Source organism: Micromonospora humida, from assembly GCF_016901255.1.
GTDB lineage: Bacteria > Actinomycetota > Actinomycetes > Mycobacteriales > Micromonosporaceae > Micromonospora > Micromonospora wenchangensis.
Map to the genome: position 1 here is coordinate 1 of NZ_JAFEUC010000021.1, position 55961 is coordinate 55961.

Consider the following 55961-nt stretch of genomic DNA (forward strand, 5'->3'; position numbering starts at 1 on the left):
TTGCACGCGGGGTGCGGTGGCGGGGTAGGTGGGGTGGCGGGCGAGGGGTTGCCAGCCGGTGAGGAGGCGGGCGGGGCCGGCGGGGATGTTGAGGTCGCCGAGGAGGATGCGGGGGGCGGGTAGGGCGCGTAGGGCGCGTACGACGTGGCGGAGTTGGTAGGCGTTCCAGCCGGGGACGAAGGACAGGTGGGTGGCGGCGGCGGTGAGGGGGCCGTGGGGGGTGTCGAGGACGGCGGCGAGGACGACGCGGGGTTCGTCGCGTAGGAGGATGAGGCCGCCGCCGGGGCCGGGGGCGTAGAGGGGTGAGCGGACGGGTGCGGGTTTGAGGCGGGTGACGTGCCAGCTGCGGACCCGGTGGCGGCTGATCAGGCCGATGCCGTAGCAGGGTTCGCCGTGGCCGTCGTCGTCGTGGCGTAGGGGGCGGAAGTGTTCGCCGGGGGTGCCGACGACGGCGGCGGCGAAGCGGTGTTCGGGGGCGTCGAGGGCGTGGGCGGCGATGGTGGTGAGGTCGTGGTGGCCGCTGCGGGACTGGTCGCGGTCGACTTCCTGCAGGGCGAGGATGTCGGCGTCGAGGGCGTGGACGGCGGCGGTGAGCCGGTCGGGGTCGACGAGTCCGTCGGTCAGGGAGCGGCCGTGGAGCAGGTTGAAGGTGGCCAGGCGCACGTGTGCACCCTACGTGGCGTGGGAGAGTTGCTGGATGATCAAGTTGCTGTGTTGTTCGGTGCTGGTGTTCGTGGCGGTGGGTGTGGTGGGGGTGTGGTTGCGGCGGCGGCGTGGGCGGTGAGGTGGGCCACTCGGGTGGGTGGGTGGCCGGGTGGGGTGGGGAGAATGGCCGGCCGTGGATCCTGTCTCGTTGACGACTCTGCTGACTGCGGCTGCCCTGGCGGGGTGGGTTGATGCGGTGGTGGGTGGGGGTGGGTTGTTGTTGTTGCCGGCGTTGTTGGTGGCGGCGCCGGGGGTGCCGGTGGCGACGGCGTTGGGGACGAACAAGTTGGCGGCGATCGCGGGTACGTCGACGGCGGCGGTGACGTTCGCGCGGCGCACGCGGGTGGACTGGGGGGTGGCGGGTCCGGCGGGGGTGTTGGCGGTGGGTTGTGCGGGGGTGGGGGCGGTGTTGGCGGGTTCGGTGCCGGCGGGGGCGTACCGGCCGGTGGTGTTGGGGGTGTTGGTGGTGGTGGCGTTGTTCGTGGTGTTGCGGCCGCGGTTGGGGACGGTGGCGGTGCCGGCGCGGCGGACGCGGTGGCGGGTGGTGGCTGCGGTGGTGGTGGCGGGGGTGGGTGTGGCCCTGTATGACGGGTTGATCGGGCCGGGTACGGGGACGTTTCTGGTGGTGGCGTTCACGGCGTTGGTGGGGGCGGATTTTCTGCACGGGTCGGCGATGGCGAAGGTGGTGAACGCGGGGACGAATCTGGGGGCGTTGGTGGTGTTCGCGGCGACCGGGCACGTGTGGTGGTGGTTGGGGTTGGCGATGGCGGTGTGCAACGTGGCGGGGGCGGCGGTGGGGGCGCGGATGGCGTTGCGTCGGGGTGCGGGGTTCGTGCGGGTGGTGTTGCTGGTGGTGGTGTTGGCGTTGGTGGCGAAGTTGGGGTACGACCAGTGGCTGGCCGGCTGAGCGCGTGGTGGCGCTCGGCCGGCCAGCCGGGGTCGGTGCGGGGTGTCGGGTCAGGCGTGCCGGACGACGGTGTCGTAGTCGAGGCGGGGCAGCCGGGGGTGCCAGGCGTCGGGGCCGGGGTGGCCGATGTTGACCAGGAGCAGGGACTTCCAGGCGGTGTCGGTGAAGAATTCGTTGTCGACGCCGGTGGCGTCGAATCCGCCCATGGGTCCGGCGGCGAGGCCGGCGGCGCGGACGGCGAGCAGGAAGTAGCCGACCTGGAGGCCGGCGTTGAAGCGGGCCATGCCGTCGCGGGTGGCGGGGTCGGCGGCGAAGTGCTCGCGCATGCCGGGGCGGATGGGGAAGACGGTGTCGAGGTGCTCGTGGAAGTCGGTGTCGGCGGCGAGGACGGCGACGACGGGCGCGGTGGCGGTCTTGGCGCGGTTGCCTTCGGCGACGTGGGTGAGGAGGCGGTCGCGGCCGCCGCCGGGGCGGACGAACAGGACGCGCAGGGGTTGGACGTTCATGGCGGTGGGTGGGTACTTGACGAGGTCGAAGATGGCGCGGAGTTGTTCGTCGCTGACGGGGGTGTCGGTGAAGGTGTTGGCGGTGCGGGCTTCGGTGAACAGCTGGGCCTGGGCCTGCGGGTCGAGGGTGATCAGGTGGCCGGGCAGTACGTCGGTCATGGTGTCCTCCGGTCGGATCGACGATTGCTGCGACCACAGTAGCAGCTAGTTTTTTCGAAGTGGCTAGGGTGAGTTGCGGACCACGTATGCTGGGACGATGACGACGTGCTCCCCGACCGACGGCGGGCCCCGCGCCTGCCCCGGGGGGCTGTCCCGGGCGTTCGCGTTCCTCGGCAAGCGGTGGAACGGCATGATCCTCGGCACCCTCGCCCAGGGGCCGGCCGGCTTCGCCGAGCTGACGCGGGCGCTGCCCGGCATCAGCGAGTCGGTGCTGTCGGACCGGCTCGGTGAGCTGGCCCGGGTGGACCTGGTCAGCCGCACGGTGCGCGAGGGTCCCCCGCTGGGCGTCAGCTACCAGCTGACCGGGCGGGGCGCGGCCCTGCTGCCGGCGCTGGACGAGCTGGCCCGGTGGGCCGACGAGAACCTTCCCACGGGTCGTTGCTGACCGGTGCCGGTCCGCGCCGAACACGACCGTGCCGTGCTGGCCGCGCTGCTGCGCCGCGATCCGGTGCTGCACGCCTACCAACTGGGCGACCTGGACGACTTCTTCTGGCCGTACACGTCGTGGTTCCGGCGCGGTGACCAGGTGGTGCTGCTCTACCACGGGGCGGCCGAGCCGGTGCTGCTGGCGTTCGCCGCGCAGCGCGACGGCGCGGCCATGGCGGCGCTGCTCGACGAGGTGGCCCCGGTGCTGCCGGCCCGCCTGTACGCGCACCTGTCCCCCGGCCTGGAGCGGGTCCTCGCGGGCCGGTACGTCCTCACCCCGGCCGGGGCGCACCTGCGGATGGCGTTGACCGACCCGGGGCGGCTCGCCGGTACCACCGCCGCGGGTGAGGTGCTCGACGCCGCGGACCTGCCGGCGTTGCGGGACCTGTACGCGGTGGCGTACCCGGGGAACTGGTTCGACGCGCGGATGCTCGACACCGGCCACTACGTGGGGATACGCCAGGGTGACACCCTGCTGGCGGTGGCCGGGGTGCACGTGTGGTCGCCGACGTACCGGGTGGCGGCGGTGGGGAACGTGACCACCCGTCCGCAGGCGCGCAGGCGAGGTCTGGGCGCCGCGGTGGTGGCCGCGTTGTGTGCCCGGCTGGCCGAAAGCGTCGACCACGTGACGTTGAACGTGCACGCCGACAACACGGGCGCGGTGCGCCTCTACGAACGGTTGGGGTTCACCCGGGTCGCCGGGTTCGGTGAGTACACGTTGACCGTCGGGGCGGGGTCAGCCGCGTCGGCGGGGTGAGTCGAACCGGCCGGCGCGGATCTCCCGCAGGGCCTTGCGGCGGACGTCACCGCGCAGGGTGTCGACGTAGAGCCGGCCGGCGAGGTGATCGGTCTCGTGTTGCAGGGCGCGGGCGAGGAAGCCGCTGCCGGAGATGGTCAGCGGGTCACCGTGCCGGTCGACGCCGTGCACGGTGGCGTGCAGGGCACGGCGGGTCGGGAAGTACAGGCCGGGGATGGACAGGCAGCCCTCGTCGTCGTCCTGGACGTCGTCGGACAGTTCGATGGTGGGGTTGATCAGGTGTCCCCGGTGGCCGTCGGCGTCGTAGACGAACACCTGGGCGTCGACGCCGATCTGGGGGGCGGCGACACCGGCCCGGCCGGGTTCGCCGGTGAGGGTGTCCATCAGGTCGTCGACGAGCTGCTGCAGGGCGGCGTCGAAGCGGGTCACCGGGGTGCAGGCGGTGCGCAGGACGGGATCACCGATGATCCGGATCGGGCGTACGGTCATGTCGGGAAGGCTAGCGGGGGGTCACCGGTGGCGGTGACCCGGCGCACCGGTCGGCGATCAGGGCGGCGATGCCGTCCAGGACGCGGGCCAGGCCGAACTCGAAGGCGCGGGTCGGGTCGGTGGCGGCCTGGTACTCCTGCCCGGCGGCGGCGCCGACCCGGGCGGCGGTGGGGAACCGCGCCGGGTCCATGACCTTCTCCAGGTAGGGGGCGTGGGCGTGCCACCACTGTTGATCGGTGAGGCCGGTGCGGCCGGTGGCCTGCGCGGCCTCCACCGCGCCGCGTACCGCGCCGTGAACGTAGGAGTCGACGAGGGTGACCACCGCGTCCATCTCCAGGTCGGTCAGGCCGGTGCCCTCGACGGCGCGTAGTTCGTAGTCGTAGCGGGCGGTGACCTGGGGGCCCAGCGGGGGGCGGGTGGTGGCGACCTGCAGCAGCCACGGGTGGCGCAGGTACAGCGCCCACTTGTCGCGGGCGATGCGGTCCAGGCGGCCGCGCCAGCCGCCGGGGACGTCGGTGGGGCGGGGGGTTTCGCCGTGCACGGTGTCGAGCATGACGTCGAGCAGTTCCCCCTTGCCGGGCACGTGCGTGTAGAGGGACATGGTGCCCACGCCGAGGCGTTCGGCGACCCGGCGCATGGACAACGCGGCGAGACCCTCGGCGTCGGCGACGTCGATGGCGGCCCGGACGATCTGGTCGACGCCGAGGTCGCCGCTGCGGCTGACCCGTTCGCGGGTGCGCCACAGCAGGGCGAGGCTGCGGGCGGGGTCACCGGTGCCGCTGTACTCGACGTGCATGCCCGTCACCCTAACGGCCCGGGTGTGCTCAGCCGGCGGCGAGCAGGGCCCGTAGCGGGGCGGCCTTGGCGGCGGCCTCGGCGACCTCGGCGGCGGGGTCGCTGTCCCAGGTGATGCCGCCGCCGGCCCACAGGTGCAGCCGGTCGTGGTCGGCGGCGGCGGTGCGGATGGTCAGGCCCAGGTCGAGGTGGCCGGGGCCGATCCAGCCGAACGCGCCCATGCCGGCGCCCCGGCCGACGGGTTCCACGGCGGCGATCAGCGTCAGCGCGGCGTGTTTCGGCGCGCCGGTGACCGAGCCGCCGGGGCAGGTGGCGCGCAGCAGGTCGGTCAGGCCGGTTCCGTCGGCGAGGGCCGCCGACACGGTCGACTCGGCCTGCCACAGGTCACACCAGCGGCGGACGGTGAACAGGTCGTCGACGGTCACCGAGCCGGTGCGGGCGATGCGGGCGAGGTCGTTGCGTTCCAGGTCGACGATCATGATGTGTTCGGCGCGTTCCTTGGCGGAGGCGAGCAGGTCGCGGCGGCCGGCGGGGGTGGCGGGGCGGGTGCCCTTGATGGGGCGGGTGACGACCCGGCCGGCGTGCACGGCGACGAGGGTTTCCGGTGAGGCGCAGCCGATGCTCCAGCCGTCGCCGTGCAGGGTGCCGCCGTAGCGGGCGCCGGGCAGTCCGGCGAGGCGGGCCAGGGCGGGGCGGGGGTCACCGGTGTAGGTGGCGGCGGCGTGGCCGACCACGTTGACCTGGTAGACGTCGCCGCGGCCGATGGCGGCGCGGACGGCACGCACGGCGTCGGCGTGCTGGGTGCCGGTCCAGCTGTCGCGCCACGGTCCGAGCCGTAGCCGCTCGGGCGCCGGTGCGGTGGGGGGCGGGCGGCGGGGGCCGTGGTCGTAGACGACGACGGCGACGTCGGGCAGGGCGGGCACGGGGCTCGCGGGGCCGGTGGGTGCGTCGGCCATCCGGGCGCCGGCGGCGGCGGAGACGAACAGGGCGGCGCCGCAGGGGCCGTCGGTGCGGTGGGTCGCCGGGCGGGTCAGGTCGTCGACGGGCAGGCCGTGGGCGGTGAGGAAAGCGGTGATCTGCGCGGCCGGGTCACCACCGTCGGTGATCCGCCATTCGTAGCGGTCCCGTTCGACGAGCACGCTGCGACACCGGGCCGGCACTGCGGGTACGTCGACCGGGGCCGTTGGGAGCGTTTCCACGCCGGGTGGCTGATTCTTCCTCATCCGTTCAGCGGATTTCCGGGCAACATGGCGGAAGCCTGCTCGATCCGGCGCGCCGTCCCTTGGTACTGTGCGTCACTGGTCATGTGAACCATGACACAGTGCCCCCACAGTCCGGAGAACCCGATGTGCCAGCACCAGATCCCCTGTCCCTCCGCCGAAGCGACCGACCGGGACGCCGCCCGAGTCATCGCCTGCTTCCCTGAGCAGGGCTGGAGCCTGCTCTGCAACGGTGTCATCGTCTTCGAGGACACCGGTGAACTCCTCCCTGACGGCAGCACCATCGCCCCGCACCGCGGGCCGGCCCGGCACGCCCTCGTCGCCTGACCTGATCACGATGCGTCGGCGACGCCGACCCGTCGCACCAGGCTAGCCCCCACACCGGGGGCCGCCCTCCCCGGTCGCCGCACCGGGGCGGCACACGACCGCCGCCCCGGCACCGCGCCTCAGTCCTGGAACGCCTCCGGCGCAGGACACGAACACATCAGGTTCCGGTCGCCGTACGCGCCGTCGACACGCCGCACCGGCGGCCAGTACTTCCCCACCCGGTCCACCCCAGCCGGGTACGCGCCCACCGACCGCGGATACGGGTGCGGCCACTCGTCCCCGGACACCATCGCCGCGGTGTGCGGGGCGTTGCTCAGCGGATTGTCCCCCGCCGGCCACCCGCCCGACGCCACCTCGTCGATCTCCGCCCGGATGGCGATCATCGCGGCGCAGAACCGGTCCAGCTCGGCCAGGTCCTCACTCTCGGTCGGCTCCACCATCAGCGTCCCCGCCACCGGGAACGACATCGTCGGCGCGTGGAACCCGTAGTCGATCAGCCGCTTCGCGACGTCGTCGACACTCACCCCGGTCGCCTTCGACAGCGGACGCAGATCCAGGATGCACTCGTGCGCCACCAGGCCCTTGTTGCCCGCGTACAGCACCGGGAAGTGGTCGCGCAGCCGCACCGCCACGTAGTTCGCGGCCAGCACCGCCACCCCCGTCGCCCGGGCCAGGCCCGCCGCGCCCATCATCCGCAGGTACGCCCACGGGATCGGCAGGATGCCCGCCGACCCGTACCGGGCCGCCGAGATCGCCGGCGCACCCTGCACCCGGGCACCCGACGGGTCGCCGGGCAGGTACGCCGCCAGGTGCTCCCGCACCGCCACCGGACCCACCCCCGGCCCGCCCCCACCGTGCGGAATGCAGAACGTCTTGTGCAGGTTCAGGTGCGACACGTCCGCACCGAACCGGCCCGGCTTGGCGAACCCGACCAGCGCGTTGAGGTTCGCCCCGTCCACGTACACCTGGCCGCCGGCGTCGTGGACCTTCGCGCACAGCGACGCGATGCCCGTCTCGTACACCCCGTGCGTCGACGGGTACGTCACCATGATCGCCGCGAGGACGTCCCGATGCTTGTCGATCTTCGCGTCGAGGTCGACCAGGTCGACGTTGCCGTCGGCGTCACACCCGACCACCACCACCCGCATCCCGGCCATCACCGCCGACGCGGCGTTCGTGCCGTGCGCCGACGACGGGATCAGACACACGTCCCGGTGACCGTCACCCCGGTCCCGGTGGTAAGCGCGGATCGCCAACAACCCGGCCAACTCCCCCTGCGACCCGGCGTTGGGCTGCACACTGACCGCGTCGTACCCGGTGACCTCCGCCAGCCACCCCTCCAACTGCCCGACCAGCTCCCGGTAACCGGCGGTCTGCTCATCCGGGGCGAACGGGTGCAGGTGCGCGAACTCCGGCCACGTCACCGGCTCCATCTCGGTGGTCGCGTTCAGCTTCATCGTGCACGACCCCAACGGGATCATGCCCCGGTCCAGGGCGTAGTCGAAGTCCGCCAGCCGACGCAGGTACCGCAGCATCGCCGTCTCCGAATGGTGGCTGCGGAACACCGGATGGGTGAGGAAGTCGGTGTCCCGCGCCAACCCGGCCGGCAACGCCTCCGCCACGTCACCGACGACCGGGTCCACCCCGAACGCCTCCCACACCACCGCCAGGTGCTCCCCGGTGGTCGTCTCGTCACACGACACCCCCACCCGGTCGGCGTCGACCAGCCGCAGGTTCACCCCCCGCCCCCGCGCCGCCGCCACCACCTGCCCCGCGCGACCCGGCACCACCGCCGTCACCGTGTCGAAGAACACCCCGTCGACGACCTCGACGCCACCGGCGCGCAGCCCCGCCGCCAACCGCAGCGCCATCGACCGGGTACGGTCGGCGATCCGCCGCAGCCCGTCCGGCCCGTGGTACACGGCGTACATGCCGGCCATCACCGCCAGCAGCACCTGCGCGGTGCAGATGTTGCTGGTCGCCTTCTCCCGCCGGATGTGCTGCTCCCGCGTCTGCAACGCCAACCGGTACGCCGGCTCACCGGCCGCGTCCCGGGACACCCCGACCAGCCGACCCGGCAGCATCCGCTCCAACCCGGCCCGCACCGCCAGATAACCGGCGTGCGGCCCCCCGAAGCCCATCGGCACCCCGAACCGTTGCGTGGTGCCCGCCGCGATGTCCACCCCGATGCGCCCCGGCGCCCGCAGCAGCGTCAACGCCAACAGGTCCGCCGCCACCGTCACCAACGCGCCCACCGCGTGCGCCGCCGCAACCAGCGGCGCATGGTCCCGCACCGCACCGGACGCCCCCGGATACTGCAGGTGCAGCCCGAAGAACTCCGCCGGCAACTCCTCGACGGCCAGGTCCACCACCCGCACCTCGATACCCAACGGCTCGGCCCGCCCACACAGCACCGCGACGGTCTGCGGCAACGCGTCCGCGTCGACCACGTACACGGCGCTGCGGCTCTTCGACGCCCGCCGCGCCAACGTCATCGCCTCCGCCGCCGCGGTCGCCTCGTCGAGCATCGACGCGTTCGCCGTCGCCAGGCCGGTCAGGTCCGTCACCATCGTCTGGAAGTTCAGCAGCGCCTCCAACCGGCCCTGACTGATCTCCGGCTGGTACGGCGTGTACGCCGTGTACCAGGCCGGGTTCTCCAGCACGTTGCGGCGGATCACCGCCGGGGTGTGGGTGCCGTGGTAGCCCAGACCGATCATCGACACCGCCACCGTGTTACGGGACGCCAACGCCCGCAGCTCGGCGATCGCCTCCCGCTCGGTGGCCGGCGCCGGCAGATCCAACGCCCCGTGCCAGCGGATCACCTCGGGAATCGCCGCGTCCATCAGCTCGTCGATCGACCCGTACCCGACGGCCTCCAACATGCGGCGCTCGTCGTCCGGACCCGGACCGATGTGCCGGTCGGCGAACTGCTCTACGGTCATGCGTGACGCTCCTGACTCAGGCGGCGAGGTCGACGGATCGGCCTCCCCCTGAGTCACGCCGCAGGGCGCTCCACAGTGCCTGCCCGTCGCGGTCCTTCTGCCTGAGAGGTTCCGGGGAGAATCTGCCCCTTCGGCGCCGCCCGGATACTGCTGGGCGATCTCTCCCGCGCGGGTGGTGTCGGCATGGTCAACGCTACCAGCGCCCCCGTTACCGGCGGATGTCGTACCCCCGCCTGCGCGGAGGTCAGCCGGCCGGCACCAGACCCGGCCCGGGGGGCACGACCGCCGCCACCCGGTCGGTGAGCGCCGGCAGGAACCACCCCAGCGGGGCGTCCACCCGCAGCGCCGCATACCCGTCACCGCGGGTGGGACCCTGGTTGGCGATCACCACCGGAATGCCCGACTTCGCCGCCCGCAGCACGAACCGCCGCCCCGACAACACCGTCAACGACGACCCCAGCACCAGCACCGACCGCGCCGCGTCGACCATCGCGAAACACCGCGCCACCCGCGCCGCGGGCACCGACTCCCCGAAGAACACCACGTCCGGTTTCAGCATCCCCGCGCCACAACAGCCGCAGTCGACCATCCGGAACCCGGCCACCCGGGCGTCGTCGAGATCAACGTCACCGTCGGGGTTCACCACCGCCACCGTCGCGTCGAACCCCGGATTCGCCGCCACCAGCCGCCGGTGCAGCTCCGCCCGGGACGTTCGGTCACCGCAGTGCAGGCACACCACCGTGTCCAGGCGGCCGTGCAACTCCACCACCTGCCCGCTGCCCGCCGCCGTGTGCAGACCGTCGACGTTCTGCGTGATCACCCCGTCGACCAGGCCGGCGGCCTGCAACCGGGCCACCGCCCGGTGCCCGTCGTTCGGCGTCGCCCCCACGATCGTGCGCCACCCCAGGTGGCTACGCGCCCAGTAGCGTCGCCGCGCCGCCGCATCCCCGACGAACGCCTGGTACGTCATCGGCGTGTGCCGGCGGGCCGCACCCGTCGGCCCCCGGTAGTCGGGGATACCCGACTCGGTGGACAGGCCCGCCCCACTCACCACCACGACCCCACCGGCCGCCACCAGGGCGGCCACCGCGTCGATCGTCTCCGTCACCCGTCCCATGCTGCCTCAGCGACCCCACCGGCGGCGACCCGCACGGGCGCGTGTGGTGGCCGGCGGGGTCAGCCGCCCAGCACCGCCCGCAGCTGCGCGCTCGCCCCACCGGCCGCCGCCGCGTCCGCCCGCAGCTGCTCCGACTGCGCCGCAAGATACGACTGCCACCGGTTCAGCTGCTGCTGCGCCGCCGCGACCGCCGCCAACGCCGCCGCGTGCCGCTCCTCCAACGCCTGCAACTTCCCCGCCAACTCCGGCGACGGCACGGCAGCCGGCGCAGCCGCCGAACCCGCCTCACCGGCCCGCCGGTGCGCATCGGCGATGATCTCCTCCGCCTGCCGCCGCGCATCGGCGATGATCTCCGCGCCCTCCGCGCTGGCCTCACCGATCGTCCGGTTCGCCTCGTCCTGCGCCCGCATCGCCAACTCGACGGTCATCGGATCCGGCCCCTGCGGCGCGGTGCTCGGCAACGTCCCGTGCCGCAGCATCTCCACCTGACTCAGCAGCCCCTGGTTCTCCCGCCGCTGCCGCTCCAACTCCGCCGTCAACAACCCGATCCGGTCGTCGGCCGCCCGCACCACCGCCGCGACCTCGTCGGCGGACAACCAGTGGCTGCCCCGGAACCGCCGCTCCTCCAACACCGACAACTGGCGGGCGATCTCACCCTGCTCGGCCAAAACCCGGTCGGAGTGGTCGACGCTCATCGGGCACCTGTCCCACTGAAGTCGCGCGGGCCCACGGCACCGGCCTCGGCGAGCGGCGGATAGAGAGAATGATCATAGCTCTCGGTCAGGATCTGCTCCGGCGCCACACCCGCACGCACCAGCATCGCCACCGTCTCCCGGGTCATCTCCGGACTCCCACACACCAGGATCTCCGTGTCCGCCCACGGCCCCAACCGCACCGCCGTGTCACCCGCCCGACCGATCGCCCCCTGCCAACCCCACCCCGTCTCCACCGTCGGCACATACCGCAACCAGCCCGTGCCCGTGTGCTGCCACCCCGCCGCCGGGGGCATCGCCGCCAACCGCGACAACGCCGCCTCGTCGTACAGGTCATCCGGGGTACGACCCCCCACCACCAGCGTCGTACGCCGCCCCGCGCCCTGCTGCACCGCCTCCACCACCGCCCGCAACGGCGCCAACCCCGTCCCACCGGCGATCAGCAACAACGGCAGGTGCGGCGACCGGTCGTACGACGACAACGCCGACCCCGTCGGATGCCCCAACAACAACCGCTCCCCCGCCCGCAACCGGCGCACCAGATACGTGGAGAACCGGCCCGCCGCCCGCACGTGGAACTCGATCGTCCCGTCCGCCCGCGGCGCGTTCGCCGGCGACAGGTACCGCCACGTCCGCAACTGCGGCACCTGCACCGGCAACGACTGCCCCGGCCGGTAGTTGCACAGATAGTTCGGACGCACCGTGAACACCATGATGTCGGCGCGGCGACGCTCCGCCGTCACCACCTCCGCCTCCCAGTGCGGCGGCGACGACCGCTCCGCCTCCGCCGCCCCGTCGAGCATCATCTTCGCCACCAGCTCGTACGCCGCCGCCCACTGCGCCCGCAACGCCGGCGTGAAGTACGGGCCGAGGAAACGCTCCAACGTGGCCAGCAACGCCTGACCCACCCAGATGTAGTGCCGCTCACCCAACACCACCGGGTTACCCCGCTGGTCGTGGCCGTGGAACCGCCGGTGATCCGCACCCAACCGCTGCGCGAACGCCGTCAACGCCTCCGGATCGTCCAAACTGGTGATGATGTGCCCCAACGCGGCCAGGAGCTTGTCCTCCTGGTACTGCATGTTCGTCGGGAACATCGACCGCGCCTCGGGCGACACCACGAACAACGTGGCGTAGAAATACTTCGCCGCCTCCGGCCCGGCGGCGGAGAACTGGCTCCAACTCTGGCGCAACGCCGCGTTGTCCATCGTCAGTCCTCCTGCGCGCGAGCCACGTCGTGACGCTCACGCAACGTCATCGCCACCACACCATCCGGGTCGTAAACGCGGTCAGTCTGCCAGAGATTCGGATTCGGAACCCGGGTGTCGTAGTAACGGTGATGCACCGCATGCAACGCCGCCCACCCCACACTCCCGTTCAACCACGACCAGTCACCGTGCACCGGCCGACCCGCCCGCTCCTCCTGCGCACAGAACTTCATGAACAACTCCGACTCGGTGTGCGGATCGGACACCCGCACCCCCGCCACCCGGAACGAGTGCAGCACCGCCTGGTTCAACACCAACGCCGCATGCTCCCGCCACAGGGTGTCCTCCCGCGACGTGTCCAACCCCAACCCCGCCGCCACCACCGGCAACTGGTCGTACCGCTCCCGGTCGCCCATGTTCCGGGTCCCGATCTCGTCACCCAGATAGTGACCGTTGAACGGCGCGCAACTGTAGTCGACCCCGCCGATACGCAGACGCATGTTACTGATCACCGGTAGCGCATGCCAACGCAGCATCAGATCCGCGAACCACGGATGATCCGGGTGGGTCAACGCCACCTCCCGCACCAACTCCCGCGGCACCTCCCACACCGACGGCGACTCCTGCGCCGTCTCGATCACCCACGGCAACAGATCGAACCGACCCGGCACCGGCGGCGGACGCCACCCCAACCGGCGGGCCGCCCGCACCATCGGAACCTGCGCCGGATCACCCAACACTCCACCATCGGCGCGCACATGACCGCAGTACCGCACCAACTGGTCGTTCCAGATCCGCGCCCGCGGACCCACCCCCGGCCGGTCCGGCGCGAACACCGTGATCACCGACTGGATCCGACCCCCGTTGTCCCCCGCCGCCAGATGCGCCGCCAACTCCTGCGCGATCCCCGCCGCCGTCGTCACGTGCCGACGGTCCCGCACCCGCAGCCCCGCCCACCGCACCCGACCCACACACCGCGCCGACTGCCGCCACGCCACCTTCGCCCCGTACTCCAACTCCTCCCGGGTGTGCCGGTACGAGCCGGTCACCGCGACCTCGTCCCGCACCTCCACCAGCCGCGCCGCCAACCCCGGCAGCTGCCGCTCGGCGTGCAACGCCTCCAGGAACTCCGTCGCCTCGGCCAGCACGTCCCCATCGGAGCCGACCGGCTCGGCAGACGACGCGGCGGTGACCGGGCAACGCAACTCGGCGGCATGATCGGCGACAGCACCGCCGGCCCGCGCGGAACCCAGGCCGACATAGTGATCGATGTGCACTTCGGTTCGTTTCCCGTCCTCGGCGGGACCACGGATGCGACCCCCGCACCATGCTCCACGCATCAGCTCGACGCCACCACCAACCGTCACTCACCGTGACCCGATCGGTGTCTCTGGTGATCGCCCTGGACAGGATTCCTGGCCGGACCACACCTGTCAACAACAGCGCTCCACCCCGGAACGTCCCTTATGGACGATAACGACGGCCCGACCGACCACCAGCGGTCACCCGCCACACCGACCCGACACCCGGCACCACCCGGACACGACGACGCCGCGACCGGAACCCGGCCGCGGCGTCCACAACGCCCCGATCAACCCGCCCGACGCCGCGCCCGCCGCGCCGCCAACTCGTCCCCCACCACCTCCGACGACACACCCTCCCGCTCCGCCGGAACCACCTCACCACCACCCGGCACCGCCGGCTCCGCCGGCAGATGCGACAACGAACCCTGGATCTCCTTGAACGCCCCACCGATCGCGATCCCGAACACCCCCTGACCACCCTGCAACAGATCCACCACCTCCTCCGGGGACCGACACTCGTACACCGTCGTCCCGTCCGAGATCAGCGTGATCCCCGCCAGGTCCTCCACCCCCCGCGACCGCAACGCCTCGATCGCCTTACGGATGTTCTGCAACGACACCCCGGCGTCCAGCAGCCGCTTCACGACCTTCAACACCACCAGATCGCGGAACGAGTACAACCGCGACGTCCCCGAACCCGACGCGTCCCGCACACTCGGCACCACCAGCGTCGTCCGCGCCCAGTAGTCCAACTGGCGGTAACTGATCCCCGCCGCATGACAGGCCGTCACACCCCGGTAACCGACCGCACCGTCACCGTCCACCGGCACCGACGGTGCCACCGACTCGCCCCGCTCAACACCTGGCTCAGGCTCCCGCGGCTCGTGCATCCCGACAACCTCCCCGTCAGTGCGGTAACACGCCGGTGCGACCGACGCACACCCCTCGACACGGCAACCCTAACGCCGCACCAAGCGGTTACCACGGAGAAACCGCCGCGACACGCCGCGCGACGACACACCACAACACCGGCATCGCCACCGCGACACCCACGACGAAGCCACGATCAGCCCGCGAAATCCTCCGGACGCACCTGCTCCAGGAACTCCCGGAACTTCTCCACCTCATCCTCCTGCTCGTCGGGAATCACGATCCCCGCCTCACTGAGGACCTGCTCCGCACAACGAATAGGCGCACCCACCCGCAACGCCAACGCGATCGAATCACTCGGCCGGGCCGACACCCGCACCCCGTCACCCAGCAACAGATCAGCGTAGAAAACGTTCTCCTTCAACTCGGTGATCTCCACCGCCCGCAACGGCGCCTGCAACGCCGCCAGCACGTCCCGCAACAAATCATGCGTCAACGGCCGGGCCGGTTTGACCCCCTGCTGCTCATAGGCGATGGCCGTGGCCTCGACCGCACCGATCCAGATCGGCAGATAGCGGTCGCCCTCGACCTCCCTGAGCAGGACGATCGGTTGGTTGCTGGGCAGCTCCACCCGAACCCCGACCACGCTCAGCTCGCGCACCGCCGCCTCCGTGTCGTTGTCGCCTACACCCGCACCGCGCCCCGTCCCTGCACGGTACACGGACCACGACACGGCAGTCCCCACCGCACCAGCCCCGCACCGCGCCGGAAAAGGGGTTACCCCGGCAAGCCTACGGCACGCTTCCCGGGGCAGAACCTTCCGCACACACCAGCCGAACCCCTCACCGACCCAACGTCGACCGCAACCCCACCCGCACCAACGCCGCATGCAACTGCTGCGACAACGCCACCAACTCCCGCGCCGTCTCCGCCGCCCGCGCCCGCGCCGCCGGATCAGACTGCCGCGCCAACGGCGCCACCAACTGCGCGAACAAACCCACCTCACGATCCGCCGACGACCGGTAACCCCGCAGATGACGAGGCTCCAACCCGTACGCCGCCAAACCCGCCACCGCCCGCGCGATGATCAACGCATCCGCGTCATACCACCCCGGCGGATCCGGCACCAACACCCCGAGCCGCTCCAACTCACCCAACGTCGACTCGGCGATCCCACTACGCGCCACCAGATCGGCCCGCCCGAGCCGCACCTGCGACTCAGGCTCCTCCGCCGACCGGCCCGGCACCTCACCACCAGGGCCCACCGCCACCAACGTCGGCCGCTGCCGACCCGGCGCCTCCTCACCACCATCCCACTGCGCCAACTGCTCACGAATCACCCGCAACGGCAGATACTGATCACGCTGCGCAGTCAACACGAACCGCAACCGGGCCACATCATCCCAGCTGTACTTCCGGTACCCCGCCGCCGTCCGCTGCGGCTCCACCAGACCCTCGGCCTCAAGGAACCGCAACTTCGAAATCGTGACGTCCGGAAACTCCACCCGCAGCTGACCCAACACCTCACCGATACTCATCAGCGGGTGCGACCGGGCCGCCCCGGACGGCATGGAGGCCGCAGGCTCGTTCACCCCCGGCCGGCCTCCTCCTCCGGGCGAGGACCGGCGATGAACACCACCCGGAACTTACCGATCTGCACCTCGTCACCATTGCTCAACGTGGCCGCCTCCACCCGCTCCCGGTTCACGTAGGTGCCGTTCAGACTCCCCACATCCCGCACCGTGAACGTCCCGGAATCCCGATGGAACTCCGCATGCCGCCGCGACACCGTCACATCGTCCAGGAAGATGTCACTGTCCGGATGCCGGCCACTCGTCGTCACATCATGGTCCAACAGGAACCGGGCACCCGCATTCGGGCCCCGACGAACCACCAGCAGCGCCATACCCGGCGGCAACGAGCCGGACATCCGACTCGGCACCACATCGGTGTCCGGACCCTCCAGCACTTCGTCCAACGAACCGAGATTGAGCGTCGAAGTGACGTCGAGCGGGGGGAACTCGTCGCCTGGGCGCGTCATGGGACCACCTCACGGATCAGTTTCGGTCAGCACAGGATAACGGCGGGTACGGCCCCCGGGAAGATCACCCGACGGCTGGCTCCCCCTGCCCACGAAAGGCAATCACCCAACACTGCACCAATTTGGGGTTCTCGGTCGACTGGGCGAGCCTAGCCAGCGCCGAAATGCAGGGCAACCGGACGCGCGGCAGAAACACCCGCGCCCGGCACGACACCACTCAGCTCTCGGTGAGCTCACGATACGCGGCAGCGGTCAACAACCCGTCCACCGCCGCCGGATCCGCCGGCACGATCTCCACCAACCAACCCGCACCGTACGGATCAGAATTGATCACCTCAGGAGTGTCGGCCAACGCCTCGTTGCGCGCCGCCACCGTCCCACTCACCGGCGCGTAGATCTCCGACACGCTCTTGGTCGACTCGATCTCGCCCAACGACTCACCGGCCTCCACCACCGCACCGGAGTCCGGCAACTGGACGAACACGATGTCACCCAGCGCATCCTGCGCGAACTGGGTGATACCCACCCGAACGTTACCGCCCTCGGCACCCACCACCCACTCGTGCTCGGCGGTGTAACGCAGATCCTCAGGAATCACCAGCGCGTCCCTCATCCATCGGTGCGCCGGGACCACCCGGCGCGGCCGCGCCGGTCAGGAGACCGGACGGGCGTGTTCCAGCTTCAACGGCGCGTGCAGCGCCGAAACCTCGGCAACCTCACGATCCTCGACGCTCACGTTACCGCCGTCACCGCGAACCGATGCGGCCACCCCGCCCGGAATGTTCAACGCGGTACGCATCGTCTCCGGATCACCGATCACCGTGATCGTGTACGGACCCGTCAACGGCCGCCCGTCCACCACCAACACGTCCCCCGCCCCGTCCAGGAAGTACGTCGAGGCGATGATCCGCGCCGACGCCCGATCCCCACCCGAGATCTGCATCGCCTCCGCACCCGCACCCCGCAACTCCTGCACCGCGTCCAACACCCGGTCCGCCCGGATCGGCTTACCACCCGGCTCGAACCGCACCGCCAACCCCGGCCCCCGCGCCGGCAACGTACCCGCCAGGATCCCCAACTCGTCGGCCCGCTTCGTCGCCTCCTCCAACGCCGCCTGCCGACCCTGCTCACCCGAACGCAACTGCCGCTGACTGTCCTCCAGGCCCTCGATGTCCTGCTGCAGACGCTTCTCCCGGGAATCCAGATCCGAGAAGATCCGCACCAGGTCCTCCTGCCGGGTCGCCGCCAACGTCGGATCCGTCGAGGTCGTCTTCAACTGCACCACCAACGTGAACCCCAACAACGCCAGCAACGCCGCGATCATCACCGCCGCCGACGACACCCTCCGCCCCGCCGGACCCGCCGAGGGCCCGACCTCAGCCGACGCCACCTCCGCCAGGTTCACCGTCGCCCCGTCGTCGTCACCCGACTCCGACGGCTGCTCCCGCGACGGCTCCCCCGGCACCAACGGACTCAACTCGTCCGCATCCGGCGCGTCCGGCCGCGGATCCGGCTCACCCGCCGGCCCCGGCGGACGCACCGGCTCCACCGGCTGCGGCCACCCCGTACCCGTCTCCCGATGCTCGTCGCTCACGACACCAACCTACGCCCGGAACAGGTGCCGACGGATCGCCGCCACATTCCCGAAGATCCGCACCCCCAACACGACCACCACACCCGTGGACAACTGCCCACCCACCCCCAACTGGTCACCCAGATACACGATCAGACCCGCCACCAGCACGTTCGAAATGAACGACACCACGAACTGCTTGTCATCGAAAATCCGATCAAGCTTCGCCCGCACCCCACCGAACACGGCGTCCAGCGCGGCCACCACCGCGATCGGCAGGTACGGCTGCAACGCCGCCGGCACCGTCGGATCGAGATAGATCCCCAGCACCACACCGGCGAGCAACGCCAGCACCGCGATCATCGGACACCTCCGGAGGGGCGGGAAGACGAACCCGGACCGGACGACCCGGCACCGGACGAACCGACAGCACCCGAACCCGCCGGCGACGGACTCGGACTGACCGACGGCTGCGCGTAGCGTAGCCGTGGCTCCGGCGCGGCCGGCAACGTGAGGTCCTCCGCCCGGCGCACCTCGAAAGACAACCCGGTGTCCCGGGCCACCCGACGCATCAGATACGCCGACCGACTGTCGTCGAACCGGTCCCGCAACGACCGCGGCCCGATCGCCGACACCTCGTACGGGCTGGTGACCGGACGGAAGTCCACCAGGATCGCCGCCCCCGCCGAACGGATCGTCGACGTCGCCGTCAACCGCTGCCCGTTGATGGCGATCGCCTCCGCACCCGAGGCCCACAGATCGTTGGCGACCTTCTGCAGATCCGAATAGATCACCCGCGACGGACCCGCCCCCGAGTCACCGTTGACCGCGCCGTCGTCCTGCACCGCGGCGTCGGCCAACTTCACCACCACCCCGTCACCACGCACCCGGCCGAGCCCCGTACCCGCCTCCAGGTTGCGCAACCGGGCCGCCTGCGAACCACTCAACGCCGCGTCCCGCTGCCGACCGACCTCCTCACGCAACCGCGCCGCCCGCGCCGTCATCGCGTCGGTCTCCGCCTCCCGCTGCTTGATCTGCGCGATCAACGCGGCCCGCGCCTGACTGCGGCTCGGCTCGTCGGCCATCGTCTCCCGGTACGCCACCGCGAACAGGAACCCCACCGCCGCGACCACCACGACCGCCACCGCCCGCGCGGACGCGCCCCGCCACCCGGAACCCGACGCCGGGTCCCGCCGCCGCCGGGCCGCCGCGTCGGCGTAACCCGGGTCCAACGGGTTCTGGAACAGCTCGGTGAGGAAGTCCGGGGTGAACAACCGCGCCGGACGCTTCGACCCGTCCCCCGGCGCGCTCACGCGGCGACCCCCCGCCGGGCCGCGCGCACCAGCCGGGCCGCCTGCACCACGTACATCGCGCCGGCCACCCAGTACAGCACCAGACCCCACCAGGCCAGCCCCCAGCCGATGGCCGCGGCGGTCGTCGCCGCCACCGACGTGGTCGCCGCCGCCACCAACAGGACCGGGAACGCGGCCAACAGCAGGAAGGTGGCGGTCTTGCCGACGTAGTGCACCGGCGGCGGCCCGTACCCGTGCCGGCGCAGCACCGCCAACGAACCGAGCAGCAGCGCCTCCCGGGCCAGCAGCGCCGCCGTGAACTGCCACGGCACCACCTCCCGGGCGGTGAAGGCGAGCAGCGTGGCGAGGATGTAGAGCCGGTCGGCCAACGGGTCGAGCAGCTCGCCCAGGCGGCTGACCTGCCCGAGCCGGCGGGCGATCCAGCCGTCCACCCAGTCGGAGGTGCCGCCGATGGCGAGCACCACGATCGCCGCCACGTCCGCCTCCACGACCAGGAACAGCCAGAGGAACAGGGGTACGCCGAGCAGCCGGACGAAGCTGATCAGGTTCGGCAACGTCAGCACCCGGTCGACGGCGCTGTCGTCACCGCCCGGTCCGCGCGGATGCTCTGCCCGAGCCCGACGTGACACCGAACCTCCCCCCGCAGCACGGTCCGGGTGCCCACGCGGGCACCACGGTCAGCCGTGCGCTTACCGGACCGGCGCTCGCCGGTGTCTCGGTGATCCCGGGCCGGGACCTCCCCCTGGTGTGGTCCGGGGCGCTCGGCACCCCGGACCGGCAGCCACTATATCGGGCGCGGGCGGCTGCCCCGGTGGGGCGCGCTTTGCCCGGGGCGGTTCGGTGCTGTGTGTGGTGTGTCACCACCGCTAAGGCATCCTAGGACACTAGTGGACGGCTGGGGAACTGCTCACGCGGTGCGGGCGGGAGTGTCGGGCTGCGCGGTGGGCGTGCCCGCGGCCGCCGCGTGGCCGAACGCCAACAGCGCCAGCAGCAGCTCGTGCTGGGCGCGCGGTGGCATCCGGTCCAGCACCGCCTGCACCGCCCGGTGCCGGCGCTCCCGCAGCTCGGTCAGCAGGCTCACCGCCGCGGCGGTGAGCACCAACCGCACCTCCCGCCGGTCCCGGGGGTCCGGGGTGCGGCGCAGCAACCCGGTCGCCTCCAGCCGGTCACAGAGCCGGCTGGCCGACGAGGGCACCACGTCGAGCAGCTCGGCCAGCCCGTTGACGTTCGTCTCCGGCCGGTCCCGGATCAGCGCCAGCACCCGTAGCTGGGTCGGCGGGACCGCCACCTGGTGACGGGAGGTGGCCGAATCGAGCACGCCGACGAGCGCCTCGGCTGCGGCATCGATCGCCGCAGCAAGATCCGGAGGTCGCTCCACCCGCTGTCCCCTGCGATTGTCCGCTGTCGAAAGTCGCTGCCGGCCGATCACCGTTCGCGCCGCCCGCCCGGCCCGCACCAGTCCAGGCACACGACAACGGCGTCGTCACGTAGATCAGTGTCGGCATGATAAGCGAACAGCTCGCGCATCACCGTACCAACCGCCTCCGTCGCCGGTTGCAGCCGAGTCGACCGCATCGACCGGGCCATCGCCCGCTCACCGTAGGCCTCCTGACCCCCCGGCTGCGCGTCGTACACGCCGTCGCTGACCACGAAGAGCCGGTCACCGGGCAGTACGTCGAACTCCTGCACCGTGTAGCGGGTCTCGGCGAACATGCCCAACGGCAGCTGCTGCTCCAGGGCGATCCGCTCGACAGTGGTCCCCCGCACCCGCAGCACCCGCGGCGACCCGGCGTCCACCGCCCGCGCCCGGCCGGTGGCGGTGTCCACCGACAACAGCAGCGTCGCCACGTGCCGCTGCCCCCGGTGCTGGTAGAACAGCGTGTCCGAGGCCAACTCGGCCTGCTCCACCAGCCCGCCGCCCGAGCGGCGCGCGTTGCGGATGGCGTTGACGGTGAGCGCGGTGAGCATCGCCGCCGCAAGGCCCGTGCCGGCACCGTTGAGGACGGTGAGGGTGAGCCGCCCCGGGTCGACCGACCAGTCGAAGTGGTCACCGCCCACCGAGTACGCCGGTTCGAGCTGCCCGGCCAGCAGGAACGCCTCGTGCGTGACGCTGCGCCCCGGCAGCAGGTCCCACTGCATCTCCGCGGCCATGCTCAGTCGCTCCCGACGCCGCGTGCGCCGGTACCGGTCGGTCTCCCGGTCGGCCGCCCGCAACGTGGTCGCCAGGTCGACGCCCAGGTCGACGATCAGCTCCACCGTCGGATCGTCCGGGCTGACGGCCAGCTCGACCAGGAACACCCCCAGCCGCTCACCCCGGGTGGTCAGCGGCACCCAGACCCGGCAGCATCCGCCGTCGGACGGCTCACGCACCGGTTGCTGGCTTGAGAAACAGCGTTGCGCGGCGCTCTGGCCGGTGAGCGAGCCGGCGGACACCTCCGGGTCGAGCACCGACCACAACCCGCTGATCCGGTAGTCGGCCAGGAACGCGTCGACCCGCACCGCGGCCAACTCCGACCGCAGCGCCCGATCGACGGCCTCCACCACCTGGTCGGGCAGGGCCTCACGTAGCGCACGCGACATCGCTGCGAGCGCGTCCGGCATGGTTGTCCTCCGAGATTCTTGCTACAGAGCAAGCATCATACGGAGCGGCCGGTCCACCCCCACCCGGGGCACCGGGCGGCACGGGGGAACCGGTGGCGGTATCGGCCCGCCGGCCCCGGCCAGCCGCGATACTGACCCCGGCAGGAGGTGCGCACGGTGGACCCGACAGACGGCGCGGCGATCGTGGTGGGCGTGGACGGCTCCGAGCCGGCGCTGCGCGCCGTCCGGCTGGCCGCCACCGAGGCGGCCCGCCTGCGCCGGCCGCTGCGGGTGGTGCACGGCTTCATCTGGCCGCTGCTGCACACCCCGGTCGACCCGGTCGCCGCCGACCCACCCGGCGGCGGGCTGCGCCGCACCGCCCAGGACCTGGTCGAGGCGGCGGTGGCGCAGGCCCGCACGGTCAGCCCCGGCATCCGGGTCACCGGGGAGATCATCGACGGCGAGGCGTCGGCGGTGCTGCTCGGCACCTCCCCCGCCGCGGCGATGATCGTGCTCGGCGACCGGGGCCTCGGTGGGTTCGGCGCCCTGGTGGTCGGCTCGGTGGCGATCCAGGTCAGCACCCACGCCGACTGCCCGGTGCTGGTCGCCCGGGGCACCCCGACCGACGACGGCCCGGTGGTGGTCGGGGTCGACGGGTCGACGGCCTCCCGCGCCGCGGTGGACTTCGCCGCCGCGCAGGCCGCCGCGCGTGGCGTCCGGCTGCGGGCCGTGCGCGCCTACACCCATCCGGCCTCCACCGGCCCCGGTGACTTCCAACCCCTGGTGTACGACGAGGCCCGGCTGCGCGACGAGGAGGACGACGTGCTCGCCGCAGGCCTCGCCGGGCTCGCCGAACGCCACCCCGACCTGCCGGTCGACCGGGAGCCCGTACACGCCCGCCCGGTCGCCGCCCTCACCGAGGCGTCCCGCCGGGCCCAACTGGTGGTGGTCGGCGGCCGGGGCCACGGCGAGCTGGCCGGGCTGCTGCTCGGCTCGGTCGGCCACGGGGTGCTGCACCGCAGCGCCTGCCCGGTGGCGGTGGTACGGGAGCCGGCGACCGACCGGTAGGCCGCCCTCCGGCACGCGGTGGGGGGCGGTTGGCCGGGCCGGGGACGGGTAGTCGGCGCGGGTACCGCAGGCGGACCACCGAGGAGGCGACATGCCAGGACCACGGCCGGGAAGCAACGCGTACGACAAGGAACGGGCGCGGCTGCGCGACCTGATCGAACAGTCGGGACGCGCGTCGGACAAGGAGGCCAACCAGGTGGCCAACCGGATCCTCCAGGAGGACCGGGGCCAGCGCGGCATGGTCCGGGGTGAACGGGCCTACGGCCCCAAGGGCGAACGCGGACCCGGCGACCCGAAGTGAGACACACGGCGGCCGGGCCGACGCCCCTGCGGGGAGCGTCGACCCGGCCGCCCTGTATGCGTCGCCCGGCCGGTGGGGATCACCGGCCGGGCGACGGCGCGGTCAGCGGCGGTCGCTGTCGTCGTCGGCGGTCGACGCGCCCGGACCGTACGGGGACGCCTGGCCACGGGGCGTCGGGCGGCCCCGGTCCCCCGCCGAGCTGCCCCGGTTGGCCGGGTGACCTGTCGCGCCGGGCCCCTTGCTGTCCTGCACGGTCGGGTTCTTCCCGTTGCGGCGCATCTCGGGCTGCTGCACGTTCGTCACGGGTGTCTCCTTCCGGGTGGACGGGCACGGCTGCTCCGCGCCCGTCGTCGGGTTACCCGCCGGCACGGTGCGCATGCGGACCGCCGGGCCCGAGCAGGGCTGAGCGGCGCCACGACGGGTAGTACCGGGTGATGGGAGACGACCGACGGGTGGCCCGGACGCTGCTGGCCCGCCAGGGCAGCACCTACGCCGAGGACGCCGGCATCACGCTGGCCGACCGGCCCGGTCCGCTCTACCAACTGCTGGTGCTGACCACGTTGCTGAGCACCCGGATCCGGGCCCAGGTGGCGGTGGCCGCCGCCCGCGAACTGTTCGCCGCCGGCTGGCGTACCGCGCAGGCGATGGAGGCGTCGGGCTGGCAGGACCGGGTCGACGCGCTGGGACGCGGCCACTACCGCCGCTACGACGAACGGACCGCGACCATGTTGGGCACCGGTGCCCGGCTGTGCCTGGACCGCTGGCACGGTGACCTGCGGCGGATGCACCGGGAGACCGGGGGTGAACCGGCGGCGCTGCGGCGACGGCTGACCGAGTTCCCCGGGATCGGCCCGACCGGGGCGGACATCTTCCTGCGGGAGGCGCAGACGGTCTGGCCGGACGTCCGCCCGTACGCCGACCGGCGCACCCTGGCCGGGGCGAAACGCCTCGGCCTCCCGGCCGATCCGCACGGGCTGGCCGGGCTGGTCGCCGCGCCGGACTTCGGCCGGCTCGCGTCGGCGCTGGTGCGGGTGGCCCTCGGTGAGGAGTCGGCGGGCGAGGTGACCCGCACCGCCGCCCGCTAGAGGAGCGGTCGGTCAGTCGACCGGCTTGTTGCCCGTCGGCTTGGTCAGGTACCACACCAGCAGGGCGGCCAGCAGGGCCAACAGCACCACACCGCCGGAGACCCCGCCACCGTCCTCGGTGGAACGGTGCCCGGTCACCCCGAAGTAGAACACCGCGAGGCCGGCGAGTACCGCCAGAAACGTCCGTATTCCTCGGTCCTTCACGCCCCGCACCGTACGGGCGGACCCGGCGCGCAGGCCGACGTTCCGGGCGGATTCCCCCGTCCGGGCGACGCCCCCGGTCAGACGGTCTCCAGGTCGTCCAGGGAGATGGCGTGGGTCATCAACCAGCGGGCCAACGCCGCCATGCCGAACAACCACAGCGGGGCCGACTCGGTGGTGCCGTTGGTGGCGAAGACGGCGAACCGCAGGTCCGGCGCCCGGTACGCCTCGATCCGCCAGCGATGGTTCCGGTCCCGCCAGACCGCCGAAGGGTCCATGGCGTCACGGTAGGCGACCCCGGGGCGGGCCGAGGGCCGTTCGCCAGCACCGTGCCCCGCGAACACCTGCCGGTCAACCGGAGCCGACGACCATCCGGGCGTCGTCGGGCAGCCGCCGGGTCACCCCGCGCCGGTCCAGCAGCTCCAGCAGCGGCACCGCCACCCGACGGGTGGTGTCCAGGGCCTGCCGGGCGGCGCTGAGCGTGAACGGCTGCGGCAGCCGGGCGAGCACCCGTACCGCGTCGTCCGCGGCGTCGGGCAGCAGCACCACGTTCTCCGCCAGCCGCAGCAGCGCACCGGCCCGTACGGCGGCACCCACCTCCCGGGGGCCCAGGCCCAGCGCGGTGAGCCGGTCGGCCTCCGGCGCGCGGAACGGATGGGCGGCGTACTCGCCCCGGACCCGGTCGATCGCGCGGGCCACCGGCTCGGGCAGCCCGGGGACGCCGGTGCCGATCCGGCCGGCCCGCAGCGTCAACGGCGGCCGGACCAGCGCCTCCACCAGGGCCCGGTCGGGCAGGCCGAGGCGCTGCCGCACCGCCTCGGTCGGGGCGTCGGGCTCCAGCGGGTGCGCGGCCGCCCAGGCGGCCACCTCCTCGACCAGCCGCGCCCCCAGCCACCGCCAGTGCGCCGGGTCGGCCAGCCAGTCCCCGACGACCGGGGTCGCGTCGCCGGTGACGCCCATCCGGGTCAGCTCGGCGGCCCGCACGAGCCGCCGGCGGCGCAGCTCACCGGCCAGATCGGGACGCCCGTCCAGGTCGGCCAGGACGGCGGCGCGGGCCGCGGCGGCACCCCGGCGGGACAGCGGCGGCGGGGCCACGTCCAGCACCGTCACCCCACCGCAGACGTGGTGCCGACCGGGGTCACGCAGCAACGCCCGGTCCCCGGTCAGCAGCGGCAGCGGACGGGCCAGCCGCAGCCGTACGGTGTCGCCGCCCAACGGCCGGACCCGGACGGGAACGGCCGCCGACCCGACGTGCAGGGTCAGCGTCGCCGGCAGGTCACCTGCCGGATCCCCGGCCAGCCGCACGTCGACCAGGTCGGTCCGGTGGAACCGGTCGGGGGTGAGCAGCGCGTCGCCGCGTCCGAGCCGCTCCCGGGGCACCCCGCGCAGGTTGACCGCCACCCGGGCCACCGCGGCGACCCGAGACGCGGCCGTCCCGAGCCGGTGCAGGCCCCGCACCCGGACCGGTTCGCCGGTGGTGGCGAGCGTCAACTGGTCGCCGACGCGCAGTTCACCGCCGCCGAGGGTGCCGGTGACGACGGTGCCGCTGCCCCGGATGGTGAACGCCCGGTCGATCCACAGCCGCACCGGCCGGTCCGTGTCCGGCGCGGGCAGCCGGGCGACCAGCCGGTCCAGGGCGGCGCGCAGCTCCGGCAGGCCGACACCGGTGACCGCACTGACCGCCACCGACTCCACCGCGCCGAGCGACGTCGCCGCGAGCCGCGCGTGGGCCTGTGCCGTCGCCGGCCCCGGATCGGCCAGGTCCGCCCGGGTCACCACCAGCAGCCCGTGGGACACCCCGAGGGCGTGCAGGGCGGCCAGGTGTTCGGCCGACTGCGGCATCCATCCCTCGTCGGCGGCGACCACCACCAGGGCGGCCGGCACCGGCCCCACCCCGGCGAGCATGTTCGGCACGAACCGTTCGTGCCCCGGCACGTCGACGAAGGCGACCGGGTCGCCGCCGGGCAGGGTGGTCCAGGCGAAGCCGAGGTCGATGGTCATCCCCCGGCGGCGTTCCTCCGCCCACCGGTCCGGTTCCATCCCGGTCAACGCCCGGACCAGGGTGGACTTGCCGTGGTCGACGTGCCCGGCGGTGGCGACGACGTGCATCTCAGCCGGCCGTCCGCAGCACCGCGTCGCGCAGCGTGTCGTCGGCGTCGGCGGACACGCAGCGCAGGTCCAGCAGCAGCCGGCCCCGGACCACCCGGCCGAGCACCGGCGGGTCACCCAGCCGCAGTGCGGCGGCGTACCGTTCGGGCAGGCTCAGTGCCCAGGAGTCCAGCTCGACGCCCGGGGCACCACCCCCGCCGACCACGGCGACGCTGGGCACCACCTCGGCCTTGTGCCCCTCGGCACCGAGAGCGTCACGCAACCGTTCGCAGCGGTCCCGCAGCACGGCCGGGTCGGCGTGCAGGGCGTCGCGGGTCGGGGTGCTCGACCCGTGCAGGGTGGCCGCCAGCGCGGCGAGGGTCAGCTTGTCGACCCGCAGCGCCCGCGCCAGCGGGTGCCGACGCAACCGGTCGACCAGGTCGGCGTCGCCGAGCAGCAACCCGGCCTGCGGGCCGCCGAGGAGCTTGTCGCCGCTGGCGGTGACCAGGTGCGCTCCGGCGCGCAGGGTGCTCGCGGCGTCCGGCTCGGCGGGCAGCAGCGGGTCGGCGGTGAGCAGGCCGGAGCCGATGTCGACGACCACCGGCACGCCGAGGGTCGCCAGGTCGTCGACGCCGACGGCGGAGGTGAAGCCGGTGACGACGAAGTTGGACGGGTGCACCTTCAGGACGAAACCGGTGTCCGGGCCGAGCGCCCGGGCGTAGTCGTCGCGGGTGGTGCGGTTGGTGGTACCGACCTCGCGCAGCCGGGCGCCGGTGCTGGCCAGCAGGTCGGGCAGGCGGAACCCGTCGCCGATCTCCACCAGCTCACCCCGGCTGACCACGATCTCCCGGCCGGCGGCCAACGCGGTCGCGGCGAGCACCAGGGCCGCCGCCCCGTTGTTGACCACGTGCACGGCGGCGGCGTCGGGCACCGCGGCGGCCAGCGCGGCCAGCGCCTCCCGGCCGCGGCGGGCCCGCCGGCCGGTGCCCAGGTCCAGCTCCACGTCGGTGCTGCCGGCGGCGGCGACCAGCGCGTCGACGGCGGCCGGGGACAGCACGGCCCGACCGAGGTTGGTGTGCAGCACCACCCCGGTGGCGTTGAGCACCGCCCGGGGGGTCGGGGCGGGCAAGGCGGCGAGGGCGGCGTCGCGGACCTGCTCGGGGCCGATCTCACCGTGCCGGGCCCGCTGCTGGGCATGGCCGACGGCGGCCTTGACCCGGGCCCGACCGAGGGTCGCCACCGCCGCGGCCAGCGCCGGATCGGCCAGCATCGTGTCGGTGCGGGGCACCCGCCGACGCGGATCGACCGCCTCACCCATGCGTCGTCATCTCCCCCGCAGACGGTTGGCGGAGACGGACGGGAATCGAACCCGCCTGGCCCGGGTCCCGGACCACACCAGCTTTGAAGGCTGGGAGGGGCACCAGCCGCCTGAACGCCTCCGCCCCCGAGTCAACCACAGCACCCCGCCGGTGATGCGGCGAGGTGTCAGACCTGCCCGGCCTCGCGGCGGCGGATCCGCTCCCGCTGCGGCAGCACCGTGTACCTCGGGTCCCGCGCCGAGGCCACCCCGCCGTGGAAGATGCCGAACCGGGTGGCCACCGACGCGGCCAGCAGCGCCGTGCCGGACAGCGCGGACAGCACCCGGCTGCGTCGCCCGGCCAGCGCCCCGACCACCCCGGCGGCGGTGAGCAGACGACCGGCGCGCAGCAGCCGACCCGCCGTGCCGAGCCGGTAGGGCTCACTGAGCAGCCCCAGCCGGGTCTCCACCGAGTGCGCGCCCCACAGTTCCAGGGCCGCCCCGGCCACCGCCATCCGCCGGGCCGGCCCGGCCTGGGCGCAGGGCGCGGCCAGCAGCCCCACGCCGGCACCGCTGGCCAGGGCGCTGCCCGCGAAGATGGTCGGCAGCTCCGGGTACGCCTCGTGCCAGGACGGCACCGCCGTACCGGCCAGCAGCACACCCGTGTACGTGGCCAGCGCCGGCGCGACGGCGGCGGCGGCCAGCCCGGCGACCTGCCCGGCCGGCGGCAGCAGCCGACGCACCGGGGAGAACACGCCGCGTGCCGGTAGCAGCGGTGCACCCTCGGCGACGGCGGCCAACCCGGCGGCCGGGCCGTACGCGGTGAGGATCCAGGTGCCCACCGACATCGGCGAGGTCGGTTTCGCCACCCGCAGCATGTGGTGGAACCGCGCCGGCCGCCCGAGGTCGTGGATCAGGAAGTAGGCGCTGGCGGTGACCGCGCCCAACGCGGTGACCCGACCGGCCCGGCGCAGCGCCGGCCGACCGGTGAGCTGCCCTCCGGCGGCCAGCAGGGACGACCCGGCGGCCAACCCGCCGGTGAACAGGTACGCGGCGATGTCCCACCGCCACACCGGGGCCTTGAGGATCGGCCGGCCGTAGTAGGAGGTGAACTCCGCCTCCGGGACGCGCAGCTCCTCGCCGCCGCGCCCACCCCGACCACGCCGCCGCGCCACCGGCGGCGCGTCCCGGGCCGGCCCGACGACCGGCGCGTCGGCAGCGCCCACGGCACCGGTCGGGGGTGTGGTGGCGGCCGGGCCGACCTTCGGGCCGTGGCCGAGCCGTGCCGAGGAGCGCTGCGGCCGGAACACACCGTCGGCGGCGAGCCGGGCGCGGAAGCCCCGGAACCGCTGCCCCACCGGGAGCCGGCCGGCGGTCACGACGACCCCCCGACGAACGCCGCGACGGCCGCCGCCGTCATCGCCAACGCGGCCAACCCGGCCCGCCGCCACATCCGGGGCAGGTCCCGGGTGGTGACCACCGGATCCGGGGGCAGCCCGTACACCTCGGGCTCGTCGAGGAGCAGGAAGAACGCGCCGTCGCCGCCGACACCGTCGGTCGGGTCGTGGCCGTAGAGCCGGGCTTCCGGCACGCCCCGCTCGTGCAGCGTGGCGACCCGCTGCGCGGCCCGCTCCCGCAGCTCGTCGAGGGGACCGTACTGGATGGACTCGGTCGGGCAGGCCTGGGCGCAGGCCGGGGTCATCCCCGCGCCGAGCCGGTCGTAGCACAGCGTGCACTTCCACGCCCGACCGTCACCCTTACGCTGGTCGATCACCCCGTACGGGCAGGCGGAGATGCAGTAGCCGCAGCCGTTGCAGATGTCCTCCTGCACCACGACGGTGCCGAACTCGGTGCGGAACAGCGACCCGGTGGGGCAGACGTCCAGGCAGGCGGCGTGGGTGCAGTGCTTGCAGACGTCCGACATCATCAGCCAGCGGAAGTCGGTGCGGGTCTCGGCACCCGTGCCCCGGCCGGGCGGTGCGGCCCCCGGCATCCCGAGGAACCGGGTGCCCGTGCCGTCCCGGGCGGTGGACGACCCGGCGTCGGCCATCCGGGCGGCGGCGTCGGCGTCACCCGCAGGGACGCCCGGGTTCGTGCCGCTGGCGCTGCCGGTGCCGGCGGCGACCGCCGCCGACGTGGCACCGGCCGAGCCGCCGGTCGGGTTCCCGGCGAAGGTCGCCGTACGGTGCCCGGCCGGCACCGGCTGCTCGATGAAGGCCACGTGCCGCCAGGAGTTCGCCGTCAACGCGCCGGTGTTGTCGTACGACATGCCGAGCAGGTCGAAGCCGGACTCGGGGACGGCGTTCCACTCCTTGCAGGCCACCTCGCACGCCTTGCAGCCGATGCAGACGCTGGTGTCGGTGAAGAACCCCATCCGGGGGCCGGCAGCCGTCCAGCCCGCGTCCGGGGCCGGATCGAGCGGGCCGTAGAGGCTGTTGGCGTCAGGCATGGTCGGCGCCCTTCTCCCGTGGGCCGTCGTCGCTTCGACCGGCCGGCCGCAGCACCGGGGTCGTCACCGTCGGCGGGCGTTCGCCGGGCACGATCCCGGCCCGTCGACGGTAGTCCTCGACCAGGTCCCGCAACACCGGGCCGGTCGGTCGCCGGCCCGGCCGGATGTCGCAGGTGCCGACCTTGCTCTCCTGGATGAGCACGTTCGGGTCCAGGGTGATGCCGAACAGGTCGTTGGCCGAGTCGCCGGTGACCAGGCCCTCGTACCCGAAGTGGTACGGCAACCAGAGCTGGTGGATGACCCGACCGTCCACCCGCAACGGGGTGAGCCGGTCGGTGACCAGCACCTTCGCCTCGATCACCGCCCGCCCGCTGATCAGGTGCGCCCAGCCGAGGTGGGTCAGGCCCGCCTCGGTAGCCAGCTCCGGGGACACCTCCACGAACATCTCCGGTTGCAGCTCGGCCAGCGGACGCACCGTACGGCTCATCGCCCCGGCCGTGTGGTGCTCGGTGAGCCGGCTGACCGTGAACACGTACGGGAAGACCTCACTGTGCTGCTGCGGCGGGCTGGGGTTCACCGAGTTCACCGGATGGGCGTACACCTTGCGGGTCGGGTTGGCCTGCTGGCCGTAGAGCGGGTTGCGCATCGGCGACTCCGCCGGCTCGTAGTGCGTCGGCAGCGGACCGTCGAGCACCCCGCTCGGCGCGTACAGCCAGCCCTTGCCGTCGGCCTGCATGACGAACGGGTCGTCCCCGGCCAACGCCTCGGTGCCCGACGCCCCCTGCGGCGGCCGGTACCCCGGCGGTTTCGTCTTCTCGAAGTCCGGCACGTCGTAGCCGGTCCACTCGCCGGCCTGCGGGTCCCACCAGACGTACTTCTTACGGTCGCTCCACGGTCGGCCCTGCGGATCGGCCGACGCCCGGTTGTAGAGGATGCGCCGGTTCGCCGGCCACGCCCAGCCCCACTGCGCGGCCACCCAGTCCTGCTCGTGCCGGGACCGGCGGCGGGCGGCCTGGTTGACGCCGTCGGCGTAGACGCCGGAGTAGATCCAGCAGCCGACGGCAGTGCTGCCGTCGTCCTTCGCCTCGGTGAACGAGGAGAGCGGACGGCCGGTGGACACGTCGTAGCCGTTGATCTCGCGCAGCACCGCCTCGGCGCTCGGCTCGTCGTGCGGGCCGTGGGTGGGGTAGTCCCAGGCCAGGTCGAGCAGGGCACGGTCACGGCGGTGGGGGGAACCGGCCAGCCGCTCCCGCAGTCGCCGCCCCAGGTGGTAGAAGAACCACAGCTCGGAGCGGGCGTCGCCCGGCGGCTCGACGGCCTTCTCCCGCCACTGCAACAGCCGCTGGGTCTGGGTGAAGGTGCCCTCCTTCTCCACGTGCGAGGCCGCCGGCAGGAAGAACACCTCGGTGCGGCACTCCTGCGGCACGATCTCGCCGGTGGCCACCTCCGGGCCGTTCTTCCAGAACGTGGCGCTCTCGATCATGAACAGGTCGCGGACCACCAGCCAGTCCAGGTTGGCCATGCCGAGCCGCTGCGCCCGCCCGTGCGCCGAGCCCACCGCCGGGTTCTGGCCGAGCAGGAAGTATCCCCTGATCTTGCCGTCGATCATGTTCAGCACCTGCTGGTAGGTGCCGTGGTCGCCGGTCATCCGGGGCAGGTGGTCGTAGCAGAAGTCGTTGTCCGGCGTCGCCGCGTCCCCCCAGTACGCCTTGAGTAGGCTCGCCGCGTACGCCCGCGCGTTGCCCCAGAAGCCCTTCTGCCCGGGGTGGCGGATGCTGTCCACCCACTCGTCGAACGTCGGGTGGTCGGCGTGGTGCGGCATCGGCAGGTAACCCGGCAGCAGGTTGAACAGCGTCGGGATGTCCGTGGAGCCCTGGATGCTCGCGTGCCCGCGCAACGCCAGGATGCCGCCGCCCGGCCGGCCCATGTTGCCCAGCAGCAACTGGATGATCGCCCCGGTGCGGATGTACTGCACACCGACGCTGTGCTGCGTCCAGCCCACCGAGTAGACCAGCGCGCCGGTGCGGTCCCGGCCCGAGTTCTCCGTCCAGGCCCGCGCCAGCTCCAGGAACTTCTCCGCAGGGATGCCGCAGACCCGCTCCACCATCTCCGGGGTGTAGCGGGCGAAGTGCCGGCGCAGGATCTGGTAGACGCAGCGCGGATGCTGCAGGGTCTCGTCCCGCTCGGTCTGCCCGTGCACCTGCGCGCCGTGCGACTCGTGCCGCAGGCCGGCCGCGCTGTCGCGTTCCTTGGCGGTGTGCCCGCTGCCGGAGTCCCCCTCGTGCCCGGCGTACTGCCAGCTGGTCTGCACGTAGCTGTCGGTGTTCGGGTCGTAGCCGGAGAACAGGCCGTCGCCGTCCTCGGTGTCGGCGAACTGCTCGCTGACGATCGTCGCCGCGTTCGTGTACGCCAGCACGTACTCCCGGAAGTCCAGCTCGTTGTCCAGGATGTAGCGCACCACGCCACCGAGCAGGGCGATGTCGGTGCCCGCCCGGATCGGCAGGTACGAGTCGGCCACCGCGCTGGTGCGGGTGAACCGGGGATCGACGTGGAAGACCTTCGCGCCGCGCCGCTTGGCCTCCATGACCCACTGGAAGCCCACCGGGTGGGCCTCGGCCATGTTCGAGCCCTGGATGACGATGACGTCAGCGTTGGCGAGGTCCTGTTGGAAGTCCGTCGCGCCACCGCGACCGAAGCTGGCCCCCAGACCGGGGACGGTGGCGGAGTGTCAAATGCGGGCCTGGTTCTCGATCTGGAGCGCCCCCATCGCCGTGAACAGCTTCTTGATGAGGTAGTTCTCCTCGTTGTCCAGCGTCGCCCCGCCCAGGCTGGAGATGCCCAGCGTACGGTGCAGCGGACGACCGTCGCTGTCGACCTCCTCCCAGGTCTGCTCGCGGGCGGCGAGGACCCGGTCGGCAATCATGTCCAGCGCGGTGTCGAGGTCGAGATCCTCCCACTCGGTGGAATACGGTCGGCGGTAGCGGACCGTGGTCTGCCGCAGCGGGCTGGTGACCAGGCTCCTGCTGGCCGAGCCCTTCGGGCAGAGCCGCCCCCGGGAGATCGGGCTGTCCGGGTCGCCCTCGATCTGGGTGACCCGGTCGTCGGAGACGTACACCCGCTGCCCGCAGCCGACCGCGCAGTACGGGCAGACCGAGCGGGCCACCCGGTCGGCGGTCTCGGTACGGGCGGTCAGCCCGGCGGACCGGTCCGACTGCGCCGCCGCGCCCCGGCCGAGCGGGTCGGTGCCGGTGAGCTGCCGGTAGACCGGCCAGCCGGAGATGAACGTCCGCAGACCCACCGCGCACCTCCCTCCCGGGCATGATCCGACCTACTGAACATAGGCCAGCACGGCGGAGGATGCGACCCGGGTGCGGGGATCTCCCGCGCACCGGTACGGCGCTGCCCCCGACCGGAGGGGTCGGGGGCAGCGCCGTATAGCGGTGGCGGAGCGCCGGTGTGCATGTCGCCTCTCGGCGCGTGGCGCAACGCGGCTCCAGCCGAACGGAACTCCGCGACGGCAATTCAGGTGAGGCCCGGGGACACTGGACACACCGACGCTCCTGCCCACCAGGATACCCCGCGCCGGCCGTCCGCGTCCCGGTCGCGCAGGGCCGGCGCATGGCGGCCCGGGCCGGTTCGGGGAAAGTCGCGTGCCGGCGCAGGTCGCGGCGGCGTTACCCTGACAGCATGCAGGCCACCCTGGCGACCACCGCCCACCTGGCCCGGCCCGGCCGGCCGGTGGTGGTGGCACGCACCCTGGCGGAGCTGACCGGCCCCACCGGCGGGGTGGTGGAGCTGCCGGTCCGGTTGATGTGGAGCAGCGAACGCACGTTCGACCTGGCCGAACCGGACGACCTGCTCTGGCTGTACGAGAACGTGCTGCGCGAGACCACCCGCGCCGACGACCTGCGGGCACTGATCGACGGACGCACCCTGCGCCGGGTGTGGCGGCGGCTCAACCTGCCCCGGGGGGTCCGGTCGGCCTGGGAGAGCCGGCACCGGGGTCTGCGGACCGCGTGACCCACCTGCACGACTTCTACCGGGAGGTCGCCCGGGTCGCCCTCACCGCGGCCGGGCCGCACCGGTTCGTCCTCGGCGGCGGGGTGGCGTGGGCGGCGCACGGCCTGGTCACCCGCCCCACCGAGGACGTCGACCTGTTCGCCGACGTGGAGGGGGCGGCCGCCGCCGCGGCGGCGGAGGTGTGCGCCGCGCTGGAACGCGCCGGGTACACCGTCGCGCCGGCCGACCCGGACAGCGACCTCGGTGACCTGTTCGAGGGTTTCGACCGGGACATCCGGGACTTCGTGGTCGGCCGGGACGACCGGCAGATCCGGCTCAGCCTGGCCCGGCTCGACCGCTACCGCTCACCGGTGGTGATGGACCTCGGCCCGGTGATGGACGTCCGCGACCTGATCGCCAACAAGACCGCCGCCCTGGTCAACCGGCGGGAGGCCCGCGACTACATCGACGTCGCCGCCGCGCTGGCGCAGTACCCGGTCGACGAGCTGCTGACCCTGGCCCGGCAGGTGGACCCGGCGCTGGCCGACGACGACGTGCGGGCCGCCGGCCGCTACCTGGACCGGCTGCCGGACCGGCGGCTCGCCCGCTACGGCCTGGACCCGGCACAGATCGCGCAGGTCCGCAACCGGCTGGCGGACTGGCCCCGCTGACCGCCGGACCGGGGCCTTGGCCCCGGCCCGGCCGACGGGGCGGTCACTTGGTGAACCGGCCGCCGGTCACGCCCAGGATCTCCCCGGTGACGTAGCTGGACTCCTGGGAGGCGAAGAAGACGTACGCCGGGGCCAGTTCGGCGGGCTGCCCGGGCCGGCCCAGCGGGGTGTCGGTGCCGAACTGCTCCACCTTCTCAGGCGGCATGGTCGCCGGGATCAACGGCGTCCAGATCGGGCCGGGTGCGACCGCGTTGACCCGGATGCCCCGGTCGGCGAGCTGCGCGGCGAGCCCCTTGGTGAAGTTGGCGATGCCCGCCTTGGTGGTGGCGTAGTCCAGCAGCGGCGGCGACGGGTCGAACGCCTGGATGGAGGTGGTGTTGATGATCGTCGCGCCCTCCTTCAGGTGCGGCAGGGCGCTGCGGCAGAGCCAGAACATCGCGTACAGGTTGGTCTTCATCACCCGGTCGAACTGGTCGGTGCTGATCGCCTCGATGCCGTCGTCCTGGGCCATCTGGTAGGCCGCGTTGTTGACCAGGATGTCCAGGCCACCGAGGTCGGTCACCGTCCGGTCGACCAGGTCACGGCAGTGCTGCTCGTCGGTCAGGTCGGTGCGCACCGCGACCCCCCGGCGGCCCGCCTCCTCGATCAGCCGGACGGTCTCCCGGGCGTCGGCGTCCTCGTCCTCGTCGAGGTAGGACACCACCACGTCGGCGCCCTCCCGGGCGAACGCGATCGCCACCGCCCGGCCGATGCCCGAGTCGCCGCCGGTGATCAGGGCCCGCTTGCCCGCCAGCCGGTCACTGCCCCGGTACGACGTCTCGCCGTGGTCGGGCTCCGGACCCATCCGGTCGGTCCGGCCGGGCGTCGACTGCTGCTGGGCCGACTGACCCTCCTGGTGGCCGTACTGGGTGTTCGGGTCCTGCGGGGTGTACTGGTCCTGGCTCACCGTGCGGCTCCCCTGTCTGGTTTGGTGCGTTCTGGGTCTCTCGGTCACCTACCCCGACGGATCGGCCGGAAACAACCCGCGCGGGCATCCGACGACGGCGGTGTGACAGGCGGGTGGCCGGCGACGGCGCGGTGGTGGAACAGTGCGGGCCACTGTGGCAGGAGTGACCGCTGCTCGTTATGGTGCGCAACGGCGCTTACGAGGCGCGTCCATCCCCGTCGAAGGGCACCCCCATGACCTCCTCCCCCGGCACGTCGCGCCGCCAGGTGCTGGCCGTCGCCGCCGCCGCGGCCACCGCCCCGCTGATCGCCGGCGCGCCCGCCCAGGCGGCGCAGCGGCAGGGCCCGAAGGGTCCGAAGACCTGGGACCTGACCGTCCTGGGCACCTCGGACACCCACGGCAACGTCTACAACTGGGACTACTACCGCGACGCCGAGTTCGACGACAGCAAGCACAACGACGTCGGCATCGCCAAGCTCGCCACCCTGGTCAACCAGATCCGCGCCGAGCGCCGGGGCCGGGCCACCCTGGTCCTCGACGCCGGCGACACCATCCAGGGAACCCCGCTGGCCACGTACTACGCCAAGCAGGAGCCGATCACCGTCACCGGCGCGACGCACCCGATGGCCCGCGCGATGAACATCCTGCGGTACGACGCCGTGACGCTGGGCAACCACGAGTTCAACTACGGGCTGCCGCTGCTGGCCACCTGGATCGACCAGCTGGGCTTCCCGGCGCTGGCCGCGAACGCGGTGAACGCGAAGACCGGCAAGCCGGCGTTCCAGCCGTACGTGCTCAAGCGGGTGCGGCCCGGCGGGCCCGGCTCGCCGACCCTGACCGTGGGTATCCTCGGCCTGACCAACCCCGGGGTGGCCATCTGGGACAAGGGCAACGTGGAGGGCAAGCTGGTCTTCCCCGGCATGGTGGAGACCGCCGCGAAGTGGGTGCCGGTCATGCGGGCACGCGGCGCGGACCTGGTCATCCTCTCCGCCCACGGTGGCGACAGCGGCACCTCCAGCTACGGCCCGGAGCTGCCCAACGAGAACCCGGTCAATCTGATCGCCCAGCAGGTCCCCGGCATCGACGCGATCCTGTTCGGCCACGCCCACAACGAGGTGGTGGAGAAGTTCGTCACCAACACCGCCACCGGTGCGCAGGTGCTCACCGCCGAACCGTCCAAGTGGGGGCAGCGGCTGACCCGGATGGACTTCACCCTCACCCGGGAGCGGGGCCGCTGGAAGGTCGTCGCCAAGGGCGCCACCATGCTCAACACCAACACGGTGGTCGAGGACCCGAAGGTGCTCGCCGCCGTGCGGGGCCAGCACGACAAGACCGTCGGGTACGTCAACACGGTGGTCGCCCGGTCCGCGCAGGAACTGTCGGCGGCCGAGTCGCGCTACCGGGACACCCCGATCCTGGACTTCATCAACCACGTGCAGACCGAAGTGGTCACCGCCGCGCTCACCGGCGGCCCGTACGCGGCGCTGCCGGTGCTGTCGATCGCCGCGCCGTTCAGCCGCACCGCCGTGTTCCCGCAGGGTGACGTGCGCATCCGTGACGTCGCCGGGCTGTACGTCTACGACAACACCCTGGAGGCGGTGGTGCTCACCGGGGCCGAGGTGACGGCGTACCTGGAGTACTCGGCGAAGTACTTCACCACGCTGCCCGTCGGCGCACCTGTCGACCCGGCGACGATCAGCGACCCGGCCGTGCCGGACTACAACTACGACGTGATCTCCGGGCTGGACTACGACATCGACGTCTCCCGGCCGGTCGGGCAGCGGATCACCCGGCTGGTGCTGCCCGGCACCGACACCCCGGTCGCCGCCGACGCGCAGTTCGTGGTCGCGGTGAACAACTACCGGCGCAGCGGCGGCGGGAACTTCCCCGGCATCGTGAAGACCCAGGTCTACAACGCGCAGCAGGAGATCCGCCAGCTGCTCATCGACTGGGCGCAGGCCAGGGGCACCATCGACCCGGCCGACTTCTTCGGGCCGAACTGGCGGCTGGTCCGCGCCGGCGTGCCGGTGTTCTGAGCCGCCCGGCCGACGCTCACCGCGCAGGTCGACGGGCCCCGGGGTGCCACCCCGGGGCCCCGCGGGCTCAGCCGCCCGCGCGCAGGTCCTGCTCGTACTGGCCGGGAGTCGGATCGGGCTGGTAGCGGGGCGGGTCGGTCTCGGTCGACGCCGACCGCTCGTCGGGGCGTACCGACGGTGGCAGCTCGCCGAAGCGCGCGTGCCGCAGGAACGCGTACTGCTCGTCGGTGAACGATTCGCTCATGACGCTCAGTGTGCACCCGGCATCAAGGCCGGCGGGAGGGGTAAGCGCGCGGGACCGTCGGCGACGAGAGGACGAAACCATGCGCGCGGTACGGATGACCGCCCCCGGGGTGCTCGAACAGGTGGAGGTGCCCACCCCGACACCCGGCCCCGGCGAGGTGCTGGTACGCGTCGGCGCGGTCGGGGCCTGCCACTCCGACCTGCACATCCTCGACGCCCCGCCGGGTGCCTTCCCCACCCCGATCACCCTCGGCCACGAGATCGCCGGCACCGTGGACACCCTCGGCGACGGCGTCACCGGCTGGTCCGCCGGGGAGCGGGTCGCCGTCTACGGGATCATCGGCTGCGGCACCTGCCGGGGCTGCCTGCGGGGCTTGGAGAACCAGTGCCGCACCGTGCCGCTCGGCGGGATCGGGCTCAGCCGCGACGGCGGGCTGGCCGAACACGTGGTGGTGCCGGCCTCCCGGCTGCTGCCCGTCGGTGACCTGGCGGTGACCCAGGCGGCGCCGCTGACCGACGCCGGGCTGACCCCGTACCACGCGATCGAGCTGGCCCGGCCGGCGCTGCGGCCCGGCACGTCGGCCGTGGTGATCGGCATCGGCGGGCTGGGGCACATGGCGGTGCAGATCCTCGCCGCCACCACCGCAGTACGGATCATCGCGGTGGACAGCAACGTCGCCGCCCTCGACCTGGCCACCCGGGTCGGCGCGCACCACGTGGTGCCGGCCGGCCCCGACACCGTCGACCGGATCCGGGAGCTGGTCGGCCCGGCCCCCGACGGCGCGGACGTGGTCATCGACTGCGTCGGGGTGGACGCCACCCTCGCCACCGCCCGCGGCGTCGTGGCCACCGGTGGCCGGCTGCTGCTGGTCGGGCTGGGCGGCGGCACCATGCCGGTACGGCCGGTCGCCGACGCACCGCCCACCGTGCCGTTCGAGACCAGCGTCACGGTCCCGTTCTGGGGCACCCGGGCCGAACTCCAGGAGGTGATCGCCCTGGGCCGCGCCGGGCTGCTCACCGCCGACGTGCAGACCTTCCCGCTGGACCGCGCGCCCGAGGCGTACGACCTGCTGCGGGCCGGCGAGATCCACGGCCGCGCGGTGATCGTGCCCTGACCCGGCTCCATCGGCCCGCCACGGGCCGGCGGGTCAGGGCACGGGCGGCCCGGCCGGCCGCCGGCCCCGGGCGGGCCGCCGGTCCAGCAGGGCCGCCACGGCCCGCACCGGCAGCCGGTCCATGGTCCGGTCGAAGCTCAGCCGGCCCTGGCAGAACCGGACGAACATCGACCAGCCGGCCGGGGTCGCCACCAACGCGTGGCACAGTTCCGGGCGGCGGGCGAACAGGGTCAGCATCCGCCGCCCGGCGCGCATCGACGGCACCAGGCGTTCGTGCACCTCGCGGGGGTAGCGGTCCAGGTCACCGGCGGCGACCGCCGCGCCGGCCAGCGTCCCGGAGCGCAGCGCGTAGCTGATCCCCTCCCGGGTCCACGGCTCCAGCAGGCCGGCCGCGTCCCCGGCCACCAGCACCCGGCCGTGGGCAAGCGGCGAGTCGTCGACCCGGCACCGGGTCAGGTGCCCGGAGTCGTGCGCGGCGGGCACCTGCGCCAGGCCCAGCCGGTCGAGGAAGCGGTGCAGGTAGGCACGGGTGCGCTCCCCCTCGCCCCGGGCCCCGATCACGCCGACGGTGAGCAGGTCCCCCTTGGGGAACACCCAGCCGTACGCGCCGGGGAACGGGCCCCAGTCCAGCAGCAGCCGCCCCCGCCAGCGGGCCGCCTGCGCGGGTGACACCGGCAACTCCCGTTCCAGGCCCAGATCCACCTGCCCGTACCGGACCCCCACGTGCCGGGCGGTCACCCCGGCGGAACCGTCGGCCCCGATCACCGTCCGGGCGGTCACCGTGGAACCGTCGGCCAGTCGGACACGTACCGTGTCGGGGTCCTGGTCGAGGGCACGTACGGCGACGCCCTCGCGGACCTCGGCCCCGGCGGACACCGCCGCCGCGCGCAGCCGGTCGTCGAACTCCTCGCGGCGCACCATGGTCACCAGGGGTGTGCCGTGCCGGCGGGTGAAGCCCCACCGGCCGTCGCGGGTGAAGGTGACCCGGTCGACCCGGTCGTGCGCCGGCACCTCGATCCGGCCGGCCACCATCGACAGCGACGTGCCGATCAGGCCACCTCCGCAGGTCTTGTAGCGGGGGTGCACGGCCCGGTCCAGCACCAGCGTCCGCACGCCGGCCGCGGCGGCCTCCCGGGCCGCGCTGAGCCCGGCCGGCCCGGCACCGACCACGACGAGATCCCAGATGATCATGCCGTCCAGCCTAGGGCACCGGCCCGTCCGGTAGCGCGCACGACCGGCCGTCGGCAGGCATCGTCGGGCGGCCAGCGGGTAAGCCGCGCCACCCGGACCGCCCGACCGGCCGGCCGGGGTGACGGCAAGGAGGGGCACGATGCAGCAGGTACGTCTGTCGGAGGTCGAGGTGCGCGTCTACGAGGCGGTCAGCGTGCTGGAGACACGCAGTCAGGTTCCCTACCCCGACCTGATCGCCGAGGAGGCGGGGCTGGCCGAGCAGGACGTCCACGCGCCCCTGCGCCAGCTCACCGAGAAGGGCCTGCTGCACCGGGAGGACTCGCCGCTGGCCGGGCTGGACTTCGGCCCCCGCTGGTGCGCCCGCCAGCCGGCGTGAGCGCCGCCGCGCCCCGCCGGGCGGCCGGGCCGGACACCGGTTTGCCGCACCGGCCCGCGGGTAGCGCTGCGGCATGCCCGATCACCGGTCCGTGCGGGACCGCGCCACCGCCGACGGTCCCATGAGCAGCCCCACCGACGACCGCCGCCGCTGGCAGGCCCTCGGCGTCGGCCTGGTCGCGGCGTTCATGACGCTGCTGGATGTCAGCATCGTCAACGTCGCCATCCCGTCGATGGAACGGTCGTTGCAGGCCAGCCCGAGCGACCTGCAGTGGGTGCTGTCCGGCTACGCGCTGACCTTCGGGCTGGTCCTGGTGCCGGCCGGCCGGTTCGGCGACGCCCGGGGCCGCCGTAACGCCTTCGTCGTCGGGGTAGCCCTGTTCACCGTCACCAGCGCGCTGGCCGGGCTGGCCCAGTCCCCGACCTGGCTGGTCGCCGCCCGGCTCCTGCAGGGCGTCGCCGCCGGAGTGGTCAACCCGCAGGTGACCGGCCTGATCCAGCAGCTGTTCCGGGGCGCGGAGCGGGGTCGCGCGTTCGGCCTGCTCGGCGCGACCATCGGCATCTCCACCGCCGTCGGCCCCCTGCTCGGCGGCCTGCTCATCCAACTCGGCGGGGAGGACCACGGCTGGCGGTGGGTGTTCTTCGTCAACGTCCCCGTCGGGGTGCTCGCGGTGCTGCTCGGCTGGCGGCTGCTGCCCACCCGGGCCGCCGGCCGGCTCGACCGGCACCGCCTCGACCCGCTCGGGGTGCTGCTGCTCGGCGTCGGCGTGACACTCCTGCTGCTGCCCCTGGTGCAGCGGGAACAGTGGCCCAGCCCGTGGAAGTGGGCGCTGATCCCGGCCGGGCTGGTGGTCCTGGCCGGCTTCGGGTTCTGGGAGCACCGGTACGGGCGCACCCGCACGCCCCTGTTCGACCTGGGGTTGTTCCGGCTGCGGTCGTACACGATCGGGGCGGTGATCGCGCTCATCTACTTCGGCGGTTTCACCGCGATCTTCTTCATCTTCACCCTCTACCTGCAGAACGGTCTCGGCTACCGGGCGCTGACCGCCGGCCTGGCGATCACCCCGTTCGCCCTCGGCTCGGCGCTGGCCGCCGCCCTGGGTGGCCGGCTGGTCAACCGGTTCGGCCGGCCGCTGGTCGGGATCGGGCTGGTCATGGTGCTGGTCGGGCTGGGTGGGGTGGTGTTCGTGCTGCGCGGCGACCCGCACGGCTCGGTCCCGCTGCTCACCGCGCTGCCCCTGCTGCTCGCCGGGCTGGGCAGCGGCCTGGTGATCACCCCGAACCAGACGTTGACCCTGTCCGAGGTGCCGGTGCCGCAGGCGGGCAGCGCGGCCGGCATGTTGCAGACCGGGCAGCGGATCGGGTCGGCCGCCGGCATCGCCGCCGTCGGCGCGCTGTTCTTCTCGTCGCTGGCCAGCACCGACGGCCAGTGGGCCGCCGCGTTCCGGCACTCCCTGCTGCTGGCCATGGGCATCGTCGCGTTGGCCCTGGTCGCCGCGGCGACCGACATCGTGCTGAACCACCGCGCCGCCCACCGCCGCTGAGTCCGCCGCGCACCGCCGCCGGAACCGGAGTCCACCGACGACACCAACCGCGGGGGAACCGTCGGCGAACACTCACCGCACGGGGCTGCGCACGCACCGCAGCACCCGGTAGACACATAGACCATGACGAACACCCTCGACCGTCGTACCCTGCTGCGCCTCGCCGGCGCCTCCGCCGGCACCGCCGTCCTCGCCGGCACCACCCTCGCCGCGAGCGGTCCCGCCCACGCGGCGGACGGCGCGTTCCGGCACGGGGTCGCCTCCGGCGATCCGCTGCCCGACGGCATCCTGCTGTGGACCCGGGTCACCCCCGTGGCGGAGGCGCTGCCCGGCTCCGGCCTCGGCCCGGACGTCGACGTGCGCTGGCAGGTCGCCGCCGACCCCGACTTCGCCACGGTGACCGCGCAGGGCGTGGCACCGACCGGCCCGGCCCGCGACCACACCGTCAAGGTCACGGTGACCGGACTGGCCCCGGCGACGACCTACTGGTACCGGTTCGGTCACGGTGACACCTGGTCGCCGACCGGTCGGACGATGACCGCCCCGGCGGCCGACGCGGCGATCGACCGGCTGCGGCTGGGCGTGGTGTCCTGCGCGAACTGGGAGGCCGGGCACTTCGCGGCCTACCGGCGGCTGGCCGACCGGGGTGACCTCAACCTGGTCGTGCACCTCGGCGACTACCTCTACGAGTACGGCACCGGCGAGTTCGACGCCGGCGGCACGGTGGTCCGCCCGGTCGCGCCCGAACACGAGACGCTGACCCTGGCCGACTACCGGGTCCGGCACGCGCTCTACAAGACCGACCCGGGCCTGCAGGCGCTGCACGCCGCCCTACCCTGGGTGATCACCTGGGACGACCACGAGGTCGCCAACGACGCCTGGTCGGGCGGGGCGGAGAACCACACCCCGGGCAGCGAGGGCGCGTGGTCCGACCGGGTCGCCGCCGCCCGGCAGGCGTACCAGGAGTGGATGCCGGTACGGATCGGCGCGGACGGCACGATCTACCGGCGGTTGCGCTTCGGCCGGCTCGCCGAGCTGTCCATGCTGGACCTACGGTCGTACCGGTCGCAGCAGGCCGGCGGCACGGCGGTGGACGACCCGGCCCGCACCATCGCCGGCGCGGCCCAGCTGCGGTGGCTCGCCGACGGGCTGTCCGGGTCGACGGCACAGTGGAAGCTGGTCGGCAACCCGGTGATGATGGCCCGGGTCGACCTCGGTTCGCTGCCGGCGTGGCTGCTCGGCCCGCTGGCCAAGCTGCTCGGCATCCCGCAGAACGGCGCGGTGCTCAACCCCGACCAGTGGGACGGCTACAACGCCGACCGGGACCGGCTGGTCGACCACCTGCGGGCCACCGGCACCCGGGACGTGGTCTTCCTCACCGGCGACATCCACACCTCGTGGGCCAGCGAGGTGACCACCCGCTCGACGGGGTTGACCAACCCGGCCGCCGCCGAGTTCGTGGTGCCCTCGGTGACCAGCGACAACCTCGACGACGTCCTCGGGCTGCCGGCCGGCAACGGGCTGAGCCTGCTCGGCGCGACCCTGCTGCGCTCGACGAACCCGCACGTGAAGTGGACGGAGCTGGACGGGCACGGCTACGGCGTGCTGGAGGTGACCCCGCAGCGCTGCCGGATGGACTGGTACCACCTGCTCGACCGGACCCGGGCCGACAGCGCGAGCCGCTGGGCCGCCGGGTTCTCCGTCGGGGCCGGGTCGGCGAAGCTGCGCCGGGAGGACGCCCCGGCCTGACCCGGACAGACGCCGACCGGCCGGCCCCCGTCGAGGGGACCGGCCGGTCGTGGGTCACCAGAGCTGCTGGACGATGTCCGCCGCCTGCTGCTCCCACTGGGCGTACGCGTACGGGTACGCCGAGACCTGCACGGTCTGCGCGGCGGTGGTCAGCGGCAGGTCCCGCCACCCGTGCACGTTCTTCAACGCGCCGAAGAACGCCCGGGAGGCGTACCGGGGGTCGGTGACCTGCTCGGGCGTGCCCCACCCCGACGACGGGCGCTGCTGGAACAGGCCCTGCGAGTCGTGGTCGTTGTACGCGCCGAGGTGCCCCAGGTTGTACAGCTTCGACTCCTGCAGCGAGGTGGCCACGCCGATCACCGCGCCGCGCTCGCCCACGCCGCTGCGCTTGGCCTCGGCGATGATCTCCTTGGCGTTGGCGAGCTGCGCGTCGTCGAGCGGGACGCGGGACTGGGCGCCCTCGACGCCGCGCGGGATGAGGTCGTCGGTGCTCGGCTTGCCGGCCGGCACCTCGGTGGTGGGGGTGCCGGTGGTCAGGCCGGACTCGACGGTGACGCCCTGCCGGCCCTTGCCGGTGGCCAGGTCGATCGCGGCACGGGCCCCCTCGTGGGGGCCGCTGGTGACGGGGGCGGCCACGGCGGCCGGTCCGAACGCCAGGCCGCCGAGGGCGGCGACGCCGGCGATGCTCAAAGCGGTTTTGCGGTCCTTCGCGATGGCCGGGAGCCATCGGGTGAAGTCCAGCTTCACGATGGTTGCCCTTTCGATCGTGGCGACGCGCTCCGGGGTGAGCGGGCCTCGGGGGAACTGCCCCGCCGGCCGGAGGTGTGGTGACCGGCGTACGGGGAACACAACCCACCGCCCCTGTCCGTCATTCCGGAAATGCGTAGGCCAGCTCGGGCTGTGGCCCGGCTCATCCCGGGGACCGGACACACCCCCCGGACCGGGACATCCGCCGACCCCGGGGCACAGAAACGCCGATATGGCGGCATCGGAGGAGCCCGAATACCGCCATATCGGCCAGAACGGTGGAACGGAACGCGCGGAGCCGGCCTCAGTGGCCGCGGGCCAGCCACTCCTGCAGGTGGGGGGCCTCCGCGCCGACGGTGGTGTCGTCGCCGTGCCCGGTGTGCACCACGGTGTCCGCCGGCAGGGTGAGCAGCCGGGTACGGATCGACTCGACGATCGTGGCGAAGTCGCTGTACGACCGCCCCGTCGCCCCCGGTCCCCCGGCGAACAGGGTGTCGCCGGTGAACACCGCACCCAGCGCCGGGGCGTGGAAACTGCACGCGCCGGGACTGTGCCCGGGGGTGTGCAGCACCCGCAGGACGGTGTCCCCGACGGTGATCTCCTGCCCGTCGGTCAGCTCCCCGTCGGGGGCCAGCCCGGGGTGCACCAGATCCCACAGCACCCGGTCGGCGGGGTGCAGCAGGATCGGTGCGCCGGTGGCCTTGGCCAGGTCGGGAGCGACCCGGACGTGGTCGTCGTGGGCGTGCGTGGCGAGGATCGCCACCACCCGCCGGTCGCCGACGACCCGGCGGATCGCCGCCACGTCGTGCGGGGCGTCCAGCACCACGCACTCGGTGTCGTCGCCGACGACCCAGACGTTGTTGTCGACGTCGAAGGTCTGCCCGTCGAGGGAGAACGTGCCGGAGGTGACGGCGTGGTCGATCCGGGCGGTCACGGGAACACCACCACCGACCGCAGCACGTCCCCGTGGTGCATCCGGCGGAACGCCTCCTCCACCTGGTCCAGGGCGATCTCCTCGGTGACGAAGGCGTCCAGGTCGAGCCGGCCCTGCAGGTAGAGCTGGGTGAGCAGCGGGAAGTCCCGGCTGGGCAGGCAGTCGCCGTACCAGCTCGACTTCAGCGCGCCGCCCCGGCCGAAGACGTCCAGCAGCGGCAGGTCGACGGTCATCTCCGGGGTGGGCACCCCGACCAGCACGACGGTGCCGGCGAGGTCCCGGGCGTAGAACGCCTGCTTCCAGGTCTCCGGCCGGCCCACCGCGTCGATCACCACGTCCGCGCCGAAGCCGCCGGTGGCGGCCCGGATCGCCTCGACGGCGTCCTCGGCGGAGGCGTCGACGGTGTGGGTGGCGCCGAACCGGCGCGCCCAGTCGAGCTTGCGGCCGTCGGTGTCCACCGCGATGATCGTGGTCGCGCCGGCCAGGACGGCCCCGGCGACCGCCGCGTCGCCGACCCCGCCGCAGCCGATGACGGCCACCGAGTCACCCCGGGTGACCTGCCCGGTGTTCATGGCCGCGCCGAGGCCGGCCATCACCCCGCAGCCGAGCAGCCCGACGGCGGCGGGCCGGGCCGCCGGGTCGACCTTGGTGCACTGGCCGGCGTGGACCAGCGTCTTCTCGGCGAACGAGCCGATGCCCAGGGCGGGGGTCAGCTCGGTGCCGTCGGTGAGGGTCATCTTGCGGGCGGCGTTGTGGGTGTTGAAGCAGTACCACGGCCGGCCCCGGCGGCAGGCCCGGCACTGCCCGCAGACGGCACGCCAGTTGAGCACCACGAAGTCGCCGGGGGCGACGTCGGTGACGCCCTCGCCCACCTGCTCCACCACCCCGGCCGCCTCGTGGCCGAGCAGGAACGGGTAGTCGTCGTTGATGCCGCCCTCGCGGTAGTGCAGGTCGGTGTGGCAGACCCCGCAGGACTGCACCCGCACCACCGCCTCGCCGGGCCCCGGGTCGGGCACCACGATGGTGGTGACCTCGACCGGAGCGCCCTTGCTCCGTGAAATGACGCCCCGGACTTCCTGGCTCACGCTGTGTCCTCCCTGCCTGCCGGCCCGACGGCCGGATGGGTCCCGCTCACCGCCGAACCTACCGCGATCATGCCGCCCGACCCATCGGTCCGCCGGACTCGCCGCCCGCCGCCCGCTCACCCCCACCGTCGGCCGGCTCCCCCGGCGGTACGCACACCGTCACCTCCGGCGTCGCCACCGGCCCGGCGTCGGTGGCCGGTGCGCGTCGTCGCCGGGCGGCGTTGCGGTACCGCAGCACCTGGACCGCACCCAACGCCCAGAGCAGGTACTGCACGGCGAACGCCCACCGGAACGCCGACAGCGGCGGGGCCGACGCGCCGGCCGGGGTGGTCAGGTCCAGCACCACCCCGATCGCCAGCACCAGCACGATCGAGGCGACGAACCCGCCGACGTTGACGATGCCGGTGGCGCTGCCGATGCGGTGCACCGGGTTGAACGTGCGGGCGTAGTCGAAGCCGATCACCGCGCCGGGGCCGCCCAGGGCCAGCACCAGCACCAGGACCACCAGCAGCCAGTGCGGCGAGCGGCCCGGCCAGGCCAGCACGACCGCCCAGACCGCGGCGCTGGCCGCGGTGACCACGAGGACCAGCGCCGAGCGGTGGAACGGGTGCCGGGCGCACAGGTGGGCGACCACCGGCCCGGCGACCAGCGTCCCGACCGTCATCAGGCTGAGCAGGGACGCGGCGGCCGTCGGCGCCAGCCCCTGCCCCTGCACCAGGAACGGGTACCCCCACAGCAGCGCGAACACGGCCCCGGAGAACTGGGCGACGAAGTGCGTCCACAGGCCCAGCCGGGTGCCCGGCTGGGCCCAGGCGGCGGCGAGTTCCCGCCGCACCACGGACAGGGCGGGGGTCACGGCGGCCCCCGGCCCGACGTGCGGGGCGTCCCGGACGGCGACGAGCACCAGCAGCACCGTCGTCGCCCCCAACCCGGCGGCGACCAGGAACGCCGGGGTCCAGCCGGCCCGGTGCAGCAGCGCCACCAGCGGCACCGCGGCGAGGATCGCACCGAGCTGACCGACCATGCCGGTGAGCTGCACCAGCAGGGGGTTACGCCGGCCCGGGAACCAGAACGCGACGATCCGCAGCACGCTGATGAAGGTCATCGCGTCGCCGAGGCCCACCAGCACCCGGGCGGCGACGGCGAGCCGCACGTCGGTGGCGACGGCGAAGCAGAGCTGCCCGGCGACCATCAGCGTGCCGCCGGCCAGCAGCAGCCGGCGGGAACCGTACCGGTCCAGCAGCACGCCGACCGGGATCTGCATGGCCGCGTAGACGACGAGCTGGGCGACCGAGAAGACGGCAAGCGCGGAGGCGTTGATGGCGAACCGGTGGGTGGCCTCCACCCCGGTCACCCCGAGGGAGCTGCGGTGGAACACCGCCGCCAGGTAGGCGGTGACGGCCACCGCCCAGACCACGGTGGCGCGCCGGACGCTGGGCGCGGAGACGACGCTCACCGGTGGGTCGGGCCGGCGTCCGCCGCGCCGGATCCGTCGACGTGGTGGCCGTAGCGGGCCGGGAACCAGCTGGTCCGCGTGGCGCCCCGGCACGGGAACATCGGCGTACGGCTATCCGTCATACCACCATGGTGCGTCGGGGCCGGCGGGGCGGGCGGCGGCGGGTGCGACGCCGGTGGCCCGCGCCACTGTCGGACGGAAGGAGCGGTCGCCGGCCGGGCGGGCAGGGGCGATCACCGCGACCGATCGACCCCGGCACGTGGGGTGACCGGACGGCGGGCACAATCGACGCATGTCTCCCCGCCGGTGGCTGCTCGCCGATCAACTCGGGCCGCACTTCCTCGACGACGACCAGCAACCGGTGCTGCTGGTCGAGGTCTCCGACCTGTTCCGGCGTCGGCGGCTGCACCGGCAGAAGGCGCACCTCATCCTCAGCGCGCTGCGCCACCGCGCCGCCGAACTCGGCGACCGGGCGGTGCTGCTGCGCACCGCGACGTTCCGGGAGGCCCTGGCGGCCGTCGACGGCCCGGTCGAGGTCTGCCACCCGAGCACCCGGGCGGCCCGGGACTTCGTCCGGTCCGTGCCGGGGCTGACGGTCCTGCCGCCCCGGGGTTTCGTCACCGACCGGGCCGACTTCGCCGACTGGGCGGACCGGCCCCGGCGCGGGCCGCTGCGGATGGTCGACTTCTACCGGTACGCCAAGCGCCGCCACGGGGTGCTCACCGGCCCCGGCCCGGCCGACGATGACCGCGGCGCCCCGGCCGGACGCACCCTGGACGTGCCACCCCCACCGCCGATCGTCGAGGACGACATCGACGCCGGGGTGCGGGCCGACCTGGACCGGTGGGAACGCGACGGGGTGCGGTTCGTCGGCCGGGACGCCCCCCGCTCCCATCCGGCCACCGCCGCCGAGGCCGAGGACCGGCTGGCGCACTTCCTGCGGTACCGGCTGCCCGCGTTCGGCCGCTACGGCGACGTGATGAGCGCCGAGGACCCGGTGCTGGCGCACGGGATGCTCTCCGCCGCGTTCAACCTCGGGCTGCTCGACCCGGCGGCGGCCGTGTCCCGGGCGGAGGCGGCGTGGCGGTCGGGTGACGCCCCGCTGGCCTCGGTGGAGGCGTTCGTCCGGGGGGTGCTCGGCTGGCGGGAGTTCCTCTGGCAGCTCTACTGGTACGTCGACCCGCCCTACCGGGGCACCGGTTGGCTGGCCGCGACCGAACCGCTGCCGCAGTGGTTCGAGGACCTCGACGCCGACGCGGTGGAGGCACGCTGCCTGGCCGACGTGCTCGCCGGGGTCCGGGACCGGGCCTGGGTACACCACGCCCAGCGGTTGCTGGTGCTCGGCAACCACGCGTTGCAGCGCGGCTGGCGGCCGACCGAACTGGTCGACTGGTTCCAGCGCAGCTTCGTCGACGGCGCCGAATGGGTGATGAACACGACAGTGCTCGGCATGAGCCAGTACGCCGACCTGGCCCGGGTGGACACCCGCCCGTACGCCGTGGACGGCCGGTACATCGACGAGATCAGCGACTACTGCACCGGCTGCCGCTACCAGCCGGACCGGGAACTCGGTGATCTCGCCTGCCCGTACACCGGCGGGTTCGCGGCGTTCCTGCACCGCAACCGGGAGCGGCTGGTGGGTGACCCCCGGCTCGCCGCGGAACTGGCCGCCCGCGACGACCCGGAGTTACGGGAGGCGGTGCTGGCGCAGGAGGAGAAGCGGGGCAGCAACCCGCCCTGACCGGCCCTCCGTCGCGGCCGGCGGCGTCGTGCCCCGACCCGGGTCAGGCGACCTCACCGGCGGGTAGCTCCGTCGGCACCGGGGCCGCCACCCGGGCGGCCGGCGCGGACCGCGGGCCCGGACCACCGACGAGCCGGACCCCGGCGGCGACCAGCCGGCCGTGCGATCCGGGCGCGACCCGGGCCAGCAGGTCGGGCAGCTTCGCCGACCAGCCGATCAGCACCCGGCCACGCCGACGTTCGACCCCGCGCAGGATCACCTCGGCGGCCCGTCCGGGCGGGATGGACAGCAGCCTCTCGAACTGCTGCCGCGCCGCGTCGAACTCCTCGCGGGGCACCCCGCTGCCGACCCGGGCGTTGCGGGCGATGCGGGTGGCGATGCCGCCGGGGTGCACCGACGTCACCCCGATGCCGTCGTCGGCCAGCTCGTGCCGCAGCGCCTCGGTGAAGCCCCGCAGGGCGAACTTGCTGGCCGCGTAGGCGGCCTGGCCGGCCGGGGCGATCAGCCCGAACAGGCTGGACACGTTGACCAGGTGCGCGCCGGGTTCGGCCCGCAACGCCGGCAACAGGGCGTGGGTGAGCTGCACCGGGGCCCGGAAGTTGATGTCGACGACCCAGTGGAACTCGTCCATGGTGACCTGGTCGAACCGGCCGCCGAGAGCCACCCCGGCGTTGTTGACCAGCAACCGGATCCGGGGATGCCGGGCCATGACCTCCTCGGCCACCCGGGCGGTGGTGCACAGGTCGGCCAGGTCGACCAGGTGGGTGTCGACCCGACGCCCGGGATGCGTGGCGCGGACCGCGGCGGCCACCGCGTCGAGCCGGTCGCCGTCGCGGTCGAGCAGGACCAGGTCGCTGCCGCGGCGGGCCAGCCCGTGGGCGAGGGCCTCGCCGATTCCGCTGGCGGCACCGGTGACCACGGCGGTCCCGGCCGTGAAGTCGAAGTTACGCACGCGGCCTCCTTGCTGCGGGAAAGAGACGATAGGACGGTGGGGACGGGCTCAGCCGACCGGGGTGTCGGCGGTCGCCCGGGAGAAACGCACCCCCTCGTCGACGAGCCGACCGTGTTTCATCAGCACGACGTCGCGGGGATAGTTCTGGTGCAGCCGCCACGGCGCGCGGGCACCCTGCCGGGGCAGCGTGTCCATACTGCGCAGCACGTACCCGGACCGCAGGTCGATCAGCGGCGACAGGTCGCCGTCGGGTGGTGCGACCGGGGTGACGACCTGCTGGCCGGTGGCGTCCAGGTGACGCAGCAGCCGGCACACGTAGGTGGCGACCAGGTCGGCCTTCAACGTCCACGAGGCGTTGGTGTAGCCGATGGTCAACGCGAGGTTCGGCACCCCGGACAGCATCATCCCCTTGTACGCCACCGTCGCGCCGAGGTCGACGTCGACGCCGTCGACGGTGAGGGTCATCCCGCCGAGGGCGAGCAGTTGCAGCCCGGTGGCGGTGACCACGATGTCGGCGGGCAGCTCCACCCCGGAGCCGAGCCGGACGCCGTCCGGGGTGAACGCGTCGACGGTGTCGGTGACCACCGAGGCGCGGCCGGTGGACAGGGCGTCGAACAGGTCACCGTCGGGTGCCACGCACAGCCGCTGGTCCCACGGGTCGTAGCGGGGCGAGAAGTGCCGGTCCACGTCGTACCCGGCGGGCAACCGGCCCTTCGCGGCCCGTCGCAGGAACGCCCGCACCACCCGGGGCGCGCGCCGGGCGAGCTGGTAGGTGACGGTGCCGGACAGCACGTTCTTGGCGCGTACCAGCCGGTGGGCGGCGCGGGCGGGTAGCCGGCGGCGCAGCACGTCGGCCAGCCGGTCCCGGGCCGGCAACGCGATCACGTACGTGGGGGAACGCTGGAGCATGGTGACGTGCCCGGCCCGCCGCGCCAGCGCCGGCACCAGGGTCACCGCGGTGGCCCCGCTGCCGATCACCACCACCCGCCGGCCGGTGTGGTCGAGGTCGTCGGGCCAGTGCTGCGGGTGCACCAGCCGACCCGTGTACCGCCCGACGTCCGGGAAGTCGGGGGTGTAGCCGGCGTCGTACCGGTAGTAGCCGGTGCAGCAGAAGAGGAAACGGCAGGTCAGGACGATGTCCTCGGCGGTGTCGTCGCGGTGCACGTGGACCGTCCAGCGGGCGGTGGTGCTGTCCCACTCGGCGCGACGCACCCGGTGACGGAACCGGATGTGCTCCTCGACGCCGTACTCCCTGGCGGTTTCCCGGACGTAGCGCAGGATGGTGTCGCCGTCGGCGATGGCCTGCGGCGCGGTCCACGGGCGGAACGCGTAGCCGAGGGTGAACATGTCCGAGTCGGAGCGGATGCCGGGGTAGCGGAACAGGTCCCAGGTACCGCCGATCGCGTCCCGCGCCTCGAGGACCGCGTACGTCGTGTCGGGGCAGGTGCGCCGCAGGTGGCAGGCGGCACCGACACCGGACAACCCCGCGCCGACGATGAGCACGTCGACGTGGTCGGTGGGCATCGCATCTCCCGGGTCCGAGGCGGTGACCGGACCCTATCCCACCCTCCCGGGCCGGCGGGTGCCGCCGACCCTCCCGTCCGGCCGGACCGCCCGGCCGTACCCGTCGCCCCGGTCGGCGGGCGGGACCCTCCCGACCGGCGGGCCGGGGCCCGGCGGACAATGGCCGGGCGGACCGGCCCGGACGCGGGGCCGGCACCGGCGACGACCACCGGACGAGGGAGACGACGGGCAGCATGGCCGACACCACCGGGCTGCGGGCGGACTGCGCCCGCTGTGTCGGGTTGTGCTGCGTCGCTCCGGCGTTCGCCGCCTCCGCCGACTTCGCCCGGGACAAGCCCGCCGGCCGCCCCTGCCACCACCTGCGCGTCGACTCCCGCTGCGGCATCCACGACGAGCTGCGCGACCGCGGCTACCCCGGCTGCGTCGTGTTCGACTGCTTCGGCGCCGGCCAGCGCGTCAGCCAGGTCACCTTCGCCGGCCGGGACTGGCGCACCGACCCGGCCACCGCCGCCGGCATGTTCGCCGCGTTCACCGTCACCCGGCCCCTGCACGAGCTGCTCTGGTATCTCACCGAGGCGCTCGCCCTCACCCCCGCCGGCCCGCTGCACGACGAGCTGCGCGCCGCCCGCGACGCCACCGACGCGCTGGCCGGCGGCACGCCGCAGGAGCTTTCCACCGTCGACGTGGACGCCCACCGCGACCGGGTGAACCCGCTGCTCGCGGCGGCCAGCGACGCCGCCCGCGCCGGCACCGGCGGGGCCGACCGACGGGGCGCGCTGCTGCTCGGCGCGGACCTGCGGGGCGCGGACCTGCGCGGGGCGAACCTGCGCGGAGCCCGGCTGCTCGGCGCGGACCTGCGCTCAGCCGACCTGCGCCGGGCCGACGTCACCGGGGCCGACCTGCGCGGCGCGGACCTGCGCGGGGCGGACCTGTCCGACACCCTGTTCCTGCACCAGTCCCAGCTCGAGGCGGCCCGGGGCGACCGGCACACCAGCCTGCCCGCACGGCTGCGCCGCCCCGCGCACTGGACCACGGTGGTGCCGCCCACCCCGACCCGCCGCCCGCGCCGCCCCCGCCGCTGACAGCCCCGCCGCTGACGGCGACCGGCGTGGCCGCGCCCCGGCTGGTGGGTTTGCCGGGCGGTAGGGCGGGCAGGTAGGTCGGCATGACGGAACAACCACGCACCGACCGGGCCGACACCGACGAGCCGGACGGCGTGCCGGCGTACGAGGCGTCGCTGCGCCCGCCGGGCGAGTCGCTGGGCGACGGCGGGGACACCGGCGACGACTTCGCCGACCTGCCCGCCGAGGAGCACCGGTCGGCCCGGGAGACCAGCCGCGCCGGCTACGACGTGGCCGCCGTCTCCGGCGCGGGCGACCCCGCCGAGGAGGAGGCCGCCCACCCGCCCACCGAGTAGCGCGCCGCCACCGGCCCCGGCGCGGTTGCGACGACGCGGCGGGTGCGGGGGCCCGGGGCTCAGCGGGAGACGCCCACCGCCGCCCGCGCCTGCGTCATCCCCCGGTTGGCCAGCGCGTCGGCGCGCTCGTTCTCCGGGTGACCGTTGTGCCCCTTCACCCAGTGCCAGCTCACCTCGTGCCGGGCGCAGGCCGCCTCCAGCCGCTGCCACAGGTCGGCGTTCTTCACCGGCTGCTTCGCCGCGGTACGCCACCCGTTGCGCTTCCACGACGCCAGCCAGCCGGTGATGCCGTTGCGCACGTACGTGCTGTCGGTGTGCAGCCGCACCGTGGCCGGCCGGGTCAGCGCCTCCAACGCCTCGATCGCCGCGGTCAGCTCCATCCGGTTGTTGGTGGTCGGGGTGGCCTCGCCACCGCACAACTCCCGCTCGTGCCCGCCGTAGCGCAGCAGCACACCCCAACCCCCCGGCCCCGGGTTGCCACTGCACGCCCCGTCGGTCCAGATCTCCACGACCCCGTCCACCATGCCGCCGAACCTACCGGCACCCCACCGGGCCCCCGCCGCAGGGACACGGACGGGCCCCGGCACCGGCCGGAAAACCGGCGGCGGCCCCGGGCCGGCTCTGGCAGAGTCGGCGACCGTGACCAACGACGGGGACGCCCTACGGGCCGAGGTACGCCGGACCATCCACGCGCTCGTCGACTCCGGCCGGGAGGCAGGCGTGCAGGTGGCGGCCTACCGGCACGGCCGGCTGATCGTCGACGAGACCGCCGGGACCGCCGACACCACCACCGGCCGGCCGCTGACCGCCGACACCCCGATCTTCAGCGTCTCCACCGGCAAGGGCCTGACCAGCAGCGTCGTGCACGTCCTCGCCGAAGCGGGCCGGCTCGACTACGACCTGCGCGTCGCCGACGCCTGGCCGGAGTTCGCCCGGCACGGCAAACACACCGTCACCCTGCGGCACGTGCTCACCCACACCGCCGGGGTGCCCGCCCTGCCCGCCGACGTCACCCCCGCCGACTTCACCGACTGGGACCGGATGTGCGCCCTCGTCGCCGACGCGGTGCCCCGCTGGGCGCCCGGCGAACGGATCGCCTACCACGCCTGGACGTACGGCTGGCTGGTCGGCGAGGTGGTCCGCCGGGTCACCGGCCGGACGGTCTCCACCGTGCTCGCCGAGGACATCGCCGCCCCGCTGGGCGTCACCGGGGAACTGTTCCTCGGGGTACCCGACACCGACCTGCCCCGGCTGGCCACCCTGGAGGACAACGGCCTGGCCGACCTGATGGCGTTCGCCTCCGCCAACCTGCCGCACTTCGACGCCGTCGCCCCACCGGCCGTCCGCCCCGACGGCAGCATCGGCAGCCGACCCGACGTGCTGCGCGCCGACGTGCCCGCCGTGGGCACCCTCACCGCCCGCGCCGCCGCCCGGCTCTACGCCGCCCTCATCGGCGACGTCGACGGGGTACGCCTGATCTCCGCCGACCGGCTGCGCCAGGTCAGCGCGGTGGCCGTCCGGGGCGTCGAATGGGTGTTCGGGCAGGAGATGGCGTTCGGCCTCGGCTACACCGTCGACGACGACGGCTCGTTCGGCACCTCCGGCAGCGGCGGCAGCCTCGCCTACGCGTACCCGGAGCTGGGCCTGTCGGTCGCGGCGACCCGCAACCGGCTCGGCGCGAACGACGGCGACCCGATGGAGGGCCTGCGGACGCTGGTCCGCGACACGGTCCGCG

57 protein-coding genes, 1 tRNA gene, 1 pseudogene and 1 riboswitch (1 of these 60 running past the window's edge) are annotated in these 55961 nt (G+C 73.6%); of the genes and pseudogenes, 18 read left to right on the forward strand and 41 right to left on the reverse strand.

Annotation, left to right across the window (positions count from 1 at the left end; all coding sequences use genetic code 11):
• On the reverse strand, positions 1-663 hold a 663-nt coding region (locus tag JQX11_RS30125; protein WP_204928315.1), incomplete at its 3' end, for an endonuclease/exonuclease/phosphatase family protein.
• A gap of 190 nt (positions 664-853) precedes the next feature.
• Here JQX11_RS30125 and JQX11_RS30130 point away from each other — a divergent pair.
• Complete coding sequence (locus tag JQX11_RS30130) at positions 854-1612, forward strand: sulfite exporter TauE/SafE family protein (protein WP_232378896.1); 759 nt, start codon at positions 854-856, stop codon at positions 1610-1612.
• A 50-nt stretch (positions 1613-1662) separates the two neighbouring features.
• Here JQX11_RS30130 and JQX11_RS30135 read toward each other — a convergent pair whose 3' ends face one another.
• A complete protein-coding gene (locus JQX11_RS30135) occupies positions 1663-2277 on the reverse strand; it encodes a malonic semialdehyde reductase (protein ID WP_204928317.1) in 615 nt (204 codons plus the stop codon).
• Between the two features lie 97 nt (positions 2278-2374).
• Between JQX11_RS30135 and JQX11_RS30140 the strand changes: the two genes are divergently transcribed.
• Together JQX11_RS30140 and JQX11_RS30145 are read left to right on the forward strand one after the other, a co-directional pair.
• The gene (locus JQX11_RS30140; RefSeq protein WP_204928318.1) at positions 2375-2722 is read left to right on the forward strand and encodes a winged helix-turn-helix transcriptional regulator; all 348 of its coding nucleotides are present in this window, start codon (positions 2375-2377) and stop codon (positions 2720-2722) included.
• A 3-nt stretch (positions 2723-2725) separates the two neighbouring features.
• Positions 2726-3520, forward strand: a complete 795-nt coding sequence (locus JQX11_RS30145) for a GNAT family N-acetyltransferase (protein ID WP_204928319.1) — start codon at positions 2726-2728, stop codon at positions 3518-3520.
• On the opposite strand, the gene def is transcribed toward JQX11_RS30145, so the two are convergent.
• Genes def through JQX11_RS30160 form a run of 3 tightly spaced genes read right to left on the reverse strand, consistent with a single transcriptional unit; the run spans position 3500 to position 6027 of the window.
• Positions 3500-4009, reverse strand: a complete 510-nt coding sequence (gene def / locus JQX11_RS30150; RefSeq protein WP_204928320.1) for a peptide deformylase — start codon at positions 4007-4009, stop codon at positions 3500-3502. The genes JQX11_RS30145 and def overlap by 21 nt on opposite strands.
• Before the next feature lie 10 nt (positions 4010-4019).
• Complete coding sequence (locus JQX11_RS30155; protein WP_204928321.1) at positions 4020-4805, reverse strand: TetR/AcrR family transcriptional regulator; 786 nt, start codon at positions 4803-4805, stop codon at positions 4020-4022.
• 28 nt (positions 4806-4833) lie between these two features.
• The gene (locus tag JQX11_RS30160) at positions 4834-6027 is read right to left on the reverse strand and encodes a chorismate-binding protein (RefSeq protein ID WP_204928322.1); all 1194 of its coding nucleotides are present in this window, start codon (positions 6025-6027) and stop codon (positions 4834-4836) included.
• Positions 6028-6150: 123 nt separating this feature from the next.
• Between JQX11_RS30160 and JQX11_RS30165 the strand changes: the two genes are divergently transcribed.
• Positions 6151-6351: a DUF5999 family protein gene (locus tag JQX11_RS30165; RefSeq protein WP_088647339.1), complete on the forward strand. Its 201-nt coding sequence runs from the start codon at positions 6151-6153 to the stop codon at positions 6349-6351.
• 119 nt (positions 6352-6470) lie between these two features.
• On the opposite strand, the gene gcvP is transcribed toward JQX11_RS30165, so the two are convergent.
• From gcvP to JQX11_RS30245, 16 genes are all read right to left on the reverse strand, one after another.
• Positions 6471-9293, reverse strand: a complete 2823-nt coding sequence (gene gcvP / locus JQX11_RS30170) for an aminomethyl-transferring glycine dehydrogenase (RefSeq protein ID WP_204928323.1) — start codon at positions 9291-9293, stop codon at positions 6471-6473.
• A gap of 79 nt (positions 9294-9372) precedes the next feature.
• Positions 9373-9470: riboswitch (glycine riboswitch) on the reverse strand.
• 67 nt (positions 9471-9537) lie between these two features.
• A complete protein-coding gene (locus JQX11_RS30175; protein WP_204928324.1) occupies positions 9538-10410 on the reverse strand; it encodes an NAD-dependent protein deacetylase in 873 nt (290 codons plus the stop codon).
• 59 nt (positions 10411-10469) lie between these two features.
• Positions 10470-11105 carry an SPFH domain-containing protein gene (locus tag JQX11_RS30180; protein ID WP_204928325.1) on the reverse strand — a complete coding sequence of 212 codons (636 nt, stop codon included), beginning with the start codon at positions 11103-11105 and terminating at the stop codon, positions 10470-10472.
• Positions 11102-12331: a globin domain-containing protein gene (locus tag JQX11_RS30185; protein ID WP_204928326.1), complete on the reverse strand. Its 1230-nt coding sequence runs from the start codon at positions 12329-12331 to the stop codon at positions 11102-11104. The genes JQX11_RS30180 and JQX11_RS30185 overlap by 4 nt, the downstream gene beginning before the upstream one ends.
• 2 nt (positions 12332-12333) lie before the next feature.
• Positions 12334-13536 carry a nitric oxide synthase oxygenase gene (locus JQX11_RS30190; protein ID WP_204928410.1) on the reverse strand — a complete coding sequence of 401 codons (1203 nt, stop codon included), beginning with the start codon at positions 13534-13536 and terminating at the stop codon, positions 12334-12336.
• 386 nt (positions 13537-13922) lie between these two features.
• Complete coding sequence (locus tag JQX11_RS30195) at positions 13923-14525, reverse strand: MerR family transcriptional regulator (RefSeq protein ID WP_204928327.1); 603 nt, start codon at positions 14523-14525, stop codon at positions 13923-13925.
• Between the two features lie 176 nt (positions 14526-14701).
• Entirely contained in the window at positions 14702-15166 is a 465-nt protein-coding gene (locus JQX11_RS30200; protein WP_088647333.1) for a bifunctional nuclease family protein, read from the reverse strand.
• A gap of 181 nt (positions 15167-15347) precedes the next feature.
• Positions 15348-16043, reverse strand: a complete 696-nt coding sequence (gene ftsR, locus JQX11_RS30205; protein ID WP_204928411.1) for a transcriptional regulator FtsR — start codon at positions 16041-16043, stop codon at positions 15348-15350.
• A 50-nt stretch (positions 16044-16093) separates the two neighbouring features.
• Entirely contained in the window at positions 16094-16546 is a 453-nt protein-coding gene (gene odhI, locus JQX11_RS30210) for an oxoglutarate dehydrogenase inhibitor Odhl (RefSeq protein WP_067311506.1), read from the reverse strand.
• Between the two features lie 217 nt (positions 16547-16763).
• A complete protein-coding gene (gcvH, locus tag JQX11_RS30215; RefSeq protein ID WP_204928412.1) occupies positions 16764-17144 on the reverse strand; it encodes a glycine cleavage system protein GcvH in 381 nt (126 codons plus the stop codon).
• Positions 17145-17198: 54 nt separating this feature from the next.
• Positions 17199-18140, reverse strand: a complete 942-nt coding sequence (locus JQX11_RS30220; RefSeq protein WP_204928328.1) for a DUF881 domain-containing protein — start codon at positions 18138-18140, stop codon at positions 17199-17201.
• 9 nt (positions 18141-18149) lie between these two features.
• The gene (locus tag JQX11_RS30225; RefSeq protein ID WP_067311500.1) at positions 18150-18482 is read right to left on the reverse strand and encodes a small basic family protein; all 333 of its coding nucleotides are present in this window, start codon (positions 18480-18482) and stop codon (positions 18150-18152) included.
• A complete protein-coding gene (locus tag JQX11_RS30230) occupies positions 18479-19432 on the reverse strand; it encodes a DUF881 domain-containing protein (protein WP_204928329.1) in 954 nt (317 codons plus the stop codon). The genes JQX11_RS30225 and JQX11_RS30230 overlap by 4 nt, the downstream gene beginning before the upstream one ends.
• Complete coding sequence (gene clsA / locus JQX11_RS30235) at positions 19429-19995, reverse strand: cardiolipin synthase ClsA (protein WP_372444656.1); 567 nt, start codon at positions 19993-19995, stop codon at positions 19429-19431. The genes JQX11_RS30230 and clsA overlap by 4 nt, the downstream gene beginning before the upstream one ends.
• A gap of 344 nt (positions 19996-20339) precedes the next feature.
• Complete coding sequence (locus tag JQX11_RS30240) at positions 20340-20810, reverse strand: MarR family winged helix-turn-helix transcriptional regulator (RefSeq protein ID WP_204928331.1); 471 nt, start codon at positions 20808-20810, stop codon at positions 20340-20342.
• A gap of 47 nt (positions 20811-20857) precedes the next feature.
• Complete coding sequence (locus JQX11_RS30245) at positions 20858-22033, reverse strand: PP2C family protein-serine/threonine phosphatase (RefSeq protein WP_204928332.1); 1176 nt, start codon at positions 22031-22033, stop codon at positions 20858-20860.
• 156 nt (positions 22034-22189) lie between these two features.
• On the opposite strand from JQX11_RS30245, the gene JQX11_RS30250 reads away from it, so the two are divergent.
• Both JQX11_RS30250 and JQX11_RS30255 read left to right on the forward strand, forming a co-directional pair.
• Positions 22190-23080: a universal stress protein gene (locus JQX11_RS30250; RefSeq protein WP_204928333.1), complete on the forward strand. Its 891-nt coding sequence runs from the start codon at positions 22190-22192 to the stop codon at positions 23078-23080.
• A 91-nt stretch (positions 23081-23171) separates the two neighbouring features.
• The gene (locus JQX11_RS30255) at positions 23172-23381 is read left to right on the forward strand and encodes a phosphatidylethanolamine-binding protein (RefSeq protein WP_204928334.1); all 210 of its coding nucleotides are present in this window, start codon (positions 23172-23174) and stop codon (positions 23379-23381) included.
• 102 nt (positions 23382-23483) lie between these two features.
• Here JQX11_RS30255 and JQX11_RS30260 read toward each other — a convergent pair whose 3' ends face one another.
• Complete coding sequence (locus JQX11_RS30260) at positions 23484-23684, reverse strand: hypothetical protein (RefSeq protein WP_204928335.1); 201 nt, start codon at positions 23682-23684, stop codon at positions 23484-23486.
• Between the two features lie 131 nt (positions 23685-23815).
• Here JQX11_RS30260 and JQX11_RS30265 point away from each other — a divergent pair, with 131 nt between their 5' ends.
• The gene (locus JQX11_RS30265; RefSeq protein ID WP_204928336.1) at positions 23816-24466 is read left to right on the forward strand and encodes a hypothetical protein; all 651 of its coding nucleotides are present in this window, start codon (positions 23816-23818) and stop codon (positions 24464-24466) included.
• Positions 24467-24478: 12 nt separating this feature from the next.
• Here JQX11_RS30265 and JQX11_RS30270 read toward each other — a convergent pair whose 3' ends face one another.
• The 8 genes and pseudogenes from JQX11_RS30270 to fdh all read right to left on the reverse strand — a co-directional run.
• A complete protein-coding gene (locus JQX11_RS30270; RefSeq protein ID WP_204928416.1) occupies positions 24479-24670 on the reverse strand; it encodes a hypothetical protein in 192 nt (63 codons plus the stop codon).
• 77 nt (positions 24671-24747) lie between these two features.
• Entirely contained in the window at positions 24748-24945 is a 198-nt protein-coding gene (locus tag JQX11_RS30275) for a hypothetical protein (RefSeq protein ID WP_204928337.1), read from the reverse strand.
• 73 nt (positions 24946-25018) lie between these two features.
• Positions 25019-26776, reverse strand: a complete 1758-nt coding sequence (gene selB, locus JQX11_RS30280; RefSeq protein WP_204928338.1) for a selenocysteine-specific translation elongation factor — start codon at positions 26774-26776, stop codon at positions 25019-25021.
• Position 26777: 1 nt separating this feature from the next.
• Complete coding sequence (gene selA / locus JQX11_RS30285; protein ID WP_204928339.1) at positions 26778-28073, reverse strand: L-seryl-tRNA(Sec) selenium transferase; 1296 nt, start codon at positions 28071-28073, stop codon at positions 26778-26780.
• A gap of 26 nt (positions 28074-28099) precedes the next feature.
• A tRNA-Sec gene (locus tag JQX11_RS30290) sits at positions 28100-28195 on the reverse strand.
• Positions 28196-28240: 45 nt separating this feature from the next.
• Positions 28241-29431 (reverse strand): NrfD/PsrC family molybdoenzyme membrane anchor subunit, encoded by a 1191-nt coding sequence (nrfD, locus tag JQX11_RS30295; RefSeq protein ID WP_307826436.1) that lies wholly within the window; start codon positions 29429-29431, stop codon positions 28241-28243.
• Positions 29428-30501, reverse strand: coding sequence for a 4Fe-4S dicluster domain-containing protein (locus tag JQX11_RS30300; RefSeq protein ID WP_204928340.1), 1074 nt, complete (start codon positions 30499-30501; stop codon positions 29428-29430). Before JQX11_RS30300 ends, nrfD begins: the two co-directional genes overlap by 4 nt.
• A gap of 58 nt (positions 30502-30559) precedes the next feature.
• Positions 30560-33799, reverse strand: a pseudogene (gene fdh / locus JQX11_RS30305) (formate dehydrogenase); the annotation flags it as partial.
• A 389-nt stretch (positions 33800-34188) separates the two neighbouring features.
• Between fdh and JQX11_RS30310 the strand changes: the two are divergent.
• Together JQX11_RS30310 and JQX11_RS30315 are read left to right on the forward strand one after the other, a co-directional pair.
• Positions 34189-34521 carry a hypothetical protein gene (locus tag JQX11_RS30310; RefSeq protein ID WP_204928342.1) on the forward strand — a complete coding sequence of 111 codons (333 nt, stop codon included), beginning with the start codon at positions 34189-34191 and terminating at the stop codon, positions 34519-34521.
• The gene (locus JQX11_RS30315) at positions 34518-35171 is read left to right on the forward strand and encodes a nucleotidyl transferase AbiEii/AbiGii toxin family protein (RefSeq protein ID WP_204928343.1); all 654 of its coding nucleotides are present in this window, start codon (positions 34518-34520) and stop codon (positions 35169-35171) included. The genes JQX11_RS30310 and JQX11_RS30315 overlap by 4 nt, the downstream gene beginning before the upstream one ends.
• 43 nt (positions 35172-35214) lie before the next feature.
• Here JQX11_RS30315 and JQX11_RS30320 read toward each other — a convergent pair whose 3' ends face one another.
• Positions 35215-36117, reverse strand: a complete 903-nt coding sequence (locus JQX11_RS30320; protein WP_307826437.1) for an SDR family oxidoreductase — start codon at positions 36115-36117, stop codon at positions 35215-35217.
• Between the two features lie 233 nt (positions 36118-36350).
• Here JQX11_RS30320 and JQX11_RS30325 point away from each other — a divergent pair, with 233 nt between their 5' ends.
• Positions 36351-38153, forward strand: a complete 1803-nt coding sequence (locus JQX11_RS30325) for a bifunctional metallophosphatase/5'-nucleotidase (protein ID WP_204928344.1) — start codon at positions 36351-36353, stop codon at positions 38151-38153.
• A 67-nt stretch (positions 38154-38220) separates the two neighbouring features.
• Here the strand turns inward: JQX11_RS30325 and JQX11_RS30330 are convergent, their stop codons facing one another.
• Positions 38221-38397 carry a hypothetical protein gene (locus JQX11_RS30330; protein WP_204928345.1) on the reverse strand — a complete coding sequence of 59 codons (177 nt, stop codon included), beginning with the start codon at positions 38395-38397 and terminating at the stop codon, positions 38221-38223.
• A gap of 79 nt (positions 38398-38476) precedes the next feature.
• On the opposite strand from JQX11_RS30330, the gene JQX11_RS30335 reads away from it, so the two are divergent.
• Positions 38477-39511, forward strand: a complete 1035-nt coding sequence (locus JQX11_RS30335; protein ID WP_204928346.1) for an NAD(P)-dependent alcohol dehydrogenase — start codon at positions 38477-38479, stop codon at positions 39509-39511.
• 33 nt (positions 39512-39544) lie between these two features.
• Here JQX11_RS30335 and JQX11_RS30340 read toward each other — a convergent pair whose 3' ends face one another.
• Complete coding sequence (locus JQX11_RS30340) at positions 39545-40702, reverse strand: geranylgeranyl reductase family protein (RefSeq protein WP_204928347.1); 1158 nt, start codon at positions 40700-40702, stop codon at positions 39545-39547.
• A 139-nt stretch (positions 40703-40841) separates the two neighbouring features.
• Between JQX11_RS30340 and JQX11_RS30345 the strand changes: the two genes are divergently transcribed.
• The 3 genes from JQX11_RS30345 (at position 40842) to JQX11_RS30355 (ending at position 44370) form a co-directional block, all read left to right on the forward strand.
• Positions 40842-41078 (forward strand): hypothetical protein, encoded by a 237-nt coding sequence (locus tag JQX11_RS30345; protein ID WP_204928348.1) that lies wholly within the window; start codon positions 40842-40844, stop codon positions 41076-41078.
• A 121-nt stretch (positions 41079-41199) separates the two neighbouring features.
• Entirely contained in the window at positions 41200-42621 is a 1422-nt protein-coding gene (locus tag JQX11_RS30350; protein WP_204928349.1) for an MFS transporter, read from the forward strand.
• Positions 42622-42744: 123 nt separating this feature from the next.
• The gene (locus JQX11_RS30355) at positions 42745-44370 is read left to right on the forward strand and encodes an alkaline phosphatase D family protein (protein ID WP_204928350.1); all 1626 of its coding nucleotides are present in this window, start codon (positions 42745-42747) and stop codon (positions 44368-44370) included.
• A gap of 54 nt (positions 44371-44424) precedes the next feature.
• Here JQX11_RS30355 and JQX11_RS30360 read toward each other — a convergent pair whose 3' ends face one another.
• From JQX11_RS30360 to JQX11_RS33235, 5 genes are all read right to left on the reverse strand, one after another.
• On the reverse strand, positions 44425-45117 hold the full coding sequence (locus JQX11_RS30360) for a hypothetical protein (protein WP_204928351.1): 693 nt from the start codon (positions 45115-45117) through the stop codon (positions 44425-44427).
• A 304-nt stretch (positions 45118-45421) separates the two neighbouring features.
• Positions 45422-46051 (reverse strand): MBL fold metallo-hydrolase, encoded by a 630-nt coding sequence (locus JQX11_RS30365; protein ID WP_204928352.1) that lies wholly within the window; start codon positions 46049-46051, stop codon positions 45422-45424.
• Positions 46048-47136: an S-(hydroxymethyl)mycothiol dehydrogenase gene (locus tag JQX11_RS30370; RefSeq protein WP_204928353.1), complete on the reverse strand. Its 1089-nt coding sequence runs from the start codon at positions 47134-47136 to the stop codon at positions 46048-46050. Before JQX11_RS30370 ends, JQX11_RS30365 begins: the two co-directional genes overlap by 4 nt.
• Positions 47137-47203: 67 nt before the next feature.
• Complete coding sequence (locus tag JQX11_RS30375; RefSeq protein ID WP_204928354.1) at positions 47204-48592, reverse strand: MFS transporter; 1389 nt, start codon at positions 48590-48592, stop codon at positions 47204-47206.
• On the reverse strand, positions 48589-48714 hold the full coding sequence (locus JQX11_RS33235; RefSeq protein WP_269756999.1) for a hypothetical protein: 126 nt from the start codon (positions 48712-48714) through the stop codon (positions 48589-48591). Before JQX11_RS33235 ends, JQX11_RS30375 begins: the two co-directional genes overlap by 4 nt.
• A 170-nt stretch (positions 48715-48884) precedes the next feature.
• Between JQX11_RS33235 and JQX11_RS30380 the strand changes: the two genes are divergently transcribed.
• Complete coding sequence (locus JQX11_RS30380; protein ID WP_204928355.1) at positions 48885-50333, forward strand: cryptochrome/photolyase family protein; 1449 nt, start codon at positions 48885-48887, stop codon at positions 50331-50333.
• A gap of 43 nt (positions 50334-50376) precedes the next feature.
• On the opposite strand, the gene JQX11_RS30385 is transcribed toward JQX11_RS30380, so the two are convergent.
• Both JQX11_RS30385 and JQX11_RS30390 read right to left on the reverse strand, forming a co-directional pair.
• Entirely contained in the window at positions 50377-51285 is a 909-nt protein-coding gene (locus JQX11_RS30385; protein WP_204928356.1) for an SDR family NAD(P)-dependent oxidoreductase, read from the reverse strand.
• A 48-nt stretch (positions 51286-51333) separates the two neighbouring features.
• Positions 51334-52809 carry a flavin-containing monooxygenase gene (locus JQX11_RS30390; protein WP_204928357.1) on the reverse strand — a complete coding sequence of 492 codons (1476 nt, stop codon included), beginning with the start codon at positions 52807-52809 and terminating at the stop codon, positions 51334-51336.
• 233 nt (positions 52810-53042) lie between these two features.
• Between JQX11_RS30390 and JQX11_RS30395 the strand changes: the two genes are divergently transcribed.
• Entirely contained in the window at positions 53043-53891 is an 849-nt protein-coding gene (locus JQX11_RS30395; RefSeq protein WP_204928358.1) for a pentapeptide repeat-containing protein, read from the forward strand.
• Positions 53892-53974: 83 nt separating this feature from the next.
• Positions 53975-54226: a hypothetical protein gene (locus JQX11_RS30400; protein WP_088645850.1), complete on the forward strand. Its 252-nt coding sequence runs from the start codon at positions 53975-53977 to the stop codon at positions 54224-54226.
• 59 nt (positions 54227-54285) lie between these two features.
• Here JQX11_RS30400 and rnhA read toward each other — a convergent pair whose 3' ends face one another.
• A complete protein-coding gene (gene rnhA, locus JQX11_RS30405) occupies positions 54286-54750 on the reverse strand; it encodes a ribonuclease HI (RefSeq protein WP_204928359.1) in 465 nt (154 codons plus the stop codon).
• A 115-nt stretch (positions 54751-54865) separates the two neighbouring features.
• Here rnhA and JQX11_RS30410 point away from each other — a divergent pair, with 115 nt between their 5' ends.
• Positions 54866-55961, forward strand: partial view of a serine hydrolase domain-containing protein gene (locus JQX11_RS30410; protein WP_307826443.1) — the 5' portion only. The gene runs 11 nt beyond the window's last position; only the first 1096 of its 1107 coding nucleotides appear in the window; the start codon lies at positions 54866-54868; its stop codon lies beyond the right edge, outside the window.

Bases quoted from the DNA above. Each gene is read 5' to 3' on its own strand.
- JQX11_RS30135 (WP_204928317.1), bottom strand. From the start codon at position 2,277: ATGACCGACGTACTGCCCGGCCACCTGATCACCCTCGACCCGCAGGCC.
- JQX11_RS30140 (WP_204928318.1), top strand. From the start codon at position 2,375: ATGACGACGTGCTCCCCGACCGACGGCGGGCCCCGCGCCTGCCCCGGG.
- def (WP_204928320.1), bottom strand. From the start codon at position 4,009: ATGACCGTACGCCCGATCCGGATCATCGGTGATCCCGTCCTGCGCACC.
- JQX11_RS30155 (WP_204928321.1), bottom strand. From the start codon at position 4,805: ATGCACGTCGAGTACAGCGGCACCGGTGACCCCGCCCGCAGCCTCGCC.
- JQX11_RS30160 (WP_204928322.1), bottom strand. From the start codon at position 6,027: ATGAGGAAGAATCAGCCACCCGGCGTGGAAACGCTCCCAACGGCCCCG.
- JQX11_RS30165 (WP_088647339.1), top strand. From the start codon at position 6,151: ATGTGCCAGCACCAGATCCCCTGTCCCTCCGCCGAAGCGACCGACCGG.
- gcvP (WP_204928323.1), bottom strand. From the start codon at position 9,293: ATGACCGTAGAGCAGTTCGCCGACCGGCACATCGGTCCGGGTCCGGAC.
- JQX11_RS30175 (WP_204928324.1), bottom strand. From the start codon at position 10,410: ATGGGACGGGTGACGGAGACGATCGACGCGGTGGCCGCCCTGGTGGCG.
- JQX11_RS30180 (WP_204928325.1), bottom strand. From the start codon at position 11,105: ATGAGCGTCGACCACTCCGACCGGGTTTTGGCCGAGCAGGGTGAGATC.
- JQX11_RS30185 (WP_204928326.1), bottom strand. From the start codon at position 12,331: ATGGACAACGCGGCGTTGCGCCAGAGTTGGAGCCAGTTCTCCGCCGCC.
- JQX11_RS30195 (WP_204928327.1), bottom strand. From the start codon at position 14,525: ATGCACGAGCCGCGGGAGCCTGAGCCAGGTGTTGAGCGGGGCGAGTCG.
- ftsR (WP_204928411.1), bottom strand. From the start codon at position 16,043: ATGAGTATCGGTGAGGTGTTGGGTCAGCTGCGGGTGGAGTTTCCGGAC.
- odhI (WP_067311506.1), bottom strand. From the start codon at position 16,546: ATGACGCGCCCAGGCGACGAGTTCCCCCCGCTCGACGTCACTTCGACG.
- JQX11_RS30225 (WP_067311500.1), bottom strand. From the start codon at position 18,482: ATGATCGCGGTGCTGGCGTTGCTCGCCGGTGTGGTGCTGGGGATCTAT.
- JQX11_RS30245 (WP_204928332.1), bottom strand. From the start codon at position 22,033: ATGCCGGACGCGCTCGCAGCGATGTCGCGTGCGCTACGTGAGGCCCTG.
- JQX11_RS30255 (WP_204928334.1), top strand. From the start codon at position 23,172: ATGCCAGGACCACGGCCGGGAAGCAACGCGTACGACAAGGAACGGGCG.
- JQX11_RS30265 (WP_204928336.1), top strand. From the start codon at position 23,816: ATGGGAGACGACCGACGGGTGGCCCGGACGCTGCTGGCCCGCCAGGGC.
- JQX11_RS30275 (WP_204928337.1), bottom strand. From the start codon at position 24,945: ATGGACCCTTCGGCGGTCTGGCGGGACCGGAACCATCGCTGGCGGATC.
- selB (WP_204928338.1), bottom strand. From the start codon at position 26,776: ATGCACGTCGTCGCCACCGCCGGGCACGTCGACCACGGCAAGTCCACC.
- selA (WP_204928339.1), bottom strand. From the start codon at position 28,073: ATGGGTGAGGCGGTCGATCCGCGTCGGCGGGTGCCCCGCACCGACACG.
- JQX11_RS30300 (WP_204928340.1), bottom strand. From the start codon at position 30,501: ATGCCTGACGCCAACAGCCTCTACGGCCCGCTCGATCCGGCCCCGGAC.
- JQX11_RS30310 (WP_204928342.1), top strand. From the start codon at position 34,189: ATGCAGGCCACCCTGGCGACCACCGCCCACCTGGCCCGGCCCGGCCGG.
- JQX11_RS30325 (WP_204928344.1), top strand. From the start codon at position 36,351: ATGACCTCCTCCCCCGGCACGTCGCGCCGCCAGGTGCTGGCCGTCGCC.
- JQX11_RS30330 (WP_204928345.1), bottom strand. From the start codon at position 38,397: ATGAGCGAATCGTTCACCGACGAGCAGTACGCGTTCCTGCGGCACGCG.
- JQX11_RS30335 (WP_204928346.1), top strand. From the start codon at position 38,477: ATGCGCGCGGTACGGATGACCGCCCCCGGGGTGCTCGAACAGGTGGAG.
- JQX11_RS30340 (WP_204928347.1), bottom strand. From the start codon at position 40,702: ATGATCATCTGGGATCTCGTCGTGGTCGGTGCCGGGCCGGCCGGGCTC.
- JQX11_RS30345 (WP_204928348.1), top strand. From the start codon at position 40,842: ATGCAGCAGGTACGTCTGTCGGAGGTCGAGGTGCGCGTCTACGAGGCG.
- JQX11_RS30350 (WP_204928349.1), top strand. From the start codon at position 41,200: ATGAGCAGCCCCACCGACGACCGCCGCCGCTGGCAGGCCCTCGGCGTC.
- JQX11_RS30355 (WP_204928350.1), top strand. From the start codon at position 42,745: ATGACGAACACCCTCGACCGTCGTACCCTGCTGCGCCTCGCCGGCGCC.
- JQX11_RS33235 (WP_269756999.1), bottom strand. From the start codon at position 48,714: ATGACGGATAGCCGTACGCCGATGTTCCCGTGCCGGGGCGCCACGCGG.
- JQX11_RS30380 (WP_204928355.1), top strand. From the start codon at position 48,885: ATGTCTCCCCGCCGGTGGCTGCTCGCCGATCAACTCGGGCCGCACTTC.
- JQX11_RS30390 (WP_204928357.1), bottom strand. From the start codon at position 52,809: ATGCCCACCGACCACGTCGACGTGCTCATCGTCGGCGCGGGGTTGTCC.
- JQX11_RS30395 (WP_204928358.1), top strand. From the start codon at position 53,043: ATGGCCGACACCACCGGGCTGCGGGCGGACTGCGCCCGCTGTGTCGGG.
- JQX11_RS30400 (WP_088645850.1), top strand. From the start codon at position 53,975: ATGACGGAACAACCACGCACCGACCGGGCCGACACCGACGAGCCGGAC.
- rnhA (WP_204928359.1), bottom strand. From the start codon at position 54,750: ATGGTGGACGGGGTCGTGGAGATCTGGACCGACGGGGCGTGCAGTGGC.